Origin of the sequence: Pseudoalteromonas sp. MB41 (assembly GCF_020966275.1) — a bacterium.
Classification (GTDB): Bacteria; Pseudomonadota; Gammaproteobacteria; order Enterobacterales; family Alteromonadaceae; genus Pseudoalteromonas; species Pseudoalteromonas lipolytica.
Genome location: NZ_JAJJZF010000003.1, coordinates 1 through 57,671, shown reverse-complemented (window position 1 = coordinate 57,671; position 57,671 = coordinate 1). Strand labels below are relative to the sequence as shown.

The 57,671-nt window shown below is 41.4% G+C and carries 53 protein-coding genes (1 of these 53 running past the window's edge); 27 read left to right on the top strand and 26 right to left on the bottom strand.

All coding sequences use genetic code 11. The features are described from left to right. On the top strand, positions 1-592 hold the 3' portion of the coding sequence (locus LPA49_RS05510; protein ID WP_180311084.1) for a DUF3530 family protein. 332 nt of this gene lie to the left of the window's left edge; 592 of the gene's 924 nt are visible here — the last part of the coding sequence; the start codon falls outside the window, past its left edge; it ends in the stop codon at positions 590-592. Here the strand turns inward: LPA49_RS05510 and djlA are convergent. Genes djlA through LPA49_RS05495 form a run of 3 tightly spaced genes read right to left on the bottom strand, consistent with a single transcriptional unit; the run spans position 575 to position 3,111 of the window. Continuing rightward, positions 575-1,435: a co-chaperone DjlA gene (djlA, locus tag LPA49_RS05505; RefSeq protein ID WP_065979659.1), complete on the bottom strand. Its 861-nt coding sequence runs from the start codon at positions 1,433-1,435 to the stop codon at positions 575-577. The two genes, LPA49_RS05510 and djlA, sit on opposite strands and share 18 nt — an antisense overlap. An 18-nt stretch (positions 1,436-1,453) precedes the next feature. Then, a complete protein-coding gene (murU, locus tag LPA49_RS05500) occupies positions 1,454-2,113 on the bottom strand; it encodes an N-acetylmuramate alpha-1-phosphate uridylyltransferase MurU (RefSeq protein ID WP_065979658.1) in 660 nt (219 codons plus the stop codon). Then, on the bottom strand, positions 2,110-3,111 hold the full coding sequence (locus LPA49_RS05495) for an aminoglycoside phosphotransferase family protein (RefSeq protein ID WP_036965989.1): 1,002 nt from the start codon (positions 3,109-3,111) through the stop codon (positions 2,110-2,112). Before LPA49_RS05495 ends, murU begins: the two co-directional genes overlap by 4 nt. Positions 3,112-3,214: 103 nt before the next feature. Between LPA49_RS05495 and lptD the strand changes: the two genes are divergently transcribed. From lptD to LPA49_RS05460, 7 genes are all read left to right on the top strand, one after another. Next, complete coding sequence (gene lptD / locus LPA49_RS05490; protein ID WP_065979656.1) at positions 3,215-5,461, top strand: LPS assembly protein LptD; 2,247 nt, start codon at positions 3,215-3,217, stop codon at positions 5,459-5,461. A gap of 36 nt (positions 5,462-5,497) precedes the next feature. Next, the gene (surA, locus tag LPA49_RS05485; protein ID WP_036965983.1) at positions 5,498-6,790 is read left to right on the top strand and encodes a peptidylprolyl isomerase SurA; all 1,293 of its coding nucleotides are present in this window, start codon (positions 5,498-5,500) and stop codon (positions 6,788-6,790) included. Positions 6,791-6,795: 5 nt separating this feature from the next. Next, positions 6,796-7,785, top strand: a complete 990-nt coding sequence (gene pdxA, locus LPA49_RS05480) for a 4-hydroxythreonine-4-phosphate dehydrogenase PdxA (RefSeq protein ID WP_065979655.1) — start codon at positions 6,796-6,798, stop codon at positions 7,783-7,785. Next, complete coding sequence (rsmA, locus tag LPA49_RS05475) at positions 7,785-8,591, top strand: 16S rRNA (adenine(1518)-N(6)/adenine(1519)-N(6))-dimethyltransferase RsmA (protein ID WP_036965978.1); 807 nt, start codon at positions 7,785-7,787, stop codon at positions 8,589-8,591. The genes pdxA and rsmA overlap by 1 nt, the downstream gene beginning before the upstream one ends. Next, positions 8,575-8,964 (top strand): Co2+/Mg2+ efflux protein ApaG, encoded by a 390-nt coding sequence (gene apaG, locus LPA49_RS05470; protein ID WP_036965974.1) that lies wholly within the window; start codon positions 8,575-8,577, stop codon positions 8,962-8,964. Before rsmA ends, apaG begins: the two co-directional genes overlap by 17 nt. A gap of 6 nt (positions 8,965-8,970) precedes the next feature. Beyond that, entirely contained in the window at positions 8,971-9,786 is an 816-nt protein-coding gene (locus LPA49_RS05465) for a symmetrical bis(5'-nucleosyl)-tetraphosphatase (RefSeq protein WP_036965970.1), read from the top strand. A 140-nt stretch (positions 9,787-9,926) separates the two neighbouring features. After that, complete coding sequence (locus LPA49_RS05460; protein ID WP_036965967.1) at positions 9,927-11,942, top strand: methyl-accepting chemotaxis protein; 2,016 nt, start codon at positions 9,927-9,929, stop codon at positions 11,940-11,942. A 386-nt stretch (positions 11,943-12,328) separates the two neighbouring features. Here LPA49_RS05460 and LPA49_RS05455 read toward each other — a convergent pair whose 3' ends face one another. The 5 genes from LPA49_RS05455 to rplU all read right to left on the bottom strand — a co-directional run bounded on the left by LPA49_RS05455 (position 12,329) and on the right by rplU (position 15,246). After that, positions 12,329-12,709, bottom strand: coding sequence for a DUF3718 domain-containing protein (locus LPA49_RS05455; protein ID WP_036965965.1), 381 nt, complete (start codon positions 12,707-12,709; stop codon positions 12,329-12,331). A gap of 79 nt (positions 12,710-12,788) precedes the next feature. Beyond that, positions 12,789-13,280, bottom strand: a complete 492-nt coding sequence (folA, locus tag LPA49_RS05450; RefSeq protein WP_065979653.1) for a type 3 dihydrofolate reductase — start codon at positions 13,278-13,280, stop codon at positions 12,789-12,791. Positions 13,281-13,348: 68 nt separating this feature from the next. Then, positions 13,349-14,503, bottom strand: coding sequence for an Obg family GTPase CgtA (gene cgtA, locus LPA49_RS05445; protein WP_036965963.1), 1,155 nt, complete (start codon positions 14,501-14,503; stop codon positions 13,349-13,351). Positions 14,504-14,660: 157 nt separating this feature from the next. Then, positions 14,661-14,918 carry a 50S ribosomal protein L27 gene (gene rpmA, locus LPA49_RS05440; RefSeq protein ID WP_036965960.1) on the bottom strand — a complete coding sequence of 86 codons (258 nt, stop codon included), beginning with the start codon at positions 14,916-14,918 and terminating at the stop codon, positions 14,661-14,663. A gap of 16 nt (positions 14,919-14,934) precedes the next feature. Further along, positions 14,935-15,246, bottom strand: a complete 312-nt coding sequence (rplU, locus tag LPA49_RS05435) for a 50S ribosomal protein L21 (protein ID WP_036965957.1) — start codon at positions 15,244-15,246, stop codon at positions 14,935-14,937. Positions 15,247-15,656: 410 nt separating this feature from the next. Between rplU and ispB the strand changes: the two genes are divergently transcribed. Next, a complete protein-coding gene (gene ispB / locus LPA49_RS05430; protein ID WP_036965954.1) occupies positions 15,657-16,628 on the top strand; it encodes an octaprenyl diphosphate synthase in 972 nt (323 codons plus the stop codon). 98 nt (positions 16,629-16,726) lie between these two features. On the opposite strand, the gene mdh is transcribed toward ispB, so the two are convergent. Beyond that, positions 16,727-17,662 (bottom strand): malate dehydrogenase, encoded by a 936-nt coding sequence (mdh, locus tag LPA49_RS05425; RefSeq protein ID WP_036965950.1) that lies wholly within the window; start codon positions 17,660-17,662, stop codon positions 16,727-16,729. Positions 17,663-17,888: 226 nt separating this feature from the next. Here mdh and argR point away from each other — a divergent pair, with 226 nt between their 5' ends. Beyond that, positions 17,889-18,356 (top strand): transcriptional regulator ArgR, encoded by a 468-nt coding sequence (gene argR, locus LPA49_RS05420; protein WP_036965948.1) that lies wholly within the window; start codon positions 17,889-17,891, stop codon positions 18,354-18,356. 2 nt (positions 18,357-18,358) lie between these two features. On the opposite strand, the gene LPA49_RS05415 is transcribed toward argR, so the two are convergent. The 11 genes from LPA49_RS05415 to ampD form a co-directional block, all read right to left on the bottom strand. Continuing rightward, positions 18,359-19,258, bottom strand: coding sequence for a Dyp-type peroxidase (locus LPA49_RS05415; RefSeq protein ID WP_118844615.1), 900 nt, complete (start codon positions 19,256-19,258; stop codon positions 18,359-18,361). 64 nt (positions 19,259-19,322) lie between these two features. Further along, the gene (locus LPA49_RS05410; protein WP_065979650.1) at positions 19,323-20,366 is read right to left on the bottom strand and encodes an ABC transporter ATP-binding protein; all 1,044 of its coding nucleotides are present in this window, start codon (positions 20,364-20,366) and stop codon (positions 19,323-19,325) included. Then, positions 20,363-21,997, bottom strand: a complete 1,635-nt coding sequence (locus LPA49_RS05405) for an iron ABC transporter permease (protein ID WP_065979649.1) — start codon at positions 21,995-21,997, stop codon at positions 20,363-20,365. Before LPA49_RS05405 ends, LPA49_RS05410 begins: the two co-directional genes overlap by 4 nt. 112 nt (positions 21,998-22,109) lie before the next feature. Further along, the gene (locus LPA49_RS05400) at positions 22,110-23,114 is read right to left on the bottom strand and encodes a Fe(3+) ABC transporter substrate-binding protein (protein ID WP_036965938.1); all 1,005 of its coding nucleotides are present in this window, start codon (positions 23,112-23,114) and stop codon (positions 22,110-22,112) included. A gap of 971 nt (positions 23,115-24,085) precedes the next feature. Further along, complete coding sequence (locus tag LPA49_RS05395; protein ID WP_036965935.1) at positions 24,086-24,775, bottom strand: tRNA-uridine aminocarboxypropyltransferase; 690 nt, start codon at positions 24,773-24,775, stop codon at positions 24,086-24,088. Positions 24,776-25,260: 485 nt separating this feature from the next. Continuing rightward, positions 25,261-26,685: a dihydrolipoyl dehydrogenase gene (gene lpdA, locus LPA49_RS05390; RefSeq protein ID WP_036965933.1), complete on the bottom strand. Its 1,425-nt coding sequence runs from the start codon at positions 26,683-26,685 to the stop codon at positions 25,261-25,263. A gap of 189 nt (positions 26,686-26,874) precedes the next feature. Continuing rightward, on the bottom strand, positions 26,875-28,770 hold the full coding sequence (gene aceF / locus LPA49_RS05385) for a pyruvate dehydrogenase complex dihydrolipoyllysine-residue acetyltransferase (protein WP_036965930.1): 1,896 nt from the start codon (positions 28,768-28,770) through the stop codon (positions 26,875-26,877). 9 nt (positions 28,771-28,779) lie between these two features. After that, the gene (aceE, locus tag LPA49_RS05380; protein ID WP_180311086.1) at positions 28,780-31,446 is read right to left on the bottom strand and encodes a pyruvate dehydrogenase (acetyl-transferring), homodimeric type; all 2,667 of its coding nucleotides are present in this window, start codon (positions 31,444-31,446) and stop codon (positions 28,780-28,782) included. Positions 31,447-31,530: 84 nt separating this feature from the next. Next, positions 31,531-32,280 (bottom strand): pyruvate dehydrogenase complex transcriptional repressor PdhR, encoded by a 750-nt coding sequence (pdhR, locus tag LPA49_RS05375; RefSeq protein WP_036965924.1) that lies wholly within the window; start codon positions 32,278-32,280, stop codon positions 31,531-31,533. A 477-nt stretch (positions 32,281-32,757) separates the two neighbouring features. Then, complete coding sequence (gene ampE, locus LPA49_RS05370; protein ID WP_180311087.1) at positions 32,758-33,609, bottom strand: beta-lactamase regulator AmpE; 852 nt, start codon at positions 33,607-33,609, stop codon at positions 32,758-32,760. Between the two features lie 23 nt (positions 33,610-33,632). Then, positions 33,633-34,175, bottom strand: a complete 543-nt coding sequence (gene ampD / locus LPA49_RS05365; RefSeq protein ID WP_180311088.1) for a 1,6-anhydro-N-acetylmuramyl-L-alanine amidase AmpD — start codon at positions 34,173-34,175, stop codon at positions 33,633-33,635. Positions 34,176-34,364: 189 nt separating this feature from the next. Here ampD and nadC point away from each other — a divergent pair, with 189 nt between their 5' ends. The 8 genes from nadC to yacG all read left to right on the top strand — a co-directional run bounded on the left by nadC (position 34,365) and on the right by yacG (position 42,572). Next, the gene (gene nadC / locus LPA49_RS05360; RefSeq protein WP_180311089.1) at positions 34,365-35,213 is read left to right on the top strand and encodes a carboxylating nicotinate-nucleotide diphosphorylase; all 849 of its coding nucleotides are present in this window, start codon (positions 34,365-34,367) and stop codon (positions 35,211-35,213) included. Positions 35,214-35,710: 497 nt separating this feature from the next. Further along, the gene (locus LPA49_RS05355; protein WP_180311090.1) at positions 35,711-36,154 is read left to right on the top strand and encodes a pilin; all 444 of its coding nucleotides are present in this window, start codon (positions 35,711-35,713) and stop codon (positions 36,152-36,154) included. Between the two features lie 46 nt (positions 36,155-36,200). Continuing rightward, positions 36,201-37,496, top strand: a complete 1,296-nt coding sequence (locus LPA49_RS05350; protein ID WP_180311091.1) for an O-antigen ligase family protein — start codon at positions 36,201-36,203, stop codon at positions 37,494-37,496. A gap of 19 nt (positions 37,497-37,515) precedes the next feature. Next, on the top strand, positions 37,516-38,745 hold the full coding sequence (locus LPA49_RS05345; protein WP_180311092.1) for a type II secretion system F family protein: 1,230 nt from the start codon (positions 37,516-37,518) through the stop codon (positions 38,743-38,745). A gap of 179 nt (positions 38,746-38,924) precedes the next feature. Then, a complete protein-coding gene (locus LPA49_RS05340) occupies positions 38,925-39,821 on the top strand; it encodes an A24 family peptidase (protein WP_180311093.1) in 897 nt (298 codons plus the stop codon). A gap of 2 nt (positions 39,822-39,823) precedes the next feature. Then, entirely contained in the window at positions 39,824-40,432 is a 609-nt protein-coding gene (coaE, locus tag LPA49_RS05335) for a dephospho-CoA kinase (protein ID WP_180311094.1), read from the top strand. A 162-nt stretch (positions 40,433-40,594) separates the two neighbouring features. Beyond that, entirely contained in the window at positions 40,595-42,271 is a 1,677-nt protein-coding gene (gene pilB / locus LPA49_RS05330; RefSeq protein ID WP_118844625.1) for a type IV-A pilus assembly ATPase PilB, read from the top strand. Between the two features lie 67 nt (positions 42,272-42,338). After that, on the top strand, positions 42,339-42,572 hold the full coding sequence (gene yacG, locus LPA49_RS05325; RefSeq protein WP_036965896.1) for a DNA gyrase inhibitor YacG: 234 nt from the start codon (positions 42,339-42,341) through the stop codon (positions 42,570-42,572). 61 nt (positions 42,573-42,633) lie between these two features. On the opposite strand, the gene LPA49_RS05320 is transcribed toward yacG, so the two are convergent. Then, on the bottom strand, positions 42,634-43,164 hold the full coding sequence (locus LPA49_RS05320; RefSeq protein WP_051501715.1) for a Spy/CpxP family protein refolding chaperone: 531 nt from the start codon (positions 43,162-43,164) through the stop codon (positions 42,634-42,636). A 171-nt stretch (positions 43,165-43,335) separates the two neighbouring features. On the opposite strand from LPA49_RS05320, the gene LPA49_RS05315 reads away from it, so the two are divergent. From LPA49_RS05315 to LPA49_RS05305, 3 genes are read left to right on the top strand one after another with little or no spacing between them, the layout of a single operon-like run. After that, positions 43,336-44,025: a response regulator gene (locus tag LPA49_RS05315; RefSeq protein ID WP_036965892.1), complete on the top strand. Its 690-nt coding sequence runs from the start codon at positions 43,336-43,338 to the stop codon at positions 44,023-44,025. A gap of 1 nt (position 44,026) precedes the next feature. Further along, positions 44,027-45,412, top strand: coding sequence for an ATP-binding protein (locus LPA49_RS05310; RefSeq protein WP_118844628.1), 1,386 nt, complete (start codon positions 44,027-44,029; stop codon positions 45,410-45,412). Further along, positions 45,413-46,354 (top strand): alpha/beta fold hydrolase, encoded by a 942-nt coding sequence (locus LPA49_RS05305; RefSeq protein ID WP_036965889.1) that lies wholly within the window; start codon positions 45,413-45,415, stop codon positions 46,352-46,354. It abuts the gene before it with no gap. On the opposite strand, the gene LPA49_RS05300 is transcribed toward LPA49_RS05305, so the two are convergent. Continuing rightward, positions 46,333-47,241, bottom strand: a complete 909-nt coding sequence (locus tag LPA49_RS05300) for a cation diffusion facilitator family transporter (RefSeq protein ID WP_074988960.1) — start codon at positions 47,239-47,241, stop codon at positions 46,333-46,335. The two genes, LPA49_RS05305 and LPA49_RS05300, sit on opposite strands and share 22 nt — an antisense overlap. Before the next feature lie 193 nt (positions 47,242-47,434). On the opposite strand from LPA49_RS05300, the gene trmL reads away from it, so the two are divergent. Both trmL and LPA49_RS05290 read left to right on the top strand, forming a co-directional pair. Beyond that, positions 47,435-47,899 carry a tRNA (uridine(34)/cytosine(34)/5-carboxymethylaminomethyluridine(34)-2'-O)-methyltransferase TrmL gene (gene trmL / locus LPA49_RS05295; RefSeq protein ID WP_036965886.1) on the top strand — a complete coding sequence of 155 codons (465 nt, stop codon included), beginning with the start codon at positions 47,435-47,437 and terminating at the stop codon, positions 47,897-47,899. 106 nt (positions 47,900-48,005) lie between these two features. Continuing rightward, complete coding sequence (locus tag LPA49_RS05290; protein WP_118844629.1) at positions 48,006-49,886, top strand: bifunctional diguanylate cyclase/phosphodiesterase; 1,881 nt, start codon at positions 48,006-48,008, stop codon at positions 49,884-49,886. Positions 49,887-49,937: 51 nt separating this feature from the next. Here LPA49_RS05290 and gpsA read toward each other — a convergent pair whose 3' ends face one another. The 4 genes from gpsA to LPA49_RS05270 are packed head-to-tail and all read right to left on the bottom strand — an operon-like array spanning position 49,938 to position 52,198. Beyond that, positions 49,938-50,945 carry an NAD(P)H-dependent glycerol-3-phosphate dehydrogenase gene (gene gpsA / locus LPA49_RS05285; protein WP_036965884.1) on the bottom strand — a complete coding sequence of 336 codons (1,008 nt, stop codon included), beginning with the start codon at positions 50,943-50,945 and terminating at the stop codon, positions 49,938-49,940. A gap of 3 nt (positions 50,946-50,948) precedes the next feature. Beyond that, positions 50,949-51,437, bottom strand: a complete 489-nt coding sequence (gene secB, locus LPA49_RS05280; protein ID WP_036965880.1) for a protein-export chaperone SecB — start codon at positions 51,435-51,437, stop codon at positions 50,949-50,951. A 40-nt stretch (positions 51,438-51,477) separates the two neighbouring features. Continuing rightward, on the bottom strand, positions 51,478-51,735 hold the full coding sequence (gene grxC, locus LPA49_RS05275; protein WP_036965877.1) for a glutaredoxin 3: 258 nt from the start codon (positions 51,733-51,735) through the stop codon (positions 51,478-51,480). 31 nt (positions 51,736-51,766) lie between these two features. After that, complete coding sequence (locus LPA49_RS05270) at positions 51,767-52,198, bottom strand: rhodanese-like domain-containing protein (protein ID WP_036965874.1); 432 nt, start codon at positions 52,196-52,198, stop codon at positions 51,767-51,769. Positions 52,199-52,389: 191 nt separating this feature from the next. Here LPA49_RS05270 and gpmM point away from each other — a divergent pair, with 191 nt between their 5' ends. From gpmM to LPA49_RS05250, 4 genes are read left to right on the top strand one after another with little or no spacing between them, the layout of a single operon-like run. Then, entirely contained in the window at positions 52,390-53,934 is a 1,545-nt protein-coding gene (gene gpmM / locus LPA49_RS05265) for a 2,3-bisphosphoglycerate-independent phosphoglycerate mutase (protein ID WP_036965871.1), read from the top strand. Between the two features lie 3 nt (positions 53,935-53,937). Continuing rightward, positions 53,938-55,077 carry a murein hydrolase activator EnvC gene (locus tag LPA49_RS05260; protein ID WP_118844630.1) on the top strand — a complete coding sequence of 380 codons (1,140 nt, stop codon included), beginning with the start codon at positions 53,938-53,940 and terminating at the stop codon, positions 55,075-55,077. Between the two features lie 36 nt (positions 55,078-55,113). Continuing rightward, a complete protein-coding gene (locus LPA49_RS05255; RefSeq protein ID WP_118844631.1) occupies positions 55,114-56,382 on the top strand; it encodes a S41 family peptidase in 1,269 nt (422 codons plus the stop codon). 35 nt (positions 56,383-56,417) lie between these two features. Continuing rightward, entirely contained in the window at positions 56,418-57,194 is a 777-nt protein-coding gene (locus LPA49_RS05250; protein ID WP_230235905.1) for a divergent polysaccharide deacetylase family protein, read from the top strand. Positions 57,195-57,671 lie beyond the last annotated feature (477 nt).

Here is a 57,671-nt window from a genome sequence, read left to right as displayed (position 1 = left end):
TGATATTGACTGGCACCCTGCCGATATGGCGATGCCAGAGCCCACTGATAACTCTGAAACTGAGTCAACAACGCAAAATAACCAGCAAGCTGACTCAGCTCCACCAGCCCAAACACAACAAGCGCCTCACTTTGTCTCAGCGAAGCCAAACATAAGTGAAGCGATACTTGATGATTATAAGCTCAAGCTTATTGCACGTTTTAATGCGTTATATAACAGCGCGATGGATGAAGGTGGCAACATTATAGTACTGGCGCAGGGTGCCAGTGCTGGGCTACTTATTGAGCACTATGCAAGCTTTCCCAATAACGAGTTGAATGCCTTTATTAGTTTAGGAAGCTACCTTCCAAACAGTATTCGAAACCAGCATCTCAATGCCACGTTGTCGACCATTAGCCCACCACTGTTAGATATTTTCTACAGTGAAGGTAACCCAGACACACTTCAAAGCGTCAACGATAGAAAACGCTGGGTTAGGCGCAACGCTAAATATGATTATCGACAACGAGAATTGTTCGGAACCCCCACAGAACCTGAGCAACACGAGCGGTTGCTCAAAGAAGTCGACGGCTTTTTACGCCGCCTTCTTTAAATATTCATAAGCGGCTTGAATATCTTGGCTTTTCTTCACCGCGACTTCCATCATGTGCTTAGGTAGCCCTTGCGATACCAGCTTATCAGGGTGATGCTGTGCCATGAGCTTACGATAAGCTACTTTAATATCACGCGCAGACGCATCCTTACTTAAGCCAAGTAACGCAAGTGCCTGAGCACGGTTCATGCTATTGTTTGGCGGGACTCGATGACCATGTTGCTCATTATGAGTACTGTGTTGTTGGTTTTGTTGCTCATAAAAGCGCTGTTGCTGCTGACGAAATGCAAATTCAGCTTGGTAACGTTTTAGTAAGAATGAAAATTGTGTGCGCGAAATTCCTAACTGTTTACTCACCTCGTGCAATAATTGTTTTTCTTGTTCTGCAAGATGACCATCAGAGAATGCCATTTGAATTTGAATTTCTAGAAACAATTGCAGCAAGTCATGACGACGGGCAAAACGTTCTTTAAAATCATGAACCGTTTCTTTTAGTGAAAAATCGGCTTCTTTACCGCTTCGAAATGCATCTTGTGCTTCACGGCGCTCATCACCCGACAAGCCCATTTCATTCATAAAGACACTCGCAGCTTTAATGTGCGTTTCACTGACTCGACCATTTGATTTGGCAATATGACCCATAACCGCAAAGCAGCTTGAAAAAAACAGCGCTTGACGTTCATTAATATCATCACCTTTAAACAGGCCGGAGAAACCGCCCGCTTTATCAAAGTCTTGTTTTAAGCTGCGATCAAACATGTGACCAAGGTACAACCCCAGCAAAGCGCCAACAAACCGGCCAAACATAAAGCCAAAACAGAATCCCAGTACTTTTCCCCACATAATGATAAACCCTCGTTGTTATTTTACAGCTAAGCGCTGGTTTAGTTCGTCGAGTCTGGCTGGTGTGCCTATGTCGTCCCACTGACCAAGGTACAGCTCAGTGGATACTTGATACTCTGCCAGCTTCTCACGCAGGATAGGCCCTAGTGCAAGCACACCCGGTGTTAGGCCTTTAAAAAAGTCAGCATGAAAACGGCTAATACCTGAAAACGTGTACTTTTGACTATCGGGACCTAAATGGCGTAACGCAAAATCACCGTCAGGATTGTGGGCTGGGTTTTCAACCAAAACAAGGTGCGCTTCGCCGGGTTCTAAATGCAGTTGTGTGAGTGACGTCATATCGTAATCAGTAAATACATCCCCGTTAATCACCACAAAGTGCTCGCCAAGCAAGGGCAAAGCGTGAAGTATGCCACCGGCTGTTTCAAGCCCACCTTCGCACTCTTGGCTGTACTGTATGGTGACGCCAAACGCTTCGCCATTGCCAAAGTACTGCTTTATTTTATCTCCTTGCCATGCAAGGTTTATGACAATATCAACAATGCCTGCTTGGCGTAAGTTAATAATGTGGTGTGCTAATAATGGTTTACCTGCCACTTTTAACATCGGTTTAGGCAGCGTACTAGTCAACGGCATCATGCGTTTTCCACGGCCTGCCGCTAAAATCATTGCTTTCATTTAATCTCTTTGTCTAACCGCTTTTTAGTCTGCACAATGATAGTGTGTTCAATCCACTCACTGAGTGCACTTAACTCTGGGTAATCTTTACTTACATTACTAATATACTGAAGCGTTGGCAGCACATTATTTAAATAGCCAGATTTTCCATCGCGTAATTTTAAACGACAAAAAATACCGGCCGCTTTCAAGTGACGCTGTATTCCTGTTAAATCAAACCACCGTTTGAACACCTCAAACGTAATTCCGTGAATTAACTGCTGCTTGGTAAATTCGTCATAGGCAAAATGCAGTAAATAGTCGAGTTCATGTTCAGGAAGTTGAAAGTAGCAATCTCGAAGTAACGACACTAAGTCATAACACACTGGCCCTTGCACTGCATCTTGGTAGTCAATAATCGCCCACTGCTGTCCTGTACGCATAATATTTCTACTATGAAAATCACGGTGTACGGTCACTATAGGTTGCGCCAGCGCATTATTGACCAGCAGTTGACAGGCATCTTGCCACATCTGTGTTTGCTCATCCGACAACGAACAATCAATAAACGCATCGACAAGCCATTCGCTAAAAATGCTCAATTCAAATTGCAAAAAGTCATCATCAAACACTTTCATATATTGAGCAGGCGGTGTTTGCGCCCATTGTGCACTGAGCTTTATGAGATGCTTATAATGTAGCGTGCGGTCTTCATCGCCAAGTAAGTCAGCTAAATGTGTATTGCCTAAATCACTCAGTAAAAAGAAGCCTTGCTTTTCATCAGCCTGAAGAATTTTTGGTAATTTAAAACCATGTTTAGAGAACACTTTGTTTAGTTCAATATAGGGCGTGTTATCTAATTTATCAGGATCAGAATCCATCACAATGAAGCTTTGTTCTGCGGTATTAATACGAAAATACCGACGAAAACTCGCATCGCCAGTGATGGCTGCTAATTGATATTCATCCTCCTTAAAATGAGGATTTAAAAACTGCTGTAAACTTTTATAACGATTCATTTAGTAAGATATCTATTTTTCACTAAGTCAATTACTGTATTTGCCATTGTTTTCCTTTATTATGTCTAGCTTATATCCAACCAAAGAGCATTAAGGTCATTAAATGAGCAAAACCTGGGGCATAATGATGCTAAGCGTACTTAGCGCACCATCGTTCGCCGAAACTGAACTGGCACACAACTTTTGTGGCACTTCAATGCAAACCAGAGCTTGGCAACCGCTCCCTGGCCTTGAACTTAATATGATCGATATCAAATCCGATGATATTGAACTATTGGGTACCCAAAGCGCAGAATTTACCGGTAATGTAGATATTAACACCCTAACGATGAATTTGTCCGCACAAAGTGCACTGATTGACAAACAACGTGGTCTACTTAATGCAACCGGCCCTATCGTTTATCGCGATAAAGTTAGCCAAATTAATAGCTCTGGGCTCAACGCAGATTTAAATAACTCTGAATTAAGCCTACTTGGCGCTGACTATAAGCTCACCGACCAGCTCGGTCATGGTGGCGCAGAAAAACTGACAGTCAATGAGTCTGGCCTAAACCTCATGAACGCAAGCTTTACTACCTGTCCGGGCGAAACACCGGTATGGGCAATTGAAGCAGATGAAATTGATTTATCGAGTGAAGATGGCTGGGGTGAAACTCACAATACCGTATTACGCGTATTCGATACGCCCGTGTTGTATATCCCTTATTTCACTTTTCCATTAGATGACCGCCGTAAGTCAGGATTATTAACACCTAATTTCTCAAGCTCTGGTCGCTACGGTCTTGAAACTATCACGCCGTATTATTGGAATATAGCGCCAAATTACGACGCAACAATTACGCCACGCTATATGTCTAAGCGTGGCTTACAAATGATTGGTGAGTTTCGTTATTTAACAGAGCAAAATAACGGTTTAATCGCTGTAGAGTACCTTGATAAAGACGACGAAGAGCCAAGTGTTGACTCGCGCTATTTATTTCACTGGCAACAGCAAAGTTATTTTGGTGAGAACTGGCGCGGCAACATTGATATTACCAATGTGAGTGATGATAACTACTTAACCGATTTAAATTCGAATTATGCCACTCGCACAGATACCCAGTTATATCGTACAGGCTCACTAACGCATTTAGGTGATACGTGGCGTACCGACATCAAACTTCAAAGCTTTGAAGTGCTCGGTGATCACCGTGAATCTTATGCAGCATTACCACAAATTAGTTTTTCACAAACTAACCCATACGACTTTTATGGTGTCGATTTAACACTCGACGGTGAACTTAGCTACTTTACCAATAACAATGCAGTGATTGATGAAGCAAGCCGCCTTCACATTGAACCAAAAGCCAGTTTGGGGTATCAAGAGTATGCGTGGTCTTTTTTATCTGAAGTAAGCCTATTACACACCACTTATAATCAACACGGTGATCTAACGGGCACTGACTTTGAAGAAAAAGTCACACGTACACTGCCAAAAGTACGTTTATACAGCCAACTAAACTTTGAACGTGAAACCGCTTTTTTCTTCAAAGAAGGCATTCAAACGTTAGAACCTCAAATTCAGTATTTGTATACACCCAATAAAGACCAGTCGAATATTGGCCTTTACGATACCACCAAGTTACAAGATGACTTTTTTGGTTTATTTAGAGATCGTCGCTTTTCGAGCATCGACCGCATAGCAACCGCAAACCAATTTACTTTAGGTGCAACAACGCGCTTATTTAGCAGCGACAATGAAGAAGTGTTTAATTTCAGTGCTGGGCAAATCTTTTATTTAAGCGATGATGCCAAACCGACTTCGCAAGGGATTCAGTCTGATACAAACTACAATGCCTTGTTTGCCGCGCAAACCATGTTACATTGGCACCGTCGCTGGTATTTATCTGGGGGGATTCAATATGACACCGATGGTAAAGAAATAATCCAGTCAAATATCACTTTAGATTACAAAGGTGACGATAAACAGCTCGTACAATTGAACCATCGCTATGCAAATGATGTCTCAGGCAATACAATCGAGCAAGTTGGTCTATTTACCAGCATTCCGCTAACACATGATTGGCAGTTTGTTGGCAGCTATCACCGCGATTTAGAAAGTGGTCGTAGCATTGAGGTTTTCAGCGGCCTGCAGTATGAATCGTGCTGCTGGGCGTTTCAAATCACTGGCCGTCGTCAAATCGAAACCGATTTGAATCAAGCGATTGGCCAAGAGCAAGCCACTTTTGATACCAGTATTGGCTTCAATATCGTGTTAAAAGGACTTGGTAGTAAAAGCCGTTATGATGCACAAAAATTATTACAACAAGGTATTTTTGGCTATCGTAGACCGTATTTTCTTAATAACTAGTACCGCAGTACTATTAGCAAGAGTATTAGAAAAAGTATGAATTTAAAAAAATTATTTGCATCAGCATTATTAACAGTTGGCTTATGCCAAAGCGTTTTCGCAAAACCTGTCGAAATAGACAAAGTCGTCGGCATCGTTAACCAAGGTGTTATCTTACAAAGCGAAGTCGACACAATTATTAATCGCGTAAAAGCACAAGCAGCCGAGCAAGGCCAAGAGCTCCCATCGGATGATACGTTGCGCATTCAAGCGATTGAACGACTTGTAAGCCAAACTCTTATGATGCAACTTGCAGAGCGTATGGGCCTTGAGATTTCGGATTCACAGCTTGACCAAACGCTAGAAAACATGGCTCGCGAGCAAGGTGGCACGATTGCTGATTTGCGTCGCACGATTGAAGCGGCTGGTGAAAGTTTTCCCGCTTACCGCGAAGAAATACGTAAAGAGATCACCACCCAGCAAGTTACACGTGCTAACGTCGATCGCCGTATTTACATCAGCCCACAAGAAATTGATAACCTTTTAAAAATAATGGAAACACAAGGTAAAAATGCCGAAGAGTACAATATCGGCCACATCTTGATTGATATTCCAAGTGATGCAACACCCGATGAAATTGCCAGCGCTAAAACACGTGCTGACAAAGTCATTGAATTTTTAAAAGAAGGTAAAGAGTTCAAGCGCATTGCGATTTCATCATCAAGTGGCTCAAAAGCGCTTGAAGGTGGTCAGTTAGGCTGGATGGGTATTAATGAAATGCCTTCACTCTTTGCAGAGGCTGTAAAAGGTCAGAAAAAAGACGATATCGTTGGTCCGCTTCGCTCAGGCGCAGGTTTCCACATTATTAAAGTACAAGATGTACGTGGTCGCCAAGTAGTTGAAACCACAGAAGTTCGCTCTCGTCACATCCTTATTAAACCGTCTATCATTTTAAGCGAAGAAAAAGCGCGCGAGATGCTTAAAGGCTTTGCGAAAGACTTGCGTGAAGGTAACGCCGACTTTGCTGAACTTGCAAAAGAGTACTCTGAAGATCCAGGTTCTGCGCTAAAAGGCGGCGAATACGATTGGACAGACCCAAGCACCTATGTGCCTGAGTTCAAAAATACCTTGTTGTCACTTGATAAAAACGAGATCAGTGAGCCATTTAGAACGCAATTTGGCTGGCATATTGTGCAGTTGCTTGATAAACGCGTCGCAGATAAGACTGAACTTGCTAAACGTAACCGTGCGCATCAACTGCTGTTTAATCGTAAGTTTAAAGAAGAAAGCTTCAACTGGCAGCAAGAAATGCGTGAGCAAGCTCATGTTGATATCTTCCCTGTAGAATAATCATTATGACAATAAGAGTAGCAATCACCCCAGGTGAACCCGCAGGTATAGGCCCTGATTTATTAATTAAGTTAGCGCAACACGCGTGGGATGCCCAACTTGTCGTAATTGCTGATGGTGCGTTATTAAAACAACGCGCCAAACAGCTTGGTTTAAACATCGACCTGATCAAATTTGATGAAGACCAAGCTCCAGCAATTGCACCGGCAGGCAGTGTCTATTTGCATCAGGTTGACCTAGCTGAAGAAGTTGAAGTGGGTGTCTTAAATGATGCAAACGGTCAATATGTGTTAGATACGCTTCGTATCGCCAGTGAAAAAAATATGGATGGCACCTTTGCGGCAGTAGTCACAGGCCCAGTGCACAAAGGCATTATCAACAAAGCGGGTATTTCGTTTAGCGGTCATACCGAGTACTTTGCGCAGCAATCTAATACAGCAGATGTAGTGATGCTGCTTGCAACCGAGGGATTACGTGTTGCCCTTGTCACTACACATATTCCATTAGCTTATGTGTCACGTGCTATCACCGTTGAGCGCCTAAGCAAGGTGGCAACGATTTTAAACCACGATCTACAGACTAAATTTGGTATCGAAAAACCACGTATTTTGGTCTGTGGTTTAAACCCACATGCAGGTGAAGATGGTCATCTAGGCCGCGAAGAAATAGATACGATAGCCCCCACCCTCGAATTATTAAATAATCAGGGTATGAATTTAATTGGTCCGCTGCCCGCTGATACATTATTTCAAGATAAATACCTGTCACAGGCCGACGCCGTGCTTGCTATGTATCACGATCAGGGATTACCTGTGCTAAAATACAAAGGTTTCGGCAACTCGGTGAACATCACCCTTGGCTTGCCATTTATTCGCACATCAGTGGATCACGGTACGGCGCTTGATTTAGCCGGTACAGGAACCGCCGATGTGGGTAGTTTTGAATTAGCGATCCGCGAAGCAATTAAGCTCGCCCATGAAAAAGCACAAAATTAATGACTGATAAAGTACATTTAGGACACCGCGCCAGAAAGCGTTTTGGCCAAAACTTTTTAAATGATGACATGATCATCGATAAAATTGTGACGGCTATCGATCCTAAACCCGAAGACAATTTAGTAGAAATCGGCCCTGGTCTTGGTGCTATCACCGAACCCGTTGCAGACTTAAGTGGCCATCTAACTGTTGTTGAGCTAGATAAAGACTTAGCAGAGCGTTTAGTAAGCCATCCTTTTTTAGGGCCAAAACTAACAGTGCATCAAGGTGATGCAATGAAGTTTGATTTTAGCACCCTGATTAAAGAAGACGAAAAACTAAAGATTTTTGGTAACTTGCCATACAATGTTTCGACTCCTCTGCTGTTTCATTTATTTGAATTTGCTGACAACGTTGAGCATATGCACTTTATGCTTCAAAAAGAGGTTGTTAAGCGCATGGTAGCAAGCCCTGGTAGCAAAGCTTTTGGCCGCTTAACTGTCATGACACAGTATTACTGCCATGCAATGCCAGTGATTGATGTGCCCCCAGAGTGCTTTAAACCTGCACCTAAAGTTGATTCAGCGGTCATTCGTTTGATCCCTAAGAAGCCTGAGCAACGTACAGCTAAAAGTACCAAGCTTTTAAACACTGTGTGCTTAGAAGCGTTTAACCAACGTCGTAAAACACTGCGCAACAGTTTATCAAACCTACTGACTGCTGAAGAACTTACAGGCATTGGTATTGATATTACACTTCGTGCAGAAAGTCTGTCTTTACAACAATTTATTGATATAGCTAATTGGATTTATGACAACAAGCAGTAATTTAGGTTCGCCAATTAAGGTCTCTGTTGAGACCTTCTACGTTGAAGGTCAATCGGAGCCTGAACAAGATAAATACGTTTTTGCTTACTCTATCACGATTAAAAATCATAGTTTGTGCAGTGCTAAGCTATTAAGTCGCTACTGGTTAATTACCGATGCCAATGGCAAGGAAGTCGAAGTTCAAGGCGAAGGTGTCGTTGGTGAAACCCCCACTATTGCCCCAGGTGAAAGTTATAAATACACCAGCGGCGCAGTGCTCGACACCCCTGTAGGGACAATGCAAGGTTATTACACCATGCGTAACGAATTCGGCACTGAATTTGAAGCCCCGATAGACGTGTTTCGTCTAGCACGCCCTAACATACTGCATTAAGTATCGATGGCTGACTACGCGATAGGGGATTTGCAAGGGTGCTACAGTGAATTTGACGCACTACTCAAGCGCGTTAATTTTAATCCTAGCAAAGACCACCTATACCTAGTTGGTGACATAGTTGCTCGAGGCCCAGATTCCCTTGGGTGCCTTGAGCGACTCTATGCAATGCAAGGCAGTGTCAGCATTACGCTTGGCAATCATGACCTGCACATGATCGCGTGTTATCATTTAAATAAACCACACAACCCAAAAGATAAGCTCAGTGCTGTTTTTAGCAGCTCTAAACTCACTGACTATATTCAATTTTTACAGCAACAACCACTTGCTCTATGGCTTGAAAAATATGACATGTTCATAAGTCATGCCGGTTTAAACCCCAATTGGTCGATTAAGAAAGCATTGAAACGCGCTCGCTTTGCAAAGAATTGCTATCAAGGTGCTGATGCTCGACATTTTTTTAGCCATATGTACGATACTCATCCGCCTAAATGGCAGTCAACACTCAGTAATGAAGCTAAGTTTCGCTACATTGTAAATTACTTCACACGCATGCGTTTTGTAGACAAAGAGGCCCATTTAGACCTCACAAACAAAACCAGTACCAGTGCAAATAGCTCAACAATACCGTGGTTTGAACACCCGAATATAACGCAATTAACGCAGCAGATTGTTTTTGGTCACTGGGCGGCAATTGAAGGAAAAACCCAACGAGCAAATATACATGGCCTTGATACAGGCTGTGTGTGGGGAGGAGAAATGACTCTCATGGAACTCAGTAAAAAAGAGCGTTTTGTCGAAAGTTCTCACTCTTTTATCTAAATTAACTGAAAAATAACTGAACATCTGTTAGATTTATATCAATTAAAGTAAATTTAAATAAAAGCCAATTTAATTTAAATACTTAACTTATCAGCAACCCTGCCGATAAATACTGATTAGTACTATTAGTGGAATTACATATGAACTTGACCGTTAGACAGCGTATTTGGGGCGGCTTTATTGTCATTACCCTACTCTTGCTATTTATTGGTGGTAACTCATTGATCAGAATTACCAATATTGATCAATCTACACAGCGAGTTAATCAGCTGTCACTCCCTGCTCTCGATAAAAGCTATGAGCTACAGGTCGAATTCATCTTAATGAGTAAATCCGCACAAGCGAGCTTTTACACAGCATCACAAGATGAGCTAGCAGCGACACGTAGCAGCTTTAATGAACAGAAAAAACGTTATGATAATTCTTATCAAGATTTACAAAACGTGGTTAGTGATGACCCAAAACTAAAACAAAGTAGTCAACAAGTAGAACAAACCTATAAACGTTTTGCTAAATCGGTTGATAACCTGTTTAAAGATAAAAAAACGCAGCTTGAACTTAACAAAACTCTCAGTACTCAACTTGAAAGTATTGAGCTTAGCGCTGAAGATGCAAACTCTGTGGTACTCGATATTATTGATATTGATGGCTTAGAAGAGAATCACTCACGTGCTTATCAAGCGGCAAATAACTTAGAAAATCATTTTCAATCATTAGTGACTAACAGCACTGATATGCTCACAGTGAAAACACTGAATACGCTAGAAATCATTAAAAAAGAGCAAATATATTACCTTGAAGAAATTGAGCGCAGCTTAAGCTTAATTCGCCCCGCTGTTATTGAGTCGAATGCAAGCCTATACAATGATTTAAACGGCTACTTTGAAACACTTGCCAACAATGTAAAAGGTTCAAATAGTTTATCGGCCAACAAAAAACGTTTAATTGATGCCATTGCTCAAACTGAAGCGGAGCTTGCTAATGCCGAAAACTCGACAACAGAAGCATTAACACAACTGCGTGAACTCGTTGATCATGCCACAGTGCTTGCCTTTGATTTACAGCAAGACGTCAGTGGTAACGTAACAACGGCTACGCTTTGGACTTGGGTCGCTATGATTATTGCAACGCTCATTGCAATCGTTGTTGCAGCCATGACTGTAAACCGTATCACTAAGCCACTTTCTGAAGTAAACCGTATTCTAGATATCGTTGCCAGTGGTGATATGACACAACGTTTAGATGACACTGCAAAAGATGAATTTGGTGAGCTTTCACGTAGCTGTAATACATTAATAGAAAGCTTACGTACGCTAATCCAAGGTATTATTTCTCGTTCTACGCAACTTGCCGCTGCGTCTGAGGAAACATCGGCGATTACCGAAGAGTCAAGCCAAGCCATTCGTAACCAGCAAGCACAAGTAGAACAAGCAGCAACGGCGACGACAGAAATGAGCAGTACCTCTCAAGCGGTTAGCAGCAGTGCTCAACAAGCGCTGAGTGAAATTAAAAACGCAGATAAAGAAGCCGAGCGTGTTAAGGGTATCTCATCGCAAAACAAAGCGACGATTGAACAGCTTGCTCGTGAAGTCGATGACGCGTCTCAAGTCATTAATAAGCTGCATAAAGACAGTGCATCAATTGGCGGTATCTTAGATGTGATACGTGGCATTGCAGAGCAAACAAACCTTCTTGCACTTAATGCCGCTATTGAGGCAGCACGCGCAGGTGAACAAGGCCGTGGCTTTGCTGTTGTCGCAGACGAAGTACGCTCTCTTGCGAGCAAAACTCAAGAGTCTACGCAGGAAATCCAAGCCATGATTGAATCACTGCAAATTGGTGCTGAAGCCGCTGTTGCCGCAATGTCTAAAGGTAAGCAACAAGCTGAATCATGTGTTGAGCAATCAGACCAAGCCAACACTGCACTTGACTCAATCACCGCAGCTGTTGCCCAAGCACATAACGTAAGTGAAGAAATATCGACAGCTGCGCACGAACAACAACAAGTCTCGCAAGAGATCAGCGAGCGCTTAGAGTCAATCGTTGCTATTGCTGAACAAACAGCTGAAGGGGCTAACCAGACGAACATTTCAAGCTCAGAAGTCGCTAAATTAGCTGAAGAGTTACGACTGTCGGTGGATGCCTTTAAAGTTTAAATAGCCTTCGCTATACCTAAATAGAAAAACCGTGTTTAGCATCGCAAACACGGTTTTTTTATTCCCCATCAGCTCATTCAATGATCCCCATTCATACCACTGCGCTTAATTAAAAGGTCTATTTTGAGGCAATAAAACCGCGTTGATAACAAGGCAAAAATTTAGTTATTTAGTTGTTCTCGGCAATTGCTCCTGCATTACTCTCCCTCCGGCATCCATGCAGTCGTAAATCAGACATTTTTAACGCAGCTAGCGACTGGTGTAATCACTCAAAATGAGTAAGAATTATTGCAGATAGGTATTAGTATGATTTTGAATTGGTATTATTCACAGACATAAAAAAACCGCAACGAGTGCGGTTTTTATAAATCTGTTTGGCTTTACTATTAAAGACCTGCGCGCTCTTTAATAGCAGCAACAACTGGCGAGCCACCAAAGCCATTGGCTTCAGCCCATGCGATGTCTGCACCGTCTTCAAATGAAGAAGATGGTAAACGCTTAACAATATACTCACCCGTATCGTTTGCACCACTCACAATTGCATGACGAAGCATGTTGTTGTCATTGCACTTAAAAGCGTCGATGATATTACGGATCTTTACGCGTGAACTTTTTAGTTTATCACGTAAACGATTCTTATCATCTGCAGCAATGTACTCACAAAGTGAAAGCGCCAACTGTTGATCGTCGGCTTTAACAGGTGCTGTGTACGCAACTGAAGCCGTAACAACTGCTGCGGCTAATAACATATTTGGTAACTTCATCATATTTTGCCCTTATGTAATACTTTTAGCTTACCAAGCTTGACTATTATTGTACCAATCAAACCATTTTATCGCAATATTGTTAAGGTTTTTTATACAAAGTAACAAAAGTATACGGGTGTGGATTGTTGTTATCTGGCAGTTTCTCTTCCTGCTCGACAACTGTCCAGTTAGCAACACTTTCGTAATCTGGGAACTGCGTATCTCCCTCTACATCAAGATCAATGAAGGTTAAATAAAGTCGCTCTGCGTGAGGAAGAAACTGCTGATAAATATTTCCTCCACCGATGATCATCACTTCATCTGCCTCTTTTACTAGGGCTAGCGCCGCATCTGGCGACGTTACAACCTCAATCCCTTCCGCTTTATAATCAGCATTACGGCTAATAATTATGTTTTGACGCCCTGGTAATGGTCGACCTATAGACTCAAAGGTTTTACGTCCCATAATCACAGGTTTAGCCATAGTAACCTGTTTAAAGTGCTGTAAGTCGGCAGGCAAATGCCAAGGCATTTGATTGTCTTGACCAATAATACGATTATTTGCCATTGCAGCAATCATTGAAATTTTCACACTACACCTTTAATACTTTTTTCTTATTAATAAAAAAGGAGCGCGAGGCTCCTTTTCCGTTTTAAACTTTAACGTTGGTAGATAACTTCAACATCGTAGTCATCATCGTCCCAATCATCCCAATCGTCGTCGTCATCTTTCGACGTTGCTTTTTGATGGTATGTATCCCATTTAAATTCAACTTCTTCTTTCTCTTCTTCAGCGAATTTCTCTTTCGGCATACTATCAAGCAACGCCATGATATCGTGGCAAAGTGCTTGGGTATTTTGCTTGTTTGCGGCAGAAATTCGGTAAACATTGGTTTCTTCACCCAGCTCTTCAGCTATTTGTTGGCAAAGTGCTTCAGCTTCGTCTTCTGGCAGCAAATCTATTTTATTAAACACTAACCAACGCGGTTTATCAGCAAGTTTAGGGCTGTACTGATGAAGCTCATTAACAATCGCAAACGCATTGTCCACTGGGTTAGTGCCATCGACAGGCATAATATCGATGATATGTAACAGCACACGACAACGCTCTAAGTGTTTTAAGAAGCGAATACCAAGACCCGCTCCATCAGAGGCACCTTCGATTAATCCTGGAATATCGGCTATGACAAATGACTTATTAGCATCAGGACGCACAACCCCTAAATTAGGAATAAGCGTTGTAAATGGATAGTCAGCAACTTTAGGTTTAGCCGCAGATACACTGCGAATAAATGTTGATTTGCCAGCATTAGGTAACCCCAGTAAGCCAACATCAGCAAGCAACATCAGTTCTAAACGTAAATTTCTTACTTCGCCAGGCGTACCTAATGTTTTTTGGCGCGGAGCACGGTTCGTACTTGATTTAAAGCGTGCATTCCCCAAGCCATGGAAGCCCCCTTTTGCAACAACCAGTTTCTGGCCATGCATCGTTAAATCACCTAATGACTCTTCAGTATCAACATCTGTAATACGGGTTCCAACAGGTACTTTAAGGACTAAATCATTGCCCTTCTTACCGGTCATATTGCGACCGTGACCATTGGTGCCACGCTCTGCTTTATGAAAACGCTCAAACTGATAATCAATTAAGGTATTTAAGTTTTCATCGGCCTGTAGATAGACACTGCCACCATCGCCGCCATCGCCGCCATCAGGACCGCCATCCGGCACATATTTTTCACGTCGGAAAGATACGACACCGCTGCCGCCATCACCCGCGTCACAACGAATTTCCACTTCATCTACAAACTTCATGATTACTCACTTTAAGATTGGCTTGTTAATAACTGTATTATACACCTAATTATATAGCTAAGCATCTTCGTACAGTGCCGAAGATGCTTAGCTATATAATCGAGTGCCTTAAAACAAAAAACCCCGCAAAGGCGGGGTTTTTCAAATATCGAGATGATTACTCAGCTACGATATTTACGTATTTACGGTTTAAAGGACCTTTCTGTTCGAATTGAACTTTACCATCTGCTTTTGCGAAGATAGTGTGGTCTTTACCGATACCTACGTTTGCACCAGCGTGGAACTTAGTACCACGTTGACGAACAATGATGCTACCCGCTAGAACTGACTCGCCACCAAAACGCTTAACACCTAGGCGTTTGCTTTCTGAATCGCGACCGTTACGAGTACTACCAGCTGCTTTTTTATGTGCCATTTCTAAGTACCTCTAATTAAGCGCTAATGCCAGTGATTTTAACTTCAGTGAACCATTGACGATGGCCCATTTGCTTACGAGAATGCTTACGACGTCTAAATTTAACAATCTTCACTTTCTCACCGCGACCGTGTGAAACAACCTCAGCTGTCACTTTACCACCGTTTACGAACGGTACACCGATCTCGATTTTCTCACCATCAGCAACTAAAAGTACTGAATCAAATTCAACTGCTGCACCAGTTTCAACGTCTAATTTCTCAAGACGAATTGTTTGACCTTCAGTCACACGGTGCTGTTTACCACCACTTTGGAAAACCGCGTACATAATTAACTCCGTCTGTGCGCCCTCAAATCGACGCAACTAAAATATTCTTCAATAGGGCGCGAAGTTTACGCTAATGCGCAAAAACTAGCAAGCCTCTTTTTAGATAAAATGAATAAAAAATAGCTGCATTAAGGGCAATTCAATATTTTCCCTTATTTTATCCTAAAAACACCGCTTGCCAAGCGGTTTTTGCGATCTTGTGACAATTAAATGACCGAGGCAAATATAGCTAATAAATCAGTCTAGAATGTTCACTTATTAAACAAGCAGATAAAATTAAGTCGCTATAATTGAGCCGAAAACAGAAACTTTAACGTGTTTTTTTATTGAATCATCACAAAATATCGAGCAAGCGCAATTTTTGATGTACAATCAGCCTCGTATACCCATAAAAATTGGCTCGGAGATCAATGGATATAAAAGCTATCCAGGCGTTAATCGAAAATGAAATGGATGACGTCAATCAACTTATACATGCCCAAATGCGCTCAGATGTCGCGTTGGTTAATCAACTTGGTTTATACATAGTTAACAGTGGTGGCAAGCGTGTTCGCCCCATGTTAGCTATTTTAGCAGCTAAAGCTTTAGGCTATGAGGGTAAAGATCACATTACCCTAGCAACCATCATTGAGTTTATTCACACAGCAACTTTGCTGCATGATGACGTGGTTGATGAGTCTAATTTGCGTCGAGGTACACCTACCGCAAACGCAGAGTTTGGCAATGCAGCCAGTGTGCTCGTGGGTGATTTTATTTACACTCGCTCATTCCAGCTTATGGTTGGGCTTGGCAAAATGCCGATCATGCAAATTTTAGCTGATGCGACCAATGTCATTGCTGAAGGTGAAGTGTTGCAGCTTATGAACTGTAATGACCCTAACACCACCGAACAAAGCTATATGCAGGTTATTTACAGCAAAACCGCCAAGCTTTTCGAAGCCGCAACGGGTCTTGCCGCTATCATTACCGAGCAAGACGAAAAAGTCCTCGACGCATTAAACCTATACGGCATGCATTTAGGAACTGCTTTTCAACTAGTAGATGATGTACTTGATTACAATGCTGATGCACAGCAACTTGGCAAAAATATTGGTGATGACTTAGCTGAAGGTAAACCAACTTTACCGCTTATTTACGCGATACAAAAAGGCACACCAGCGCAAGTAAAACTAGTTCGTGAAGCCATTGAGCTAGGCAATGGTATGGATCACTTAGACAGCATTCTAGCGACGCTCGCTGATACCAAAGCCCTTGAGTTTACAATGCAAAAAGCAGAGCAAGAAGCTGATAAAGCCATTGCATGCATTGCTTTTTTACCCGACACGCCATACAAACAAGCATTAGAAAGCTTAGCGCGGATTGCGGTCGCCCGCGATCATTAAGCGATACTTTATTCGAGCCATTAAAAAAGCCTGCAATTGCAGGCTTTTTTGTTTTAAGCGCTTCAACATGCATGTGAAGCGCTTAGCATCAATCGAGATTAACCGTTGATGAAATCAACACCTTCTTGGATGTCTTTGTTAAGTGTCGCTAGCATGTCGTTCTTAGCTTGCTCTTCGAATGCACTTAACTCACCGTAAGAAAGAATTTCTTCAACACCGTTCTTACCTAAACGTACTGGGTGTGCGAAGTAAGCAGCATCACCATTTTCAACAGCAACGTATGCGTAATCTACCACGTCTTCACCTTGTAAGCCTTTCACTAAAGACATACAAAAACGAGCCGCTGCGGCACCCATTGAAAGTGTTGCTGAACCGCCACCAGCTTTAGCGTTAACAACTTCAGTACCTGCATTTTGGATACGTGGAGTAAGTGCTGCAACTTCTTCATCAGTGAAAGTAACGCCTTCAACTTGTGAAAGAAGTGGCAGAATGGTTGTACCAGAGTGACCACCAATAACAGGGACTTTAACGTCAGTTGCGCTTAAGCCTTTAAGCTCAGCTACAAACGCTTCAGAACGGATCACGTCAAGAGTCGTAATACCGAATACACGGTTAGCATCGTAAGTACCCGCTTTTTTGAATACTTCAGCAACGATTGGCACAGTGCCATTTACTGGGTTAGTGATGATACCTACTAACGCTTTAGGGCAGTTTTTAACGATGCCTTCAGCTAATGTTTTGATGATACCTGCGTTTACGTTGAAAAGGTCCGCACGGTCCATGCCCGGCTTACGTGGCATACCCGCTGGAATAAGAACGATATCACAACCTACTAATGCAGCGTCCAAGCTGTCTGCACCAAAGCCTTCAACTTTAACGTCAGTTGGGATGTGAGAAAGATCAACCGCTACACCAGGAACAACAGGGGCAACATCGTATAACGATAATTCAGAACCTGCAGGTAAACTTGTTTTTAATAATAAAGACAATGCTTGGCCGATACCGCCAGCTGCGCCTAAAACAGCAACTTTCATTGGAATTCTCCGTAATTTGAGGTAGGAAATATTTGTGGCCCTAAAGATAATGAAATTAGCGACTAAAAACAAATTTATCCTGCTTATTTCGCGTATAATTTCGACCATAGTTGTAAACTTAGCTGTAACGTGACGGTATTTGGACGACAAATGCAAACAAATACTGCATAACTATGCAGAATTGTGTAGAATTACTTCATATTTGATGAATAAAAGAAACGACAACATGCAACCACAAGACAAACAAGAAGCACTGATCAAAGCGTTTAAATCGTTATTAAAAGAAGAAAACTTTGGCTCACAAGGTGAGATTGTCGAAGCATTAAAAGACCAAGGCTTTGATAATATTAGCCAAAGTAAAGTCTCACGCATGTTGAGTAAATTTGGCGCTGTACGCACACGCAATGCAAAACAAGAAATGGTGTATTGTTTACCTGCCGAAATGGGTGTGCCAACCGCAAAGAGCCCTCTTCGTCAGCTTGTTATCGACATCATGCACAACGAAATGATGATTATTATTCGTACCAGCCCAGGGGCTGCACAGCTGATTGCCCGATTACTTGATTCATTAGGTAAGGCAGACGGTGTACTGGGTACAATTGCAGGCGACGACACTATTTTTATCGCCCCTGCAAAAATTTCTGAAATCGATGTCACGCTAGACCGCGTTAGAACATTATTCGATACAGTTTAACGTTAAAGCTGCTTTAAAAAGTTTACTGACGGGGCGAAAAATGCAGACCCCATGTCGGCTTGTGTAAAATCGAGCCAATGGTCATAACATTCGCCCTGCCCTAATCGGCTTTTGAGTACCTGTTCAAACGCATCACCTTGCGCTGCACACGACACCATTAAAATGCCCTGTTTATGAACGTCACCAAACGGCATGCTTTGATTGAGTATGAGAGGCTGACCCTTTTCATCTTTTAATTCACTTCGTACTGCATGACTCGTTTCAACAGCTGGCATTATTAACGTGTTATCAAGACGTGTACGCCCCATGATTTGCTCTTGCTCAGATAATGACAAATGTTGCCACACGCTTAGGTCATGCACAAAACGCTGCACATGAATATAACTTCCCTGATCTTCAAAATGACCCGGCTTATCAATCAGTGCGGTGCTTCGCTTTTGTCGCCCATGCGGAGTGTCTCCCGCATAAATAAAGCCATTAAAATCGCGGCCATCTAAAAAGCGAAAGTTACGAACTTGTTCCACCAGCTCAACATCAGGTGTAAATAATTTAATGATTTGTAGAGCAAAAAGGTGATTTACATCTTCACGATCAGAGCGAATTTGCACAAACAAATCGAATGGCTGCGCACTCATGACGTGCTCACTGTGCGTCACATTTGGAAAGCTTTGTAATTGGCTTGGAATAAACTCTGGCAGTATATGCGGCCAGTACTGCGCACCAAGCGCAACCACACATGACAACATGGCTTCAGAGAATTGGTCTGCAAACTCGTCTTGAATGACGCTTACGCGTTTAAGTTTTTTGCGTAATGACTCATCGTGACCATCATAAACATTAAAAAACAGGTGCAAACCGTGTAAGTTTGCTTCAGCACAAATCCCAGATTGCGCTTGCGCCATAATGAATCCTTAGCTACTCGTTATCAAACATACAGACAAGGAATTCAGGATTATAACGTTCTGTTTAATCTTCGAAAAAATTGACCGTATGTGGCATTATTTTTATTTTTACTGGTTGCTCGACCGCTAGTACACGATCATTTTCGGCAGCAACTTCTAGCTCCTGCCCAGCAATACGTACCTTATACACATAACGCGTACCGATAAAACGTCTGTTTAGTATGGCTTGACTACTTACATCGCCGTGCTCTGCCTCACATAACTTAATATGATGAGGTCGTACATACACCACACCGTGTTGACCTTGATGCTTGCTTTCGGTTAGCGAATGTATGACACCATACGTCGTTTCATATTCAGTTGGCGTTAAGACTTTTGCCGTTAAGTATATGCCCGTACCAAGAAACTCTGCAACCTCCTTTGAGTTAGGTTGGCTAAATAACTGCTCAGGAGTGCCTTGTTGCGCTATTTTTCCACCGTGCATCACCGCAAGCGTATCAGCAAAGGCAAACGCTTCTTCTTTTGAGTGCGTCACAAAAACAGCGGAAACTTGTTGGTCTTTTATAATCCGACGGATATCAGCAATTAGTTCAAAACGCACTTGGGTATCAATGTTCGAAAATGGCTCATCAAGTAGTAATAAACTGGGTTTATATGCCAAAGCTCTCGCTATTGCGACACGTTGTTGCTGCCCACCGGAGAGTTGATGTGGGTATCGTTTTGCACAGCCATCTAGTTTAACCAACCTGAGCATTTCACTCACGCGCTCACGTTTTTGTGCTTTACTCATATTGCTCAAACCAAAGGCAATGTTATCGCTTACTGTTAGATGCGGAAACAAAGCGTAATCTTGAAACATCATGCCGATATTTCGTTTTTCTGGCGCAATAAAGTGATGATTGTCATTGACCACTTGTGAGTCGATACTCATGTATCCTTGCGATGGCTGTAAAATACCTGCAATTGCTTTTAACGTGGTGGTTTTACCACACCCACTGGCGCCTAATAAACAGACTATTTCGTCTTGTTTCACATTTAGAGTAAGCTCACTCAATACCTTAGTGCCATTATATTGGTAGGCTAAGTCTTTAATTATCAAATGACTCATGAGTGATTGTGCTCCATCGAACGATTAACGAAATACAAAGGAATTAGTCCTACTAAAACAATAAACAAGGCCGAAATAGACGCTAACTCTAATTGCTCATCACTGACGTACTGAAAAACATGCGTGGCCAAAGTTTCAAAGTTAAATGGACGCAAGAGCAATGCGGCGGGTAGCTCTTTCATACATTCAATAAATACCAATAATCCTGCGGTTAATATACCGCGTTTTAGCAAGGGTAAATGAACTTTATACAGGGTTGTAAAAGGCCCTTTGCCCATTGATTGACTCGCCATATCGAGTGAGGGGCTGATACGTAAGAAACTACTTTCAAGCGCTCCATGCGCAATTGCATAGAAACGCACTATATAAGCAAAAACCATCGCAAATAGAGTACCACTTAATACTAGGCCTAACGAAAAACCGTGCGGCTCTAACCATGCATTCAGTAAGTCATCAAGCTGCGTTAAAGGCAGTAAAACGGCGATAGCAAGCACCGTGCCTGGTAGTGCGTACCCTGTACTCGCTAGACGTCCAGGAATAAGGGGGTAACGGTCTTTACTTATGCGTTGATAAAACAGCACACATAAGCTCAGTATAATAGTCGCCAGACTCACGACGACAGCAACCTTGAGGCTTTGCCATGCATAATTAAAAAATGCACCATTCCACGCATCTTCCGCATACACAATAGCGTACTTCACAAGCACTGCCACGGGTAATAAAAACGCCAGCAGCAAAGTAAGGCCACAGGCTATTGTTGCCCCCCAGGCTGCGCTGCCTTTTAAGCTGTATAACGTCGCACTATTAACACTTGATTGGCGCTCATACACGGCTTGGTTTCTTCGGCTGTAGCGCTCAAGCATCAGGGTTAAGAATAAAATGAGCAGCATAATGCCAGAAATTTTTGCAGCCGCAGTGAGAGAGTAATACCCCAACCAGGTATCGTAAACGGCGGTCGTCAATGTACTCACAGCAAAATAATTCACTGTTGCAAAGTCAGCCATCGCCTCCATGCTAATTAAGGTAATACCCGCCACAATAGCGCCGCGGCCAAGTGGCAAGCTTACTCGTAAGAAGCTTTGCAAAGGGGACAACCCCATTAACTGGCTGGCTTGCACAAGTTTAAATGATTGCTCTCTCAGTGCTGTTTTGAAAATTAAATACAGGTAGGGATACAACACAAGGGCAATCATCACAATTGCTCCTGTTAAGGTACGAATATCGAAAAACCAATAGTCATCCGGCGATTGCCAACCAAACCAATCACGTAGCGCAATTTGTACGGGACCTGCATAATCGAGTAAGTCCGTGTAAACATAAGCAATTAAGTAGGTCGGCATGGCAAGTGGCAGCATGAGCGCCCACTCAAATTGCTTTCGCCCCGGAAACTCACAATACGCAGTCAACCACGCTAATGGCAGCGCGATGAGGCAACTTAAAAGCCCGACTCCAGCAATCAAGAATAGAGTATTGCGGGTGTAATCCCACAACACAGTATCAAACAAGTGCTGAAACACATCAGAGCCTCCTTGCAGAGACTCCACTAATAAAAAGCCAAGAGGTGTTACAAGCAATAACCCGATAAACCAAGCTATTAACTGCCAGCGAGACAACGAAAACTTCACATGCATACGAGGCTGTTATTCCTTCATTAATAACAGGGCGATATAAAACAAAAGCTGTTTAAGCAATGCCGCTTAAACAGCTTTTTCAAATTTTTAAGCTGGAATAACGCTTTGTGCGTTATAAATCAAACTTCACTTCATCAATTAGCTTAAGTGCCACAGGGCGATATTTGCTAATTTCATCAAGCGACAAAGTATCTTCTTTAAATTTGCCCCATGATGCCACCATATCAGATAAAGCAACCCCTTGTTTTACTGGGTACTCCATATTGACTGAGGCATACATATTTTGCGCTTTATTGTCGGTCATATACTCAATCAGTTTCAAGGCATTTTCAGGGTTTTTGGCATATTTCGTCATCACCACCCCCGATACATTAATATGTGAGCCTCGGTTTGTTTGATTAGGGAAGTTAATATGCACCGCTTCAGCCCATGACTTTTGCTGCTCATCCTGCAACATTTTACCAAAGTAATAACTATTACCTAAGGCAATATCACACAGCCCTTCTTTTACCGCTTTAACTTGTGCACGGTCGTTACCTTGTGGTTTACGAGCTAAATTTGATTTTACGCCTTCAAGCCATTCTTTTGTTTTTACTTCACCGTGATGCGCCACCATAGACGCTACTAAGCCTAAGTTATAAGGGTGCTTACCAGGGCGCGTACATAATTTACCTTTGTATTTTGGATCGGCTAAGTCTTCATAACTCAGTGTGGGTAACGCGCCAACTCGCTCTTTTGCTGAGTAGACATTGCGCACTCGTTTAGTAAGTGCAATCCACTGCCCTTGTTCATCACGAAAAGTACTGGGGACATTTGCATTAACAATATCACTGTTAATTGATTGCGTTAAACCAAGCTCTTCTAACTGTACAAGCGCACTAAAATTTGACGTCAAAACGAGATCAGCCTTGCTATGCTTACCTTCGCGCTTTACGCGTTCAATCAGGCCCTTTTTAGCAAAAACAACATTGGTTTTTATGCCCGTTTGCTGAGTGAAATCATCTAAAATTGGTTGAATTAAAAAAGGTTGTCGGAATGAATATATATTAACGACATCCGCTGAAAGTGCAGGTGTGCTTAGTAAAGCCGTGAATAAGACTAACGCTGTTTTTTTCATTATTTAACACCTAAATAAAAACAATTCTCAAAATATTTTACCTACACTTAAGGCAAAGTGCACCTGTTAATAGTCATAAAACAATCATGTTAGCTGCCATTTAGGAAGTTACTTGTGAGAGATATCTTACCTACATGGCAGCTATTGAGTAAAAGCAGACAGCAAAAACCACATAAAAACCCATAACAAACTGAAAATAAACAATTTAATTAAAATGACAATAAAATGACCGCTATTTTAAGCACGATTTTGACCTACTCGCGCTTGGCAATTTCTCTATAATTAACTTATCAGCTAAGCATGAAGCTTTATGAGTAGATGGATAGGGAAGCATTACTCATATCAAACCTCGGATAAGGTTCATTAGGATAGTAAGGATATTAGGACAGGCTCAGGAAGAGTAACGCAAGGGAATGACAGCTTATGGACAGCATCAGGATGATGTGAAATGGAATAACAACAGGGTGTTGTTATACAGGAGTTCAAAAAGTGGAATAAAGGACAGGTCGTAAGGACAACGCAAGGGAATTGCTAATAAAGGGATAGCATCACGATGATGCGTAATGGAAAGGTAAAGTATTTACCAGCACGGATGTAAAGGAATGGACAGGATATAGACCCGGAGAGTCTTTATTACACAGAACAACTAAGTACAGTGTAATGGCATGGATTTGCAAAGTTTATGGAGTTGATTAGATTCAATTGCAGGATGCAGAAAATTAAGAAGATTCCGCAAGCGCGACTAGAGATAGTTCGCGCTTTTCTTTTGCATACTACCTACCCGCAATAATACTCAATCATTTTGAAGGATTAAAAGCTGACGTAAACAACGTTAAAAGTTTCTCATTTAATAAAACCTAATCACAAAACTGATACCTTGTTACCAACGCGCTTTTTTACCTCTGACTTTTATTGCCTCAACTTTTATTGCCTCAAAATAGAGCGCTCAATAAATCAAATTGATACAAGAATTACTCTGGGCGACCTTTGTTTCTTTTACCAAGCAAATAGGCATCTCTAAAGTTAATAAAGTGCTCTTCTAGCCTGCTGGTTGCTTCTTCTTCACCGGCAAGTGCCAAAACCATAATAGCGACTTCAGCCGTTCCTAGCTGGTGTTCATGGGGAGCGACACGTAAACGATAATCAGACAACTTTTCAGGCGTGATAGACAGCACGGGTAAGTGATCTAAGTAGGGACTTTTACGGATCATCTTTTTAGCTTCACGCCAAGTGCCATCTAAAAAGATAAAAAGCGGACGCTTGCCTTGTTCAGGTATCACCTCGGTAATCACACGGTTTTCGTCCTCAACATCACTGGCAGGAAAAATAACCATCGGCTGATACTGAGGATCGGCCAATAAACTTAGAAGCGCGCTATCTGGATTTGTTCGATCCCATTTAAATGCGTGGTTATCGGGAATAATTTCTGCAATTAAGCGCCCTGTATTAGAGGGTTTAAAACTCTCGTTATGATACATCAATAGGCATACAGCGGCTTCACATTCAGCCTGTTGAACACCTTCACAAATGCAGTAGTGTTCTGCTAATAAGCACCGTTCGCAGCGTGTGAGTTTTGCTCCTCGGGCTTTAAATTCTCGGCGAGATTCGCCCAATTGTTTAGCACGAAGTACCAAGACGGAGTTATTTGAGATAGTAGCCACTGTGTTTACCAGAAAATTGAACGGCGCGTATTGTAGCTAAAAATAGCAGGAATAGAAATCAATGCGAGTGGTTAGTGGTTAGTGGTTAGTGGTTAGTGGTTAGTGGTTAGTGGTTAGTGGTTAGAAAAAAATAACCCCACATTTTTATGTGTGTAATCTAACTTCTACTTTATCGGGGTCAGATCAAACTTCTAACTTCTAATCTCTAACTTCTAATCTCTAACGTCTAATCCCTAAAAATAACAAAAAACCCAGCCGGAGCTTAATGCCAGTCAGTTAAGCAGTTTTTTGAATAAATATGTGAATATTATTCAGTTAAAGCTGCTTAAAGCAGGTGGGGACAAAATTAGCTAAAGACCATATAGCAAAAGGGCTTCAGTAAGATTTTTATAAATCATCGCTGTAACCCTTTATTTTATTGGTTTTTCCTTAACTGATCTGCATTAAGCCGGAGCTGGGTTTTTAAAACGATTAGTCAAAAGAAATTACTTCTTTTTAACTGCTTTTTTGTTTGGAAGGTCAGTAATTGAACCTTCGAAGATTTCAGCAGCTAGACCGATTGATTCGTTTAGCGTTGGGTGAGCGTGAATAGTTAACGCAAGGTCTTCACCGTCTGCGCCCATTTCAACTGCTAAGCCGATTTCGCCTAGCATCTCACCAGCATTGATACCCACCATTGCACCACCGATAACACGACCAGAGTCTTTATCGAAGATAAGCTTAGTTTGACCTTCAGTACGTGCTGAAGCGATTGCACGACCAGACGCAGCCCATGGGAATACAGCTGTTTCGATGCTTAAACCTTGCTCTTTCGCTTCTTTTTCAGTTACACCAACCCATGCAATTTCTGGATCTGTGTAAGCGATTGAAGGGATACACTTAGGATCGAAGTAGTGCTTCTGACCAGAGATAACTTCTGCCGCAACGTGTGCTTCATGAACCGCTTTGTGCGCAAGCATTGGTTGACCAACGATATCACCGATAGCGAAGATGTGATCAACGTTTGTTTTAAGTTGCTTATCAACATTAATGAAACCACGCTCATCAACGTTAACGCCCGCTTTATCTGCATCAAGTAGTTTACCGTTTGGAGTACGGCCAACAGCAACAAGTACTTTGTCGTAACGTACAGGCTCAGCAGGTGCGTTTTTACCTTCAAATGTTACATATAAACCGTCGTCTTTTGCTTCAACGCCAGTTACTTTAGTAGATAGCATTACGTTAAACTTGTTCTTAACGTATTTTTGGTAAATCTTGATAACGTCTTTATCAGCAGCGGGTACTAATTGATCAGCAAACTCAACAACGTCGATTTCAGAACCCAGTGCACGGTACACCGTACCCATTTCAAGACCGATGATACCACCACCTAGTACAAGTAGTTTCTCAGGAACGTCTTTAAGCTCAAGCGCACCAGTCGAATCAATTACACGGTCATCTTCAGGGATGAAAGGTAGATTTACTGGTTGTGAACCTGCAGCAATAATAGCATTGTCGAATGTGATTGTTGTAGTACCTTCTTCACCTTCAACAGCCAGGGTGTTGCTACCAGTGAATTTACCGTAACCATAAACCACTTTCACTTTACGCATTTTAGCCATGCCGTCTAGGCCGCCAGTTAACTGACCGATTACAGACTCTTTCCAATCACGGATTTTGTCTAGGTCAATTTCAGGCTTACCAAAAGTAACGCCGTGAGATGACATTTCTGCTGCGTCATCAATCACTTTAGCTACGTGTAAAAGTGCTTTTGAAGGAATACAACCCACGTTTAGACATACACCGCCTAATGTGTTGCGAGACTCTACCAATGTGACTTCTAAGCCCAAGTCAGCAGCACGGAAAGCTGCAGAATAACCACCAGGACCACCGCCTAGTACAACAACTTGAGTTTTTAATTCGTTGCTCATGCTATTACCTTAAATGTTTGAACGGGAACACTGCCCCTAAGTTAAACTGCCATGTTTCTGCAAGGCAGAAAGTGAGAGCAGATATCTATACAAAGATTGTTCTATGGCAAAGATTGTATCATTGCCAATGGTAAAAATCCCAGCAAAAAACACCTTGCTGGGATTTGATTCTTATAAATTATGACGCGATTACATCACCAATTGGCGAATATCGCTCATATAGCTTGCTAGCGTCACAGTAAAGCGTGCTGCTAGTGCACCGTCAATAACCCTATGGTCGTATGACATTGATAATGGAACCATTAACTTAGGTTCAAACTCTTTGCCATTCCATTTAGGTTTCATCTCCGATTTAGAGACACCTAAAATAGCCACTTCTGGTGCATTTACGATAGGCGTGAATGCGGTACCACCGATACCACCAAGGCTTGAAATTGTAAAACAACCGCCTTGCATGTCAGATGACGTTAGTTTGCCATCACGCGCCTTAGCCGACACGTCCATTAGCTCGCGAGAAAGCTCAATGATGCCTTTCTTATCAACATCTTTGAATACTGGCACAACCAAACCATTAGGTGTATCGACTGCAACACCAATGTTGATGTATTTCTTCAAGATTAAACTTTCACCGTCTTCAGACAACGAAGAGTTAAATGTCGGGAACTCAGCCAGAGCTTTCGCTGCTGCTTTCATGACAAACACAAGTGGCGTGATTTTAACACCCAGTTTTTTCTTCTCAGCCAGTGCATTTTGCTCTTTGCGGAATGCTTCAAGACTGGTGATATCAGCTTCATCAAACTGTGTAACGTGTGGGATTTGCACCCAGTTACGGTGTAAGTTAGCACCTGACAGTTTTTGAATACGTGATAATTTCTTCTCTTCAATCTCACCAAACTTGCTAAAGTCAACTTTTGGCCATGGAATAAGACCCAGCTCACCACCGCCTGTATTGCCTTTGCCTGCATTACCTGATTCAACTTGCTTCACAAGTTCTTTAACGTAGTTTTGCACGTCTTCTTTAACAACACGATTTTTACGACCCGTGCCTTTAACGTTTGCTAAGTTAATACCAAACTCACGCGCTAAACGACGAACAACTGGCGATGCATGTGCATACGCGTTGTTATCGGCAAACTCTTCTTTGCTAGCTTGTGCTGAAGCTGGCTTAGCCGCAGGGGCTGCCTCTGCTTTTGCTGCTGGCGCAGGTGTCGACTCTGTTTTCGCTTTAGGCGCTGATGCTTTTGCACTGCCCGCAACTTCAAATACAAAGATAAGAGAACCTGTTGAAACTTTATCGCCTGCAGCAACTTTGATTTCTTTAACCGTACCAGCAAAGGGTGCTGGTACTTCCATTGAAGCCTTATCACCTTCAACGTTTAAGATTGATTGATCTTCTGACACGCTATCGCCAACAGCAACCATAACTTCGGTTACTTCAACTTCATCACCACCGATATCAGGCACGTTAACTTCTTTTGTGCTTGATGCAGTGTCAGCGGGCGCTTCTTCAGCAGGTGCAGACTCTGCTGTCGGAGCGTCAGAGTCACTTGATGCTGTTTCGAAAACAAAGATTAAAGAGCCTGTTTTAACTTTATCGCCTGTCGCGATTTTGATCTCTTTAACGGTACCCGCAAATGGTGCAGGTACTTCCATTGACGCTTTGTCACCTTCAACGCTTAATAAAGATTGCTCTTCTTCAACTGTATCACCAACAGCAACCATGATGTCAGTCACTTCAACTTCGTCGTCACCGATATCTGGTACCGTTACGTCTTGCGTCGCTGAACCTGAAGGTTGCTTAGCAGGCTCTGGCTTTGATTCTTCTTTTGCTTCAGAAGATGCAGAAGCTTGCTCTTCACCTTCGAAGATCATAATAAGTGAACCCGTCGTAACAGTGTCACCTTCGGCTACTTTAATTTCTTTAACCGTTCCTGCTTGTGCAGCAGGAACTTCCATTGATGCTTTATCGCCTTCAACCGTTAATAACGACTGATCAACCTCAACCTTATCACCAACGCTAACAAGGATTTCGGTTACTTCAACGTCATCGCCACCGATATCTGGTACTTTAATTTCAATACTCATTGGAACCTCTTATGCGTATAGCGGGTTAACTTTGTTAGTGTCGATGTCGAACTTCTTGATTGCTTCTGCAACCACAGACTTCTCAACGTCACCACGTTTAGCAAGTTCAGATAATGTTGCAACAACAACATAACCTGCATTAACTTCAAAGTGACGACGTAAATTTTCACGGCTATCAGAACGACCGAAACCGTCTGTACCAAGTACTTTGTAGTTACTGCTTGGTACAAATGAACGAACTTGCTCTGCGTAGTTCTTCATGTAATCCGTTGCGGCAACTGTTACAGCGTCTGACAATGCTTCAGTGATGTAAGCAGTCTTTTGCTCTGCGTCTGGGTTAAGCATATTGAAACGCTCAACATCTTGACCATCACGTGTTAATTCATTGAATGAAGTCACTGAGAATACATCTGAACCAATACCGTACTCTTCACTTAAGATTTGGGCAGCTTTACGTACTTCAATCATGATAGTACCCGAGCTTAGCAACTGTACTTTCGCTTTATCGCCAGCCACGGTTTCAAGCTTATAGATACCTTTACGAATACCTTCTTCAGCGCCTTCAGGCATTGCTGGTTGATGGTAGTTTTCGTTCATCAGTGTTAGGTAATAGAACACGTTCTCTTGATCTTCACCGTACATACGACGAATACCGTCTTGCATAATAACTGCAACTTCGTAAGCGTAAGTTGGGTCATAAGAAATACAGTTAGGCACTGTGTTAGCAAGAATATGGCTGTGACCATCTTCGTGCTGCAAACCTTCACCATTTAACGTTGTACGACCTGCAGTGGCACCTAATAAGAAACCACGTGCTTGTTGGTCACCCGCCATCCATGCCATATCACCAACACGTTGGAAACCAAACATAGAGTAGTAGATATAGAATGGGATCATAGGTAAATCGTTGGTGCTGTATGATGTTGCAGCAGCAACCCATGACGACATTGCACCTAACTCATTGATACCTTCTTGTAATACTTGACCTGATGTAGCTTCTTTGTAGTAAGAAACGATGTCACGGTCTTGAGGCGTGTAATTTTGGCCATGTGGGTTATAAATACCGATTTGACGGAATAAACCTTCCATACCAAATGTACGTGCTTCGTCAGCAATGATAGGCACAATATTTTTGCCAATACCTTTGTCTTTAAGCAACACATTAAGTGCACGAACAAAGCCCATTGTTGTAGAAATGTCGCGCTTTTGCTCTTCAAGTAATGGTTTAAATGCCTCTACTTCTGGTAAGACTAACTTTTCAGAGAATTTAGCAATACGCTTCGGTGTGTAACCTTGAAGTGCTTCACGGCGAGCGTGTAAGTATTTGTACTCTTCTGAGCCTTCTTCAAGTGTTAAGTATGGAAGATCAGCTAATTTATCATCTGACACAAGATCTTGTAAACCAAGACGCGAACGTAAGTGTGCTACGTGTGTCATGTCCATTTTCTTAACTTGGTGTGCGATGTTTTTACCTTCAGCCGCTTCACCCATGCCGTAACCTTTAACCGTTTTCGCTAGGATAACAGTTGGACGGTCTTTCGTTTCTTCTGCTTTTTTGAATGCTGCGTAAAGCTTTGATGGCTCATGACCACCACGCTTAAGTGCGAAGATTTCTTCGTCTGTCATATCAGCAACAAGTGCTGCTGTCTCTGGATAACGACCAAAGAAGTGCTCACGCACGTAGGCACCGTCTTTTGCTTTATATGTTTGGTAGTCACCGTCAATAGTTTCGTTCATTAACTGTAGTAACTTACCGGTTGTATCTTTAGCAAGTAAGATATCCCAACCGCTGCCCCATACAACTTTAATCACGTTCCAGCCTGCACCTTTAAATAGGCCTTCAAGCTCTTGAATGATTTTACCATTACCCATTACTGGGCCATCTAAACGCTGTAAGTTACAGTTGATTAGGTAACATAGGTTATCTAATTTTTCACGTGCAGCGAATGAGATTGCACCACGTGATTCTGGCTCATCCATCTCACCATCGCCTAAGAAAGCATATACGCGTTGGTTTTTAGTGTCTTTTAAGCCGCGACCATCTAAGTACTTTAAGAAACGCGCTTGGTAAATTGAAGCAATTGGACCCAGACCCATCGATACCGTAGGGAACTGCCAGAATTCAGGCATTAATTTCGGGTGTGGGTACGAAGGAAGACCTTTACCATCAACTTCTTGACGGAAGTTATCAAGCTGCTCAGCTGTTAAACGACCCTCAACGAATGCACGCGCATAGATACCTGGAGAAATATGACCTTGATAATAAACTAAGTCACCGCCGTCTACATCGTTTGGCGCTTTAAAGAAGTGATTAAAACAAACTTCATAAAAAGCCGCTGAAGACTGGTAAGACGCCATATGGCCGCCTAAGTCGAGATCTTTTTTCGACGCGCGTAATACGATCATAATCGCATTCCAACGAATGATTGAACGAATACGACGCTCAACATTCACATCACCTGGGTAGGCTGGTTCTTGATCTACTGGAATGGTATTAACGTAGTTAGTAGTTGTGCCAGTAGGCATATCAACACCGTCTAAACGGGCTTGCTCTAACACTTGCTCAAGTAAGAATTGAGCACGTTCTACACCTTCTTCACGCACAACAGACTCAAGGGCTTGTAACCACTCTTGTGTTTCTAGCGCGTCTACGTCAATTTTATTGACTTCAGACATATGGAGGTTTCCTTATGTTTAAAATACTAATTATTTTAATAAATCTTAAATTAAGTAGTTAACTAAACTTAGCTAATCACTTGCTTAATGTTGTTTGGTGCGTCTTAAACTACGTTCAATCCGCGAATGCTCTTTGCCAGCCTCAAGTAAGGCTTCTTCGATAAAGGCCAAGTGAGCATTACTAGCAAGGCGTGCTTGCTCTGGGTTTCCTTCAATAACCGCATCCATTAACAGTCGTCTATGCTCCGCGAGCTGCTGGCTGATTTGCGGCTTTTTTAACAGTACAGTTAAATTTTGTAATACATTTTGCTCAAGCAATGCTTGCATACCACGCACTAAGTGCAGCAACACGACATTATGAGACGCTTCAGCTACGCTGAAATGAAATGCATTAATTGCTTTTGCTTTTTGCACAATGTCATCATTTACAAGCGCAATATTGTCAAAGCTTTGTTTTACTTTTTTAAAATCATTCGTCGTACCACGCATTGCAGCATAATAAGCTGCGATTCCCTCAAGAGCATGACGAAATTCAAGTAAATCAAATTGTGATTCAGGATGTTTACTTATCAAATCAAAGAGTGGATCAGTAAGCCCCTCTTCAAGCTGATTTTTTACAAACGTGCCACCCCCTTGACGACGCGTGACTAAGCCTTTAGCTTCCAGCTTTTGAATAGCCTCTCGAAGTGATGGACGCGATACTTCAAACTGTTTCGCTAACTCACGTTCAGGAGGTAATTTTTCGCCTGGCGCTAACGACCCCTCAAGAATCATATTCTCAAGTTGTTGTAAAATTACATCAGATAATTTTGCTGCTTTTATCTTTAAAGACATTTATCAACGTCCGCGTTGTTTCGGCCAAGCCCGCTAAACACAGGGTTTTTAGCCATAAGACTCAACCAAAAGGTAAATTGGTCATACCAAATTTGTAGCATACGTTATCAAAAACCGGTATTTCTGTCAATTTCACTGCGCTCAGCGCCAACTGACACGGTACTCCATTTTGCATAAAGATTAAACAGTATGGAAGAAAGTCGCTATTTCGGAAGAAGAAAACAATAAAAAATAAATGGTCAGACCAGATTGACAAGCACGCTCTTAGAAGTCAGCTATTTGATGTTAGCTGATTTGAGTGGCTTTGTAGAAAGGCAAAGTAGAAAGCATTACAGTGCTGAAAAATCAAAACTCAAACGACGTACATTAACAGAATGATTCATGACTGAAATCATTCCTACAAGCTTTACTCTTGCAGCTCGCTGACTTTAAAAGCCACTCCCGGCTAAAGCCAGCCCTTGCAACTTGCTAACTTTACTACGCCAACCCACCAAATAGAGTGAGTGCGGCAATAATGACTAAAAAGAACAACACATTACGTTTTACGAGTTTCATCATACAGGTTGCCTCATAAGTGCAACCAACATACTGCTGCTCAATTTGCTCTGCAGCCAAAGCTGTTTGAGTAACCACTTTGCGATTGCTTACTGAAAAGTCCAACACGTATTTCAACCAGCAACTGGTTCCTTTATTAAAGTTGCCAATAACAAGATAACCAAAACTTGCAATGCGCGCAGGTAACCAATCTAACCAAAATAATAAGGTATGAATTAGTTTAAAGCGTTTTGCATACACCATATTATGGTTTTCTCTTACCTTGTCAGCGTAAGTACGCACTAAGCCATAGAGTATTGCGCCCGGTACACCCAATATCACAAACCAAAAAATAACAGCACAATAAAAGCGGAAATTAAGCCATGCGAGTGTTTGCCCGAATGTTTCCCCTTGGGGCTCAGCTTCTGTTTTCTTTTGGCCCATTTGTAATGCAAATAATGTCGCAGCTTCTTGATCGTTTCGCGTTAGGGCATTGAGATAAGACTTATACAGTGCTCGTTGCTTAGCACAGCCAAAACACGTTAATAACACCACGGTGTTAACCGCTAATTGCCATACTATAAAATCTGATAACTTATAAACTAAGGCAATAGCAATCACTGGTAACATTAACCAGATCAGAAAACCAACGGGCGAATTAAATAAGCCTTTATCTGATAAGTGTTTTTTAGAGTGCTTTAGGTAGTGATCGGCATAAAAACCAATTTGCCAGTAATCAGCCCGCGCCCCAAGACGCTCAATGACTAGCGCAACTATAATTGAAATCAAGATCATGCTTGTTACCTATATCCTTTAAATTAAAACACTAAATCAAAAAAGTATGGCCAATCAAAACTCTCGCCCGGATCCGTTTTTCTACCGGGTGCAATATCGCAGTGGCCGACAATACGAGAGCGAGTTATTTTTGGGTATTTATCCATAAGTGCCTTTGTCACTAAGTGTAATGCATTATATTGTGCTTGGGTATACGGCTCAGTATCAGTACCTTCAAGCTCAATACCTACACTAAAGTCATTGCATTGCTGGCGGCCATTAAACTCAGACACACCGGCATGCCAAGCACGCTTTTCAAATGGCACATATTGAATCACTTCACCCGTGCGACGAATAAAACAATGCGCAGACACTCTAAGCCCCTTTAAGTCAACAAAACTATCGTGTGCCTCACAGTCTATGCAACCCATGAATAAATCATCCACATATCGCGTGCCAAACTGCCCTGCGGGTAGCGAAATATTGTGAATCACAAGTAATGACACTTCATTATCAGGACGCGCATCATAATGCCTGCATGGCCGCTGTAACACACTGTTTAACTGGCCTAATTCGTTTATATGCATATTAAAAACTAACAATGACAATAAAGTTAAACAGTGTAAATGGTTCGCTACTCAGGGTCTAGCCGCATTCATTTGTGAAGCCACCCACAAGGACTTTTAATCCACGTTAGCGATAAATCTTTAACTTCTAATACAAGGTCAAACATAGTAAAATTTAGTCAATTTATTAATAAACAATGAGCTTTCGACATGTCAGTCCCTCACTCTTTAATTAGCCAACTGGTTAAACTCGCCCTTGATGAAGATTTGGATTACCAAAATGCAAACGACGGTGATATCACCGCTCAACTCATCCCTGAAAACGAGCAAGCGAATGCCAAAGTAATTACTCGTGAAGACTTTGTATTTTGTGGCAAAGACATTATTTTAGAAGTGTTCAAGCAAGTAGATGCAACGGTAAAAGTTGATGTATTAGTAAACGATGGTGATAAGGTCGCTGCAAATGCCACCTTATTTACAGCGTCTGGTTCTGCACGTGCCATTTTAACCGCAGAGCGTACAGCGCTTAATTTTGTGCAAACGCTTTCGGGAACAGCAACAACCACAGCCCACTACGTTAAAGAACTTGCAGGAACAACCACGCAGTTACTTGATACCCGTAAAACGATTCCGGGCTTACGTGCATTGCAGAAGTACGCAGTCAAATGCGGCGGCGGCGCGAACCATCGTATTGGTTTATTCGATGCATTCTTAATTAAAGAAAACCACATTGCAGCATGTGGTGGCATTGATAAAGCCGTGGCACAAGCAAAAGTTAATCATCCATCAAAACCTGTAGAAGTCGAAGTTGAATCTTTAAATGAGCTTGAGCAAGCCATTCATGCGGGTGCTGATATCATCATGCTTGATAACTTTACTGTGGAACAAATACAGCAAGCCGTCATCCTTACTGATAAGCGAGCAAAATTAGAAGTGTCTGGCAATATGACCCTTGAAACACTAAAAGCTTATTCGCAAGCAGGTGTTGATTTTATCTCAAGCGGCGCACTTACAAAAAATTTACAATCAATCGACCTATCGATGCGCTTTAACGCGTAACCCCACCCCATTTTTGCGTATTTAATGTTTACCTAATTCGTTGACAACGAAATAAAAAAAGCATTAAATACGTAAAAAGCCTGAATCGGTAACAAAAAATCAATAACTTTTCAGTGCTTTTAGTTCTTTAGTATCATTGTGTCCTAATGACTTACGTAAGTTTACAATTAATTCAATAAGTTCCAGCAAGGATGCATGTGTATAAATAGTTCAATTATGGATTTTTAAGCTTGATCTGTCTCAAACTAAAGTAGGAAACTTCTGAAAAACCAGTTATCTAGCCGGAAAATTGCTTTCAAATACATTAATTGATGCTAAAGTAAATTAACAAACACTTAATGAACAAAAGTTTAAAATCAACTTGTTAACAATCACGATTTTTAACAGAAGTTTTAAGTAAAACTGTAAGAATAGTCCTGTATGTTTAGCATCGATTTTACAATGCTGATCTAACAGCTAAACTTACAAAACATCATATCCTTTAGGAGAGGAACAAAATGACACAACAAAAGCAACAGGGTTTCACCCTAATTGAATTAATGATTGTAGTAGCAATCATCGGTATTCTAGCTGCAGTGGCCCTGCCAGCATATCAAGACTATACTACGCGTGCTAAGGTTAGTGAGGTTATTGCATTTGGTAGCTCTGCTAAAACAGCCGTAAGTGAATGTGCAATTTCAAATGGCGCATTAACAAACTGTAACACCAATACTAAAGTAGGAATTGCAGCTGCAACCGATATCACTTCAACATATGTAAAGCAAGTTTCAGTTGGTACTGATGGTTTGATAACAGTAACTATACAAGGTACGAACACAGCTCTTGATACAGCTTCAATAGCATTCAAGCCTACCTATAGCGCCAACTCGATACTTTGGCAGTGTGAAGTGAGCTCAAATACATTAAATAAATTTGTACCTCAAAACTGTCGTAGAACTTAATAAAATCTATAAATATTGAAGCTCTTGATTAGAGCTTCTTTATCCTATGATAAAAAATATTCCACATAAATTTTACCTACCAATTTTTTTAATTATTAGTATTGCTCCTTTTTGGGATTCTCTATATTTTGGCCTTTTTAATGAAAAAAGAGCCTCTCAAATTGCATTATTAATTCTATGCATCCCATACCTAATCTCATCCAATATTAGTGATTCAAAAAATAAAAACATAATATATTTACTATTAACATTTTCTCTGATCAGTGTATTTCATAGTGAAAATCCTTTTTATTCACTTTTAATACTTTTACACATCTTTATGCTGACAGCACTAATAAAACTTGGAATAAGCCAAAAAGATTTAGAATTGCCATTATTTATAACATCAATAATTTTGAGCATTTTCTCTTCTGGTATGTTTTTTTTAAACTATTTTTTTTATTTATATAACAATACAGATTTTTTTATAGATGGAGTTTTTTCCGGATTCTATAACATTCGTTTTTTTAATCATTTCCAAGTCATATGCGTATGCTTCTCACTATACCTATTAATGAATAAAAACTTCAAAAGCATTACTGCTATATCTTTAGTCTTAAACTTTTTGATTATAATGATTAGTTCAGCTAGGGGAGCTTCTCTAGCAATAATAATTATTATTTTTATTGGTGCTTATATGAAAATAATAAATAGGGAAGTTTTAAATAAAGTATTTTGGCTCTTCATTTTTTCTTTATTTCTATTTATCATCTACATTTTAACTGAGCCTGTATCACTTACAAGGGATAGCCTTTTTCGAGAAACCAGCTCAGGAAGATTAGCATTATGGGAAGATGTAATTAGATCTTTTAACTTTAAAACTATTTTATTCGGAAATGGGGCTGGTACATTTAAATCAGACAGTTATGGAGTTAGCCATCCTCACAATAGCGTAATATCTTTACTCTTTGATTGGGGAGCTATAGTAACGTTATTAATTCTTTACTTACTTTTTAACCTTATAAGTGAATCACTAGATTACTTAAAATTTAAAAAAGATAACAATACTTTTAATTGTTGTTTTCTTACATTTTTAGCGCTACTTTCACTTTCACTTGTAAGTGGTATAACAATTATGCCGATCCCACAAACATTTCTTTTTATACTAGCAGGTTTAATAATAAAAGAGTTACGAAAAACTAATAAAAGTGTAAGAATTAGCATTAATAAAGTTATCTTTATATATGCAGTTGCTCTAATTTATTTTATTCTTAGTATGATAAGTTTTAATTGCCAAAGCCATATACCATCAGGACCTAATTTCTGGGCAAATGGACAAGTTTTTTTGTCAAGTTGCCAGTAACTCCCAAATAGGATTGAAAATGTCAAAACAAATAGAAAAAAATAAATTAGATACTTTTCAATGGGTTGGTTTAAGTGCCAGAGGAAAGAAACTTGAAGGTGAACTTTCTGGTCAGAGTATAGCATTGGTCAAAGCACAGCTCCGTAAACAAGGAATTACTCCTTCTAAAGTTAAGCGCAAAGCAAAGCCATTATTTGGCATTAAACATGTACAAAAAATCACCCCTAAAGACATTGCCCTGATTACACGCCAAATAGCGACCATGCTGATGGCTGGTGTGCCGCTTATTCAATCTATTGAAATGATAGGTTCAGGTGCTAAAAATAAAAGTGTTGCTAGGCTGATGGAAGAAATTGGTGACGAAGTAAAAGCGGGTGTGCCACTCTCGCAAGCTTTACGCAAACACCCCCGTTATTTTGATGATTTATATTGCGACCTTGTTGCATCGGGTGAACAATCGGGTGCCCTTGATAAAATTTTCGACCGTGTCGCTCTTTATAAAGAAAAAGCCGAAGCATTAAAATCTAAAATAAAAAAAGCAATGTTTTACCCGATTGCGGTATTAGTTGTGGCCTTAATCGTTACCTCAATCTTACTTATTTTTGTGGTGCCTCAATTCCAAGAGATTTTTAACGGCTTTGGTGCTGAGCTTCCCGCCTTTACTTTAATGGTGATAGGTATATCTGAATTTATGCAAGAATATTGGTGGATAATGCTGATTGCTGTTATTGCATTTGGCTATGCCTATAAAGAAGCGCTGCTTAAAAGCAAAAAACTCAGAGATGCCAACGACAGAGCTATATTAAAGTTACCTGTTATTGGCATGATTTTAAATAAAGCAGCAGTGGCTCGTTATGCACGCACTCTTTCAACAACCTTTGCTGCGGGTGTGCCCTTGGTTGATGCGCTCGACTCCGCCGCGGGAGCCTCAGGTAATGCAGTGTACCGTTACGCTATTTTAGAGATAAAAGCAGAAGTGAGCTCAGGTAATTTGATGAACTGGGCAATGCGAAACTCTAAAATATTTCCTGATATGGTGATCCAAATGGTCGCAATTGGTGAAGAGTCAGGCTCATTAGATGGCATGCTTGCTAAAGTAGCCACTATTTATGAGCAAGAGGTTGATGACGCGGTCGATGGCCTTTCGAGCTTATTGGAGCCGTTGATCATGGCTGTACTTGGTGTGCTAGTCGGTGGTTTAATCGTTGCTATGTATTTACCTATTTTCCAGTTAGGTTCCGTCATTTAATCGATAAGTAAAAATTGAGTTGGTATATTGATGCTGTCTAGGCTTTTACTAATCACAGCTTAGGTAGTCATTTACAATTTTGAATGGCTATTGATTAAAATAATAAAAAAGACATTGAGTAATTCGTTCAGGCCTGCAAGCCTAAACTTGTTTCTAAAAGCCAAAAATTAGGTAGTTTAATGCAAAATTTTTTCCTTGATATAGCCACCGTGATGCAATCTCAACAGTGGTTTTATTTGTTAACTGTAGGACTTGTGAGTCTGTGTATTGGTAGCTTTTTAAATGTCGTTATTTACAGGTTACCACTGATGATGAAACGAGAATGGCAATCAGAGTGCCGTCTGTTATTGGCCGATGAGCAAACAATTAACCATACTGAAGAGCCTACTCCCTTTAATTTAGTCACACCTAATTCAACCTGCCCACAATGTAAGGCACCGATTAAGATTTGGCAGAACATTCCTGTTATCAGCTGGTTAATACTCAAAGGCCGCTGTGCAAGTTGTGAGGCGCCAATCTCTGTTCGCTACCCCATTGTTGAAATGCTAACAGCCAGCTTAAGCATCGCGGTTGCAGTTGTATTTGGCGCATCTGAACTTGCGTTACTTTATATTGTAATCACATGGGTGCTCATTGCGCTTACGTTCATTGATATTGATCATATGCTTTTGCCTGACCAACTTACCTTACCGCTCGTTTGGCTTGCATTGATAGCAGCCGTGATGAACATCACAATCGCCCCTTCTGATGCGATTATTGGCGCTGCAATTGGCTATTTAAGTTTATGGAGTGTGTATTGGCTCTTTAAACTTGCTACTGGCAAAGAAGGCATGGGGTATGGCGATTTTAAATTACTCGCGGTATTTGGAGCGTTACTTGGTTGGCAGGCTATTTTAACTATCGTGTTGCTTTCGAGTGTCGTTGGCGCTCTTATTGGTATGCTGCAAATTATTATTCAAGGCAAAGATAAAACCACGCCTATTCCCTTTGGCCCCTACCTTGCGATAGCCGGTTGGGTAACCTTATTGTGGGGTGAGCAAATTCAAACTATCTATTTTAGCTATTTAGGTCATTAAATATGGCAAACTGGATTTTAGGCTTAACGGGTGGTATTGGCTCTGGCAAAAGTGCTGTGAGTGCGATGTTTGAAAAGTTAGGGATCACGGTTGTTGATGCCGATATCGTCGCAAGAGAGGTCGTCGAGCCAGGCAGTGTAGGTCTTAAAAAAATTGTTGAGCATTTTGGCAAAACTATTCTCACCAGCGAGGGAGTGCTTGACCGCGCGAAGCTCAGGGGCATTATTTTTGATAATGAAACAGAAAAAGCATGGCTCAATGCTTTACTACACCCGTTAATAAGGGAATCCATGCTTAAGCAACTGCAACAAGCCACCAGCGACTACGTAATTTTAGTTGCGCCCTTATTATTTGAAAACGGTTTAGAAAAATTGTGCAACCATACGTTGCTCATCGATGTCCCCGTCACAACTCAAATTACTAGGACCAGCGTACGCGACAATGTCTCTGAGGCTCAAGCGAAAAAAATTATTGCATCACAAATGTCTCGTGCCGATAAACAGCTAAAAGCCGATGATATTTTAGACAATGATCGCGCTCTATCTGAAGTTGCGATTGATGTGAAAAAGCTGCATCAAAAATATTTAACTCATGCTGAAACTATATGCTAAAAAATACACACCCATCTAATACAAAAACATTAATACAAATTATAAATACCTGAGTTAAAGGGTGAATTTATTTTGCAATTTTGCCTAAATCGACAAGACTGATGTTATACCCTGCTTTTTTCTGATAGATTTGGCATAGAAAGGATCAAATTAAGGTGCGCAATGAATATTAACTCACCGTTACTGAGAAAATTTATCACATTAGGTCGCATTGATGCAGAGACCGTCAAATTAAAGCAACGAGAATATAACTCCACAGCTGAGCTCATTTCTAAGAGCTGCGGTATAGACGCGCATGAATTAGCAGAGCAATGCACTGACTTGTTCCGTGTTCCCTATTTTGATATCAAAGACTTCGATGTATCACTTATTTCTGATGAGTTAGTAAAAGAAAAGCTCATTCGCGAGCATCATATCCTCCCGCTGATAAAGAAAGGCCGTAAGCTCTATATAGCGGCATCGGACCCTACTGATTACGGTGCGTTTGAAAACTTTGAATTTAGTACAGGTCTGTCTTGTGAAGTTGTAGTGGTTGATTACAACCAGCTAGAAAATAAAATAGAGCAGCTGCTCGATGCGGCCGGTAGCTTACATTTAACGGATGACGAATTTAAAGAGCTTGGCGATCTCGACACCGATAAACCACGCGATATGCCAAGTAATGATGAAGACAAAGACGATGCGCCTATTATTGTCTACATCAATAAGATTTTGATGGATGCAATAAAAAAAGGGGCATCAGATTTACACTTCGAGCCATACGAGCATCGTTATCGAGTGCGCTTTCGGATTGATGGCATTTTACACGAAATGGCAAGCCCACCGAATAGCCTAGCAAGTCGATTATCTGCGCGCATAAAAGTTATGTCACGCTTAGATATCGCCGAAAAACGTAAACCACAAGATGGCCGCATTAAATTAAAAATTACTGAACGTAAAAGTATCGACTTTCGTGTCAGTACCCTGCCAACGCTGTGGGGCGAAAAAATTGTAATGCGTATTCTTGATTCATCAAGTGCTATGCTTGGCATCGATGTATTGGGTTATGAGCCTGAACAGAAAAAGCTCTACATGGATGCGCTCGAACAGCCGCAAGGGATGATATTAGTGACAGGTCCTACAGGCTCTGGTAAAACAGTATCTCTTTACACCGGCTTGAATATTTTGAACCAACCTGAGCGCAATATTAGTACTGCGGAAGATCCGGTTGAGATCAACCTTGAAGGCATTAACCAAGTACAAATTAACACAAAAGCAGATATGACGTTCGCCAACGCGTTAAAAGCGTTCTTGCGTCAAGATCCCGATGTCGTCATGGTCGGTGAGATACGAGATCTAGAAACAGCTGAAATTTCCATTAAAGCAGCGCAAACAGGCCACCTAGTCTTATCGACACTGCACACAAATTCAGCGCCAGAAACACTGACTCGATTGTTAAACATGGGCGTTCCGGCATACAACGTTGCAAGTTCAATTAGTCTTATCATTGCACAGCGACTGGCCAGACGTTTATGTCCGAAATGTAAAACCCCAGAAAAACTGCCCGATGAAGAACTTATTCGCCAAGGCTTTGACCCCGCAACATTGAGCAAACTCACGCTGTTTTCTCCAAAAGGCTGTGATAGCTGTACCGATGGCTATAAGGGACGAGTAGGTATTTACGAAGTCATGCAAATTACCCCTGAAATTGCGCAAATTATTATGCGTGGAGGTAATTCACTCGAAATTGCTGAGGTTTCTTTAAAATCAGGATTTAATAACTTACGTCTATCGGGATTAAAAAAAGCGGCGGATGGTGTCACCTCGCTAGCTGAAATAAATCGGGTCACGAGTTTTTAACTCGCGACTCGATTCTTAGGCTGAGCTTTAGTAAGATCAGCTAAAATTGCTTAATAGAGATCACACCATGCCAACCGTTGTAAACTGCCCGACCTGCAAAGAAAAAGTAGAATGGTCAGAACAAAGCCCGTATCGCCCTTTTTGTTCAAAACGCTGTCAGCTGATCGATCTAGGTGAGTGGTCATTTGAAAATAACAAGATTTCTTCCCCCATCACCAGCGCAAACGAACTTAACCAAGATATGATTGAAGATATCGAGGCTATGCTCGCTAAGAATGATGATTCATTTTTCAAAGAATAAGTATTAAGAAACGCGGCTTCATTAGCCGCGTTTTCTAGTTTAACGAATGCGCCGGAACATATTAGCTATGTGTTCTTTCAGCCTTATTACGCTCACCATCAACTCTGTGTAGCCCCTTTTTGTGACCTTTTTTACGCAGCTGTTTTTTAATTTCTTGATAGCTTTCACGCTGTTCTGCGTTAAGAACTTGCCAGATTGCATGCTCTGATTTCATTTTAATTAACGCAAATTGCTCACCTTTTTCTTGGCGGGCTTTAATTAGTTCACGTGCTGCATTTTCATCAAATGCGTGGGTCGCTAAGAGTGCATCCATTTTCTCTTTGTAGGCTATTCTATTGTCTTTCATGCTGCCTTTATCACCACGAAGAGCCTTCATTTGCGTTGTTTGCTCAGCAAAAATCGCTTTAAGCTGGACTTGCTGTGCTTCTGTTAATTGTAATTTATTAATTCCACGCTCAGACAATAAAAAACCGGCTTGCGGATTCATGCCTCGGTGCATATCCCCTTTTGCCATTACTGATGTTGCACCAACACTTGCTGCAGCTAAACCACAAACAAGTACGAATTTAGAAAGCTTATTTGAAATAGTCATAGTCATTACCTTTTGTTGGGTTGTGTTCTGTCGTTATTTTTAACTGATGGATTCACTATACTCACTTCAATGCAAAGGAACGCAAACCAGTGTAAAGGTTGTGTAAAGATTCACTTTTACACAATTTACTGAGTAGAATAGCCTTAAAGAAACAGTGCAATAGGTGCCACAATGAAATTACTTATGATCGACGATGATACAGGGCTGTGCGAGCTGTTAAGCGAGTATTTAACAGCACAAGGCTTTACAGTTGATTGTTATCATGATGGCGCACAAGGCCTAAATCAGGCCTTAAAATACAACTACGAATTAATTTTGCTTGATGTCATGCTACCGTCGATGGATGGCTTTGAAGTACTCAAGCAACTTCGACAACATAAACTCACGCCTGTCATTATGCTCACAGCCAAAGGGGAAGACTTTGACCGTATTTTTGGTTTAGAGCTTGGTGCAGATGACTACATACCAAAGCCATTTAATCACAGAGAACTACTGGCGCGAGTTAAAGCAATAACCCGTCGTATCGAACATATTAATAGTCTATCGAGCCAGCAAACAAGTTCACTCAGTGTCAATAGTATTCACATTAACTTTGCGACTCGTGAAGCGTCTGTCAGTGGCAATATATTAAGTTTAACGGGAACTGAGTATGAAATACTGGCCATGCTAGTCCGCCATGCCGGTGAAGTGATCAGTAAAGAGCAAATTAGTGAGCAAGTTCTTGGCAGACGACTAGCCCCTTTCGACCGCTCCATTGACATGCATGTGAGTAATATTCGAAAGAAAATTGCAGAGTTTATAAATAGCGAGCGTATCAAAACCATGCGTGGTAGCGGTTACGTACTAATTCAAGGTGAATAATATGACCTTTCCGAGTTGGATAAAAAAGCCACATCATTATTTGTTCTTAAAAATCTTTGCATGGTTTTGGGTTACAGTCATAGCAACCATTACTCTGCTAGTCTTTTTAAGCCAATTAACCAGCAATGTAGGGAATGATGAGTTACGCGGCCCCATGCTTAAAAACCTAGAATACACCGCGAAAAGTATAGAACGTATTGTGGCAAAGCATGGTAAACCGACTCAAGAAATTGTATCGCACCCTCGCTTATCTAAACATAAGTTACTGTATTTAAATGGCGAAGTTCATGGTGTCGAAATGCTCAGTGAACCCGTCTCGAAAGAGATTGATTTGAGCTTGTTAAATTTTACAAAGCATATGCGCCCACAAGTTATTTTTACTGATGAATACCAAGCGTATGGTCCTGTAGAAATTAACGTACCCGAAGGTAAGTTTTACTTATATGAAATTGACGAAAAACGTAAAAAGCCTTTTTTTGTCGGGTTGTGGTTAATGCCTACTTGGCTCAAGTTATTGATTGCCGTAATTGCCTCGCTTATGCTGAGCTTTTTCTTTAGCCGAAACTTAATTGCCCCTATCAATAGTTTAAAAGAAACTGCAAAAAAACTTTCCCACGGTGACTTAACCGCACGAGCAGTTTTCTCAACGGCTCGCGAAGATGAACTGGGGGTGTTAGGACGTGACTTTAATACAATGGCGAGCCAGCTTGAGCAGCTTATAACAGCACAAAAACGCTTACTTGCAGATATTTCCCATGAACTACGCTCACCACTTACACGCTTAAAAATGGCAACAGGCCTGGCACAAATGCAAGCTGATGATAGTCAGCAGACATACCTCGAACGAATAGAAAAAGAAGCAAACCAGCTTGATAAAATGATTGCCGATGTATTGCAACTATCAAGGCTTGAAGCCCGAAGCCAAGCTTTATCCTTAAGCAAGCAATCGGTTCAAGTTATTGTTGATCATGTATTAAATGATGCTCACTTTGAGGCCAAACAATGTCACAAAGAGCTGACGATTAATGGCCAATTACACACAGATATACCATGCGACGAGAGTTTAATCGCCAGTGCACTCGAAAATGTACTACGCAACGCGATTAAATATGCACACCATCATATCTCTTTGAGCTTAGCTGAGTCTGATGCTCTCTATATCACCATTTGTGATGATGGAAATGGGGTTAAAGAAGCCTACTTAGCTAGACTGTGTGAGCCATTTTTCCGTCAAGAGCATGCTCGTGATAGAAACTCGGGTGGCACAGGCTTAGGACTGGCTATTGCAAAGAATGCGATCTCAGCACATGATGGTACACTAACACTCGAAAACCAAGAACATGGCGGACTCTGCGTTAAAATCCGCTTACCAATAAAGAGTGAGTAAATGTTTTACAGCGATGAAGCACACCTTACTATAAATGCTAAACAGATAAATGCATTTTTTAATGAGCAATTAAAACAAGATTTCTTAAGCACTGAACATGGTACCTTGTATTATGGCTTTGCCATTCCAGAGCAAGCTAAAAAAGCCATTGTTATTAGTAGTGGCAGAATTGAGTCGTTATTCAAATACAAAGAGTTACTGTGGGAGTTTTACCAAAATGGTTATGCCGTTTTTATTGTTGATCACCAAGGTCAAGGCCGTTCATATCGCCATTTAAAAAACGCTCATAAAGGCCATGTCACACGTTTCACTGATTATGCAGATGACTTTGCCGTTTTTAACGAGCAGGTAGTCAATGCTCATTGGCAGGGCCAACGAGTATTACTCGGACACTCAATGGGCAGTGCAATTGCCTATGATTACTTGTCTCGCTACACACATTCTTTTTCGGGCGCGTTTTTATCTGCCCCCATGTTTGATATTTATACCAAAGGCACACCAAAACCAATTGCAAAACTAGCCGCGAAAATAGCCTCACAATTAGGCTTAAGTCATCGTTATGCATTTGGTCAAACAGACTACTTGCCCGTTGATTTTTCGGTTAATGAATTAACCAGCAGTGAGATAAGGTACCAGCAATTTAGAGCGCTTTATCTTGCAGAGCCCGACTTACAACTTGGTGGTGTGACGTATGGCTGGCTCAATGCATCGTTTGAATTTATCGCCTCATTGGTCGATAGAAAAGTAGATATTCCACTTTTTATCGCCAGTGCCGGGCGCGATACCGTTGTCGATAATGCGGCGCAACATGCACTTGCGCATAAACAAACACAGGCAAAATTAAAAAGTTACCCTGATGCTCGCCACGAATTATTTTTCGAGCGAGATGAAATCAGGCAGGCAGTATTGAGTGACTTATATCAGTTTTTTGAGGCACTCTGACGAGACTTTTTAACCACCGAAAGTGGATCTAAGTGCACCAGTATATCCAGTTCACAGGCAAAGTGAGTTTGTATCATTGTTTCAACTTCATCGGCCACCTGATGGGCACGAATTAACGAGAGACTGTCTTCAAGTTCCAAGTGCATTTGAATAAACTTAATTTTACCACCTTGTCGCGTGCGGATATCGTGGGCCCCAAAGACATCTTGGTGACTGTTAACGATGGTTAAAATTTCTGTTTTTTCATCCTCTGGCAGCTCTTTGTCCATCAGATGGTCGGCACTATCACGGGCAATATCCCAACTGTTATATAGTAAGTAAACAGCCACCCCAATAGCAAAAATAGGATCCGCATACGTCATGCCGTACTTTGCCAATAGGATGGCAAGCAAAACAGCTAAATTTAAAATAAGGTCGCCTTTGTAGTGAACTGAATCCGCTTTTATTGCAATTGATTCGGTATGATTAATAACCTTGGTTTGCACAAACACCACCACCAAAGTACAAACAATAGCAAATAAACTCACCCAAATACCTAAGTCGGAATGCTTAAGTATCACAGGGTTAAAAAGACGTTCAACACCATGAAACGCTAAAAAACAGCCAGAACCAGCGATAAAAGCAGCTTGAGCAAGCCCAGCAAGAGCTTCCGCTTTGCCATGACCAAACCGGTGGTCATCATCAGCAGGGCGTAGCGCATAACCTAACACTAAAAAGCTCATTAAAGATGCGGTAATATCCATTAAAGAATCGGTGAGCGATCCCAACATCGATGCAGAGCCTGAAGCAAGCCATGCCCAACTTTTTGCTGCAATCATTAAACTCACCATAGCAATGGTGACTATGCTGGCGGTTTTTACCCAAAACTCATAACTGCGATGTTGCACAACATTTTACCTTCAGACATTACAAGGTTTTAGTATATCATCATATTAGAGGGTTTTACCCCATGTTACATAGCGCTATTTAGAATAAATAAAGCACAGCTATCGGCGGTAAACAAACTTAAATCCTGCAAGATCCTCACGCTGCAGTTGTGTATAATCTGCCGCAGATCATAATGCTAACAATGAGACAAACATGCTTGATATCGTTTTATACCAACCAGAGATTCCGCCCAATACAGGTAATATCATTCGCTTATGTGCCAATACAGGCTATGCCTTACACCTAATTGAACCATTAGGATTTGAGTGGGATGATAAACGCGTAAAGCGTGCAGGGCTTGATTATCATGAATTTAGCCACGTACAACGTCATGCATCATTCGAAGATTACCTTGCTAAGTGTAAGCCCAAAAAAGTCTATGCCTGTACGACCAAAGGCAGCCAGTTTCATCATCAAGCACAATATCAACCTGGCGATTGTTTAGTATTTGGCCCTGAAACACGCGGCCTACCCGATGAGCTTATTCAGTCATTACCGAAAGAGCAGCGTGTGCGTATTCCGATGCAAAAAGACAGCAGAAGCATGAATTTATCAAATTCTGTCGCCGTTTTTGTCTATGAATCATGGCGTCAGCTTGGTTTTGTAAACGGTCAATAACTCATTGAAAATGCGCATTAAATAAATAACTTGTAATTATTTAGCACGACCTTTTTTTATGAACTAATCTAAATAGATGGCTTTTTGTTCTAAATGATGATTATTAATGCGCTTTTTAACTCTGGTATACAGTCTCATTTTACTGTTGCAGCATTCTGTGGGCGCTGCAACAACAGCTGACCTTAATTTAGCGCAACCACACAACCCAACCCCGCTGTTCTTTCTCATTTTACTTGTCATTATTGCACTGTTCATTGCGGTTATTTATTACCAGAAGAATCAAAAAATGATGTTAATTGATGCTCTTTTATCACAATCGAAAGATGCGATATGGGTTTGCGATGAACAATTTAGAATACTAGACATCAACAATGCCTTCAGCGAAATAACAGGCTACAAAAGAGGGGATGTTATAGGGAAAAAATTTAAAGCACTCACACAAGATGGCCGCGATCGACAACTCGAAACATTGATCCAACAAGAGCTCGCACAAGACGGATATTGGTCTGGTGAAATCTGGAACTTGCGCAAGGATGGTCAGCCTTATGCACTTGATTTATCAATCACAAAAGTCTCAACACCGCGATTTACTAAACGAGCTGTTAACTATGTAGGGCTTTTTAGTGATGTCACCGCTCGTAAGAATAACGAACGCACCATGCTCACGCTAACAACTCGCGACTCTGTAACTGGGCTCTCAAATAGAGCCATTTTTATTGAATCGCTCGAAAAAGCGATTAAAGCCTGTAATGACGAATACCCTAGCCTGCTTATTATGTTTATCGACATCGACAATTTTAAGAAGATAAATGATTCCCTCGGCCATACTTTAGGCGATGTATTATTAAAAGAAGTGGCATGTCGTTTAACTTCATCACTTAATTCTGGCTTTACTATTGCGCGGCTTGGAGCTGATGAATTTGCTATTTTAGTGCCGCCTTATCTCTATGCTGGCAAAACCATTTTCTTTGCTAAAAAGACTGCAGATACAGTGCTACAACAATTTAAGACTCCATTCATGCTCGATGGTATTGAAACCTCACTGTCAGCGTGTTGCGGGATTGCCATCTATCCAGACAATGCTTACAACGGTGAAAACTTAATGCGCAGCGCTAACAGCGCACTTAATCACGCCAAAAAAATGGGCCGAAACACCTATCAATTTTTTGATAAAGAACGCCACACGTTAGACCCCACCGAACTAACAAAAGAAAGCGCCCTCTTTAAAGCAATCACCAACAATGAATTTGTACTGTATTTTCAACCAAAATACGATGTACAACACAATCGCTTACATGGCTTTGAAGCACTCGTTCGCTGGCCACAAGATGATGGCAGTCTAATTTACCCAGATGAATTTATTCCGCTTGCAGAGCAGAATGGTGCAATCATCCCCCTTACCCAATTATTAATGAAGCAATTACTTCAACAACTTGCAAGCTGGCAAAAACAAGATGTGCCTTTTGGCAATGTTGCCATTAATATCTCTGCGTTGCATTTTCAGCAAAATAGCTTAATCGAAATGCTCGTTGATTATTTAACAAAGTATAATGTACCTGCTCGTTGTTTAGAGTTAGAAATCACAGAAAGTGCAATGATGAATAACCCCGAATTTGCAGAGCAGCAAATGAAACGCATAAAAGCCTTAGGAGTCAATATTACACTGGATGACTTTGGTACGGGGCACTCTTCGCTGAGCTACCTTAAGCGTTTTCCTATCGACACATTAAAAATAGACAAATCGTTTGTAAAAGATATTGATAAAAATGAGCAAGATAGAAATATCACCGCCACCATTGTCCGGTTGGCTAAATACCTAGACATTAATGTTGTTGCAGAAGGCGTTGAAACCGAAGAGCAAGCGTATATGCTCCATATTATGGGGTGTCATTATCAACAAGGTTATTATTACTGTAAGCCACTTAAAGCAGAGCAAGTAGCCAATTTTATTAATAAAAATGAAGTAGATAAACAATCTGTAAAATAAAAAGCCTTGTTTCAAACAAGGCTTTCAAAATAGTTACTCAGCAAGCAGTGGCTATTCAGATTTTTGCTCACGACCTAGTAAAGCCATCGCCGCTTCTTTTACATCTTTATTTTCATAAAGTACTTTGTAAATTTGCTCAGTGATGGGCATTTCAATACCGGTTCGTTGTGCCAGTAAATACACTTCTTTGGTATTTCGATAACCTTCAACAACCTGACCAATAGAGTCAATTGCAGCTTCGACTCCTTCACCTTTACCTAATGCTAAACCAAATCGACGGTTACGTGATTGGTTATCTGTACAGGTTAAGATCAAATCACCTAATCCTGCCATTCCCATAAAGGTGTCAGAACGCGCTCCAAGTGCACAACCTAAACGGCAAAGCTCAGCTAAGCCTCGGGTAATAAGCGCTGTACGAGCATTCGCACCAAAACCAAAGCCATCCGACATCCCCGCGCCGATAGCAATGACATTTTTTACGGCTCCACCCAGTTGTATACCAATAAAATCATTATTGTTATACACCCTAAATGAGCGTCCGCAATGCAATAACTCAGCAAGTTGTTTGGCAAACTCTGTCGATGTGGCAGAGACCGAAATAGCGGTTGGTAAGCCCATCGCCATTTCTTTCGCAAACGTCGGACCAGACAACACAGCAAGAGGAATATCATCCCCAAGCTCTTGCACCGCCACTTCTTGTAATAAACGCCCTGTATTAGGTTCTAAACCTTTCGTTGCCCACGCCACTTCTGCATCATCATTCAGCCAAGGCTTAATTTGTTGAAGCGTTGCCCCAAAAGCATGGCTAGGCACGACAACCAGCACTATTTGGCTTGCTTTTACAGCGGTTTCTAAATCGGCTTCTAATTGAAGCGTTTCAGGAAAACTGACATCGGGAAGATAACGTTGGTTCTTTCGCTCAGCTGCAAGCGTGGCAACGTCATCGCTATTTCGCCCCCACAAAGTAACGGGGTGACCATTTCTGGCGAAACAAATAGCAAGGGCGGTGCCATAAGACCCCGCCCCTAAAACTGTAACAGCTGACTGTGCTGTAGTCATAACTTATGCGTCTGCAGTAACCTGTTGATCTTGCGCTGCACGCTGTTGCATGTATTGAGCAAACAGTGCATCAAAATTCACAGGTGCTAAATTTAACTGTGGGAAAGTACCACGGTTAACAAGGTTAGACACCGCTTCACGCGCATATGGGAAAAGTACATTCGGGCAGAAAGCACCTAGCATATGAGCTAATTGAATTTCTTCTACTTCCGCAATCGTGAAAATACCAGCTTGCTGAATTTCACAAAGGAATGCCGTTTCTTCACCAATTGTTGCTGTCACTGTCAGCGCAAGAATAACTTCAAAAACACCTTCTTCTAACTTGTTAGAACGTGTGTCTAAATCAAGTTTAACTTCTGGAGTCCACTCTTTTTGAAAGATAGCTGGTGAGTTTGGCGTTTCAAATGAAACATCTTTCGTGTAGATGCGTTGAATAGTGAATTGAGCGCCTGCTTGTTGTTCTGCTGCTGCGTTTTGGTTTTCTTCGTTCATTGTAATTCCTAACTTGTATTCGTTTTTATAATTAAATTTATTAAGCGTTAAGCTTTGCGTCTAAAAGGCCTTGCGCTTCAATTGCCATCATGTCGTCACAACCGCCGATATGCTCATCATTAATAAAGATTTGTGGCACGGTATATCCACCGTTAGCTTTATCGATCATTTCTTCACGACGCTCAGGCTGCACACCAATATCAATGTTTGTGTAACTTACACCTTTACTATCTAATAACGCCATAGCGCGTTGACAATATGGACAGTATGCTTTTGTGTAAAGAACAACATTCGTCATAATAATTCCTCTATCGGGCTGTTACGTGTTGTTAGCGGCCAGTCGTTGTTGGCAAACTTGCAGATTGCCAAGCTCCCATACCACCAGATAATACATAAACACGTTCAAAACCTGCTTTATGCATAGCCGTTGCGATACCTGAGGCGGTCATGCCCGTGGTACATACTAGTATAATGGGTTTACTCTTAAACTTTTCAAGGCTTGAGAAATCAGATTGTTTGGCTTTTTCTGGATTTAAGTGCGTTGCACCTGCAATACGACCTGAGTTGAATTCTTTTTGCGCTCGAATATCAACAACCTGACCATCTTCGCGGTTAATTAACAACGTAACTTGCTGCGGGTTAATTTGGCGAATCGCTGAAAATTTACTTTTAAACCAACTGCTGATCAGCATCGCTACCAATGCCAGCCAGATGATACTTAAAACCGGATGATTTGAGATAAATTCAATATATTGATCCATGCGTTTTCCACTAAGAAATTGGGTACCACAGCGCATAGCCATGGGATTATTAAAATATGCCACGCAAGTATACGTGCTTGAACCGAAAATGCTAGGGCGTGAAATATTTTAATATGACATATTGATAGCTGATCAAAACCTTAAAACACGGTATGCTAGTGATATATAAGTGCCAATCTTCAGGAGCTATAATGACAGAGCATAAAAAACCATTGGTATTAATGATCTTAGACGGTTGGGGATACCGTGAAGACACAGAAAGTAACGCAATACTCGCTGCTAATACACCCGTACTCGATAACCTGTGGGCAACACGTCCGCATACCTTAATTTCAGGTTCGGGACTTGATGTAGGTCTACCTGCAGGACAAATGGGTAACTCTGAAGTAGGTCACGTAAACTTAGGCGCAGGTCGCATTGTTTATCAAGATTTCACTCGCATCACGAAAGCAATCGAAGATGGAGAGTTCGCGAGTAACCCTGCATTAGTTGATAACATAGACAAAGCCGTTAAGGCAGAAAAAGCAGTGCATATTATGGGTTTATTAAGCCCAGGTGGTGTACACAGTCACGAAGACCACATTGTAGCGACCATTGAATTAGCTGCAGAGCGTGGCGCAAAAAACGTCTACTTTCATGGTTTCTTAGACGGTCGTGACACCCCACCTCGCAGCGCTAAAGCGTCTATTGAGCGCATCGAAGCTTTATTTGAAAAACTAGGTTGTGGCCGCTTAGCCAGCCTTGTTGGCCGTTACTATGCAATGGACCGCGATAATCGCTGGAACCGTGTTGAGCTTGCCTACGATGTAATGGTAAGTGGTATCGCGCAGCACACCTACACAGACGGCGTAACCGCACTTGAAGCAGCGTACGAACGTGATGAAAATGATGAATTTGTAGCGGCAACAACCCTCGTACCTGAGGGACAAACGGCGGCTGAAATTAATGATGGCGATACCGTTATTTTCGCCAACTTCAGGGCCGATAGAGCACGCGAAATGACGCGCGCATTTGTTGATGCTGATTTTAGTGGTTTTGAGAAAAAGAAATCTCCAGCACTGAGCGGCTTTGTAATGATGACGGAATACGCCGCAGATATTAAAGCCCCTGTCGCCTTTGCACCAGAGCCACTAACCAATGTGTTTGGGGAATGGTTAGAAAAGCAAGGCAAAACACAACTACGTATTTCTGAAACAGAAAAATATGCACATGTCACATTCTTCTTCAGTGGTGGTAGAGAAGACGAATTTGTGGGTGAAACACGCGAGTTAATTCCTTCTCCGCAAGTGGCCACTTATGATTTACAACCTGAGATGAACTCTGAAATGCTGACAGATAAGCTCGTTGAAGCTATTGCCAGCGGCAAGTACGACGCAATCATTTGTAACTACCCTAATGGTGATATGGTAGGTCACTCAGGTGTGTTTGAAGCCGCTGTAAAAGCGTGTGAAGCAGTCGACCACTGTATTGGCCGTGTTATAAACGCACTTGAAGAGCACGGTGGCGAAGCACTCATCACTGCGGATCATGGTAATGCTGAGCAAATGGCTAACCCAGCAACAGGCCAAGCACACACCGCACATACCAGCGAGCCAGTGCCATTCATTTATGTAGGCCGTGACGCAACCCCACAAGATGGAAAAACACTCAGTGACGTAGCACCAACCATGCTGCACTTAATGGGTTTAGAACAGCCAAGCGAAATGACTGGCACTCCAATTATGACACTGAAATAAACGATGAGCAGACGTATTAACCACTTACTCAAAACTGGTTTAATACTGACTTCATTAGTAGCAACTTCGGTTGTTGCTAATGAAGCTCAAACCAAAAAAGACTTATCTGATATTCAATCGGCCCTACAAAAAACCAAGGCCGAGCTTGAAGGTCAACGCAAGTCGATAGCCGATATGCGCAAAGATCTTCGTGCTCACGAACTCGATATTGCTAAAAATGCTAAGGCATTAAACCTAGCAGCACAATCGGTCAAAGAAAACGAACAACAACAGCGCGAACAACAGGCCAAAGCTCAGCAACTTCAAGCAGAGCAAATAAAACGTCAAACCCTCCTCGCAGCACAATTAAAAAGTGCGTATATGGCAGGTAGCCATGATTACTCAAAAATGCTGCTGAACCAACAAGACACGGCCAAAATTGAACGTACGCTCAGTTACTATAACTATTTAAACAAAGCACGCATTGAGCAACTCGAAGAGCTGAAAGCGTTGCAAATAAAAATTGCTGAAAATCAGGCGGAACTAGAACAAACAAAACTTCGTTTAGTTGAATTACACAACGAGCAGAAAAAACGCCAGCAAGCTTTAATTGCCGCTCAAGAACAACGAAAACGCAATCTCAACAAATTACAATCAGCGCTTAAAGAAACAAAAAGTTCGATTGATTATTTAAAAGAGAACGAGAAAACCCTCGTTACCGCCATCGAAGAGTTAGAAAAAGAACGAAGCGAAAAAGTTGAACTTCTCGGACTACAAAGCAGTAAAGGAAAACTCAACTGGCCGACCAAAGGAAAACTCCGTCACAGTTTTGGCCAACGCAAACATGGAAATATCGATTGGAAAGGCGTGTTAATTGGCGCGAAGGAAGGGAGTAACGTCAAAAGCGTACAAAATGGTCAGGTCGTTTATGCTGACTGGCTCAATGGCTTTGGTTGGGTTATTGCTATTGACCACGGCGATGGGTTTATGAGCTTATATGGGCATGCACAAACCCTACTTCGTGATGTTGGCGACCTTGTCAGAGAAGGTGAAGTCATTGCATTAGTAGGCCAAAGCGGCGGACAAACAGATCCTGGTCTATACTTTGAAATACGCCACAAAGGACGCGCAGTAAATCCTGTAAAATGGTGCAGACGTATTTAATTGATTAAATCAGCTGCGCCCTATGAGGAGCAGCTGATGCTAAATATCAATCACATAGACAAAATCCATTTCATCCCATCTAAGCGTTTCTTTGGGCTACATCTTATTTTACTCTTAGCCTTACTATGCTTATTAATGCAATCATTTAATGGGGTTGCTAAACCATCTTTAAAGTCACTACATCACCAGCAACTCAATGAAATTTTGTTTAATATAAATACTTACTATGTTGACGATCTTCAACTTCATAATAGCTTTGAATCTCAGCCAACGAATCAACAAGTAGAAGCATTATTTGAGCGTTTAGACCCCTATTCTAAATATTTAGACGAAACTGAGCTCGATGCCATATTTAGTAGTACCAATGGGCGTTACACTGGGCTTGGCATCGAGGTTAAAGTTACCGATGGTCGCGTATATATTGTTAATACGATTAAAAACTCCCCTGCTGAGCAAGCTGGTCTGCAAGTAAATGATGAGCTAACCGCTATAAATCAACAACCGATTGTCAATAAAAGCATAGAAGAAGTTGCAAGGCTTATTCGTGAAAGTGGCCAAGCTGCCGTTGATGTTTCCGTAAAACGAGAGCAAGTAACCGAACTCAACTTTTCAATAAAGCGACAACAAATAAACCTAGAAAGCGTGCAAAGCTACCTTGCTGATACAGGCGTTGCGCTATTGAGTATTAATGCTTTCAATAACCATACATTGCATGATGTCGCACGAACCGTGGCTAAAATGCAAATTAATAATGGTTTTCCGTTATCAGGGTTAATTATTGATTTACGAGATAATCCTGGAGGAACGCTACAAGGTGCAATTGAAGTTGCAGATCTGTTTTTAGATAGTGGTACGATTGTTTCTACAAAAGGACGCTTCAATGAGGCAAATCAATACTATAAAGCACATAGCGGTGATATTCTTTCTGGCGCGCCAATCGCCGTATTAATTAATGAAAACTCAGCATCTGCAGCAGAAATATTAGCCGCAGCGCTGAGGGATAACCAAAGAGCGACCTTGGTTGGAGAGACCTCATTTGGTAAAGGCTCAGTACAATCTTTGATTCCACTAGGAAATGGAAATACAGCTCTCAAACTTACCACAGCACGTTACTATACACCTGCTGGGCAATCAATTGATGGTAAAGGGATCGCACCCGATGTGAGTATAAATCAAACAATGCTTTCAGAAATTGACCAAGACGTTATAATAAAAAATATACAAGGGTTGTCGCTTTTTAGCTCACTCCTTGATAAACAAGATAAAAAGCAACTTACTGCAAAGCAGTTAATTATTATGCAGTAAGTAAGCACACACAATGGATATAATAATTACAAAAAGTGAATTTACGCAAAGGCTTACTACTGACGCTGTGTTGCTTCCCACTATTTTGCCAAGCAAAGCAAATAGCCATCGTTATAGATGACATAGGCAACCACCAACGCGATCTTGATATCTTGAATTTACCAGGGCAAGTGACCTTTTCAATCTTGCCCCATACACCTTACTCACAAATTTTTGCCGAGAGAGCGAGCAAAACCAACAAAGAACTTCTCTTGCATATCCCCATGCAGGCGCTAGATAAAACAAAAGCTTTAGGTCCTGGTGCTTTAACAGACTCAATGAGCAAAACACAGCTGCAAACCACACTGGGGCACGCACTCGCATCATTGCCACAAGTCAAAGGCGTAAACAATCACATGGGCTCTGAGTTAACGCAATTAACAGAGCCTATGAAGTGGACGATGGAGCTCCTCAAAAAACGAGGTTTATACTTTTTAGATAGCCGAACAACAAGCCAAAGTGAAGCACAAAATGTCGCTAATCTTTATGGTGTTGCCAATGTTTCTCGACATGTATTCCTAGACAATATCGTGACTGAAAGCCAGCTTAAGCACCAACTAGAAGAACTTAAACTAAAAGCGACGCATTTTAATTATGCCATCGCTATTGCACATCCCTACCCAGAAACAGTCGCGTTTTTGCATCACGCCCTACCAGAACTTCAACAGCAAGGTTTTGAGCTTGTGCCTCTTTCACAATTGGTTGAAAACAAATACATCCAATTAGCTAATGCAGAGCAAAAGCAAGCTGAGCATCGTGCAAATGATGAATGAAAGAGCGACATACTCAAATAGGATGTAAATATGCCGAAGTTCCCTTCATTAATGATAGACGCAGAGGTCGCACAACATCACCTTTGATCGATACATCGTGATCATAAAGCGTAGTAATGGCTTTAACCGTGAACGCCAGCGGTTATGTGTGAAGGGCATATCAGATACTTCGGCAATCAAGTGCCTTATATGGACTCCTCCTATTGCACAATACCCTTCGTTAATTTTGTTAGACTGCGTACTTATATGCGGGCTCATAATGAGGAGCTACCTCGGCCCTATGATGTATTCGCGCCCTTGTGCCTCTTCTCCTACTCGGTGTTTTAACACACTAATCACTTTACAGGCTATCAAGGGTGGGTCTAACCGCTTAACGCAGGTTCTTGGTCAATACAGTTATTTCTGTTATCGAAGACTAAATGTTAATTTGCTAGTAGGCTTGGTTCATAACGCGTGCCCTTTTTCAGCATGGCATAC

Coding starts and splice junctions, on each gene's coding strand:
- djlA (WP_065979659.1), bottom strand. CDS start 1,435: ATGTGGGGAAAAGTACTGGGATTCTGTTTTGGCTTTATGTTTGGCCGG.
- murU (WP_065979658.1), bottom strand. CDS start 2,113: ATGAAAGCAATGATTTTAGCGGCAGGCCGTGGAAAACGCATGATGCCG.
- LPA49_RS05495 (WP_036965989.1), bottom strand. CDS start 3,111: ATGAATCGTTATAAAAGTTTACAGCAGTTTTTAAATCCTCATTTTAAG.
- lptD (WP_065979656.1), top strand. CDS start 3,215: ATGAGCAAAACCTGGGGCATAATGATGCTAAGCGTACTTAGCGCACCA.
- surA (WP_036965983.1), top strand. CDS start 5,498: ATGAATTTAAAAAAATTATTTGCATCAGCATTATTAACAGTTGGCTTA.
- pdxA (WP_065979655.1), top strand. CDS start 6,796: ATGACAATAAGAGTAGCAATCACCCCAGGTGAACCCGCAGGTATAGGC.
- rsmA (WP_036965978.1), top strand. CDS start 7,785: ATGACTGATAAAGTACATTTAGGACACCGCGCCAGAAAGCGTTTTGGC.
- apaG (WP_036965974.1), top strand. CDS start 8,575: ATGACAACAAGCAGTAATTTAGGTTCGCCAATTAAGGTCTCTGTTGAG.
- LPA49_RS05465 (WP_036965970.1), top strand. CDS start 8,971: ATGGCTGACTACGCGATAGGGGATTTGCAAGGGTGCTACAGTGAATTT.
- LPA49_RS05460 (WP_036965967.1), top strand. CDS start 9,927: ATGAACTTGACCGTTAGACAGCGTATTTGGGGCGGCTTTATTGTCATT.
- LPA49_RS05455 (WP_036965965.1), bottom strand. CDS start 12,709: ATGATGAAGTTACCAAATATGTTATTAGCCGCAGCAGTTGTTACGGCT.
- cgtA (WP_036965963.1), bottom strand. CDS start 14,503: ATGAAGTTTGTAGATGAAGTGGAAATTCGTTGTGACGCGGGTGATGGC.
- rpmA (WP_036965960.1), bottom strand. CDS start 14,918: ATGGCACATAAAAAAGCAGCTGGTAGTACTCGTAACGGTCGCGATTCA.
- rplU (WP_036965957.1), bottom strand. CDS start 15,246: ATGTACGCGGTTTTCCAAAGTGGTGGTAAACAGCACCGTGTGACTGAA.
- ispB (WP_036965954.1), top strand. CDS start 15,657: ATGGATATAAAAGCTATCCAGGCGTTAATCGAAAATGAAATGGATGAC.
- mdh (WP_036965950.1), bottom strand. CDS start 17,662: ATGAAAGTTGCTGTTTTAGGCGCAGCTGGCGGTATCGGCCAAGCATTG.
- argR (WP_036965948.1), top strand. CDS start 17,889: ATGCAACCACAAGACAAACAAGAAGCACTGATCAAAGCGTTTAAATCG.
- LPA49_RS05415 (WP_118844615.1), bottom strand. CDS start 19,258: ATGGCGCAAGCGCAATCTGGGATTTGTGCTGAAGCAAACTTACACGGT.
- LPA49_RS05410 (WP_065979650.1), bottom strand. CDS start 20,366: ATGAGTCATTTGATAATTAAAGACTTAGCCTACCAATATAATGGCACT.
- LPA49_RS05405 (WP_065979649.1), bottom strand. CDS start 21,997: ATGCATGTGAAGTTTTCGTTGTCTCGCTGGCAGTTAATAGCTTGGTTT.
- LPA49_RS05400 (WP_036965938.1), bottom strand. CDS start 23,114: ATGAAAAAAACAGCGTTAGTCTTATTCACGGCTTTACTAAGCACACCT.
- lpdA (WP_036965933.1), bottom strand. CDS start 26,685: ATGAGCAACGAATTAAAAACTCAAGTTGTTGTACTAGGCGGTGGTCCT.
- aceF (WP_036965930.1), bottom strand. CDS start 28,770: ATGAGTATTGAAATTAAAGTACCAGATATCGGTGGCGATGACGTTGAA.
- aceE (WP_180311086.1), bottom strand. CDS start 31,446: ATGTCTGAAGTCAATAAAATTGACGTAGACGCGCTAGAAACACAAGAG.
- pdhR (WP_036965924.1), bottom strand. CDS start 32,280: ATGTCTTTAAAGATAAAAGCAGCAAAATTATCTGATGTAATTTTACAA.
- ampE (WP_180311087.1), bottom strand. CDS start 33,609: ATGATCTTGATTTCAATTATAGTTGCGCTAGTCATTGAGCGTCTTGGG.
- ampD (WP_180311088.1), bottom strand. CDS start 34,175: ATGCATATAAACGAATTAGGCCAGTTAAACAGTGTGTTACAGCGGCCA.
- nadC (WP_180311089.1), top strand. CDS start 34,365: ATGTCAGTCCCTCACTCTTTAATTAGCCAACTGGTTAAACTCGCCCTT.
- LPA49_RS05355 (WP_180311090.1), top strand. CDS start 35,711: ATGACACAACAAAAGCAACAGGGTTTCACCCTAATTGAATTAATGATT.
- LPA49_RS05350 (WP_180311091.1), top strand. CDS start 36,201: ATGATAAAAAATATTCCACATAAATTTTACCTACCAATTTTTTTAATT.
- LPA49_RS05345 (WP_180311092.1), top strand. CDS start 37,516: ATGTCAAAACAAATAGAAAAAAATAAATTAGATACTTTTCAATGGGTT.
- LPA49_RS05340 (WP_180311093.1), top strand. CDS start 38,925: ATGCAAAATTTTTTCCTTGATATAGCCACCGTGATGCAATCTCAACAG.
- coaE (WP_180311094.1), top strand. CDS start 39,824: ATGGCAAACTGGATTTTAGGCTTAACGGGTGGTATTGGCTCTGGCAAA.
- pilB (WP_118844625.1), top strand. CDS start 40,595: ATGAATATTAACTCACCGTTACTGAGAAAATTTATCACATTAGGTCGC.
- yacG (WP_036965896.1), top strand. CDS start 42,339: ATGCCAACCGTTGTAAACTGCCCGACCTGCAAAGAAAAAGTAGAATGG.
- LPA49_RS05320 (WP_051501715.1), bottom strand. CDS start 43,164: ATGACTATTTCAAATAAGCTTTCTAAATTCGTACTTGTTTGTGGTTTA.
- LPA49_RS05315 (WP_036965892.1), top strand. CDS start 43,336: ATGAAATTACTTATGATCGACGATGATACAGGGCTGTGCGAGCTGTTA.
- LPA49_RS05310 (WP_118844628.1), top strand. CDS start 44,027: ATGACCTTTCCGAGTTGGATAAAAAAGCCACATCATTATTTGTTCTTA.
- LPA49_RS05305 (WP_036965889.1), top strand. CDS start 45,413: ATGTTTTACAGCGATGAAGCACACCTTACTATAAATGCTAAACAGATA.
- trmL (WP_036965886.1), top strand. CDS start 47,435: ATGCTTGATATCGTTTTATACCAACCAGAGATTCCGCCCAATACAGGT.
- LPA49_RS05290 (WP_118844629.1), top strand. CDS start 48,006: ATGCGCTTTTTAACTCTGGTATACAGTCTCATTTTACTGTTGCAGCAT.
- gpsA (WP_036965884.1), bottom strand. CDS start 50,945: ATGACTACAGCACAGTCAGCTGTTACAGTTTTAGGGGCGGGGTCTTAT.
- secB (WP_036965880.1), bottom strand. CDS start 51,437: ATGAACGAAGAAAACCAAAACGCAGCAGCAGAACAACAAGCAGGCGCT.
- grxC (WP_036965877.1), bottom strand. CDS start 51,735: ATGACGAATGTTGTTCTTTACACAAAAGCATACTGTCCATATTGTCAA.
- LPA49_RS05270 (WP_036965874.1), bottom strand. CDS start 52,198: ATGGATCAATATATTGAATTTATCTCAAATCATCCGGTTTTAAGTATC.
- gpmM (WP_036965871.1), top strand. CDS start 52,390: ATGACAGAGCATAAAAAACCATTGGTATTAATGATCTTAGACGGTTGG.
- LPA49_RS05260 (WP_118844630.1), top strand. CDS start 53,938: ATGAGCAGACGTATTAACCACTTACTCAAAACTGGTTTAATACTGACT.
- LPA49_RS05255 (WP_118844631.1), top strand. CDS start 55,114: ATGCTAAATATCAATCACATAGACAAAATCCATTTCATCCCATCTAAG.